52 protein-coding genes and 2 pseudogenes (2 of these 54 only partly in view) are annotated in these 57,671 nt (G+C 52.5%); 21 read left to right on the forward strand and 33 right to left on the reverse strand.

Features of this window, described 5'->3' with window-relative positions:
• Window positions 1-33, reverse strand: partial view of a co-chaperone DjlA gene (gene djlA, locus HV037_RS19995; RefSeq protein ID WP_005124510.1) — the 5' portion only. It extends 783 nt beyond the left edge of the window; 33 of the gene's 816 nt are visible here — the first part of the coding sequence; the start codon lies at window positions 31-33; its stop codon lies off the left edge, out of view.
• A 343-nt stretch (window positions 34-376) separates the two neighbouring features.
• On the opposite strand from djlA, the gene lptD reads away from it, so the two are divergent.
• From lptD to apaH, 6 genes are read left to right on the forward strand one after another with little or no spacing between them, the layout of a single operon-like run.
• A complete protein-coding gene (lptD, locus tag HV037_RS20000) occupies window positions 377-2,737 on the forward strand; it encodes an LPS assembly protein LptD (protein WP_016155673.1) in 2,361 nt (786 codons plus the stop codon).
• 53 nt (window positions 2,738-2,790) lie between these two features.
• On the forward strand, window positions 2,791-4,077 hold the full coding sequence (gene surA / locus HV037_RS20005) for a peptidylprolyl isomerase SurA (RefSeq protein ID WP_016155672.1): 1,287 nt from the start codon (window positions 2,791-2,793) through the stop codon (window positions 4,075-4,077).
• The gene (gene pdxA / locus HV037_RS20010; protein WP_047417234.1) at window positions 4,077-5,069 is read left to right on the forward strand and encodes a 4-hydroxythreonine-4-phosphate dehydrogenase PdxA; all 993 of its coding nucleotides are present in this window, start codon (window positions 4,077-4,079) and stop codon (window positions 5,067-5,069) included. Before surA ends, pdxA begins: the two co-directional genes overlap by 1 nt.
• Window positions 5,062-5,883 (forward strand): 16S rRNA (adenine(1518)-N(6)/adenine(1519)-N(6))-dimethyltransferase RsmA, encoded by an 822-nt coding sequence (gene rsmA, locus HV037_RS20015; protein ID WP_003018865.1) that lies wholly within the window; start codon window positions 5,062-5,064, stop codon window positions 5,881-5,883. Before pdxA ends, rsmA begins: the two co-directional genes overlap by 8 nt.
• Before the next feature lie 2 nt (window positions 5,884-5,885).
• Window positions 5,886-6,263 (forward strand): Co2+/Mg2+ efflux protein ApaG, encoded by a 378-nt coding sequence (gene apaG / locus HV037_RS20020; RefSeq protein WP_003018867.1) that lies wholly within the window; start codon window positions 5,886-5,888, stop codon window positions 6,261-6,263.
• A gap of 10 nt (window positions 6,264-6,273) precedes the next feature.
• On the forward strand, window positions 6,274-7,122 hold the full coding sequence (gene apaH, locus HV037_RS20025; RefSeq protein WP_103283470.1) for a bis(5'-nucleosyl)-tetraphosphatase (symmetrical) ApaH: 849 nt from the start codon (window positions 6,274-6,276) through the stop codon (window positions 7,120-7,122).
• Window positions 7,123-7,216: 94 nt separating this feature from the next.
• On the opposite strand, the gene folA is transcribed toward apaH, so the two are convergent.
• The 9 genes from folA to HV037_RS20070 form a co-directional block, all read right to left on the reverse strand.
• Complete coding sequence (folA, locus tag HV037_RS20030) at window positions 7,217-7,696, reverse strand: type 3 dihydrofolate reductase (protein WP_016151662.1); 480 nt, start codon at window positions 7,694-7,696, stop codon at window positions 7,217-7,219.
• A gap of 198 nt (window positions 7,697-7,894) precedes the next feature.
• Window positions 7,895-9,757: a glutathione-regulated potassium-efflux system protein KefC gene (gene kefC, locus HV037_RS20035; RefSeq protein WP_181500137.1), complete on the reverse strand. Its 1,863-nt coding sequence runs from the start codon at window positions 9,755-9,757 to the stop codon at window positions 7,895-7,897.
• Window positions 9,750-10,280 carry a glutathione-regulated potassium-efflux system oxidoreductase KefF gene (gene kefF, locus HV037_RS20040; RefSeq protein ID WP_016151660.1) on the reverse strand — a complete coding sequence of 177 codons (531 nt, stop codon included), beginning with the start codon at window positions 10,278-10,280 and terminating at the stop codon, window positions 9,750-9,752. Before kefF ends, kefC begins: the two co-directional genes overlap by 8 nt.
• Before the next feature lie 103 nt (window positions 10,281-10,383).
• Complete coding sequence (locus HV037_RS20045) at window positions 10,384-10,617, reverse strand: YgdI/YgdR family lipoprotein (RefSeq protein ID WP_103283468.1); 234 nt, start codon at window positions 10,615-10,617, stop codon at window positions 10,384-10,386.
• Window positions 10,618-10,707: 90 nt separating this feature from the next.
• A complete protein-coding gene (locus HV037_RS20050; protein ID WP_016151659.1) occupies window positions 10,708-12,051 on the reverse strand; it encodes an MFS transporter in 1,344 nt (447 codons plus the stop codon).
• 109 nt (window positions 12,052-12,160) lie between these two features.
• Window positions 12,161-12,448: a ferredoxin-like protein FixX gene (fixX, locus tag HV037_RS20055; protein ID WP_000203736.1), complete on the reverse strand. Its 288-nt coding sequence runs from the start codon at window positions 12,446-12,448 to the stop codon at window positions 12,161-12,163.
• Entirely contained in the window at window positions 12,445-13,731 is a 1,287-nt protein-coding gene (locus HV037_RS20060) for an FAD-dependent oxidoreductase (protein WP_016151658.1), read from the reverse strand. Before HV037_RS20060 ends, fixX begins: the two co-directional genes overlap by 4 nt.
• 49 nt (window positions 13,732-13,780) lie before the next feature.
• Entirely contained in the window at window positions 13,781-14,722 is a 942-nt protein-coding gene (locus HV037_RS20065; protein ID WP_101700368.1) for an electron transfer flavoprotein subunit alpha/FixB family protein, read from the reverse strand.
• Between the two features lie 15 nt (window positions 14,723-14,737).
• Window positions 14,738-15,508, reverse strand: coding sequence for an electron transfer flavoprotein FixA (locus HV037_RS20070; RefSeq protein WP_101700367.1), 771 nt, complete (start codon window positions 15,506-15,508; stop codon window positions 14,738-14,740).
• Window positions 15,509-15,989: 481 nt separating this feature from the next.
• On the opposite strand from HV037_RS20070, the gene caiT reads away from it, so the two are divergent.
• The 6 genes from caiT to caiE all read left to right on the forward strand — a co-directional run bounded on the left by caiT (window position 15,990) and on the right by caiE (window position 23,120).
• Entirely contained in the window at window positions 15,990-17,507 is a 1,518-nt protein-coding gene (gene caiT, locus HV037_RS20075; RefSeq protein ID WP_019078351.1) for an L-carnitine/gamma-butyrobetaine antiporter, read from the forward strand.
• A gap of 34 nt (window positions 17,508-17,541) precedes the next feature.
• Window positions 17,542-18,684, forward strand: coding sequence for a crotonobetainyl-CoA dehydrogenase (caiA, locus tag HV037_RS20080; protein ID WP_003018898.1), 1,143 nt, complete (start codon window positions 17,542-17,544; stop codon window positions 18,682-18,684).
• 105 nt (window positions 18,685-18,789) lie between these two features.
• Window positions 18,790-20,007 (forward strand): L-carnitine CoA-transferase, encoded by a 1,218-nt coding sequence (caiB, locus tag HV037_RS20085; protein WP_019078349.1) that lies wholly within the window; start codon window positions 18,790-18,792, stop codon window positions 20,005-20,007.
• A gap of 62 nt (window positions 20,008-20,069) precedes the next feature.
• The gene (gene caiC, locus HV037_RS20090) at window positions 20,070-21,623 is read left to right on the forward strand and encodes a crotonobetaine/carnitine-CoA ligase (protein ID WP_103283467.1); all 1,554 of its coding nucleotides are present in this window, start codon (window positions 20,070-20,072) and stop codon (window positions 21,621-21,623) included.
• Window positions 21,624-21,677: 54 nt separating this feature from the next.
• Entirely contained in the window at window positions 21,678-22,463 is a 786-nt protein-coding gene (caiD, locus tag HV037_RS20095) for a crotonobetainyl-CoA hydratase (RefSeq protein WP_019078347.1), read from the forward strand.
• Between the two features lie 60 nt (window positions 22,464-22,523).
• The gene (caiE, locus tag HV037_RS20100; RefSeq protein WP_049042508.1) at window positions 22,524-23,120 is read left to right on the forward strand and encodes a carnitine operon protein CaiE; all 597 of its coding nucleotides are present in this window, start codon (window positions 22,524-22,526) and stop codon (window positions 23,118-23,120) included.
• Window positions 23,121-23,162: 42 nt separating this feature from the next.
• Here the strand turns inward: caiE and caiF are convergent, their stop codons facing one another.
• The 5 genes from caiF to HV037_RS20125 all read right to left on the reverse strand — a co-directional run bounded on the left by caiF (window position 23,163) and on the right by HV037_RS20125 (window position 30,642).
• Window positions 23,163-23,558: a carnitine metabolism transcriptional regulator CaiF gene (caiF, locus tag HV037_RS20105; RefSeq protein WP_016151651.1), complete on the reverse strand. Its 396-nt coding sequence runs from the start codon at window positions 23,556-23,558 to the stop codon at window positions 23,163-23,165.
• 272 nt (window positions 23,559-23,830) lie between these two features.
• The gene (carB, locus tag HV037_RS20110) at window positions 23,831-27,058 is read right to left on the reverse strand and encodes a carbamoyl-phosphate synthase large subunit (RefSeq protein ID WP_016151650.1); all 3,228 of its coding nucleotides are present in this window, start codon (window positions 27,056-27,058) and stop codon (window positions 23,831-23,833) included.
• Between the two features lie 17 nt (window positions 27,059-27,075).
• The gene (gene carA / locus HV037_RS20115) at window positions 27,076-28,224 is read right to left on the reverse strand and encodes a glutamine-hydrolyzing carbamoyl-phosphate synthase small subunit (RefSeq protein WP_103283466.1); all 1,149 of its coding nucleotides are present in this window, start codon (window positions 28,222-28,224) and stop codon (window positions 27,076-27,078) included.
• Between the two features lie 455 nt (window positions 28,225-28,679).
• Window positions 28,680-29,501 carry a 4-hydroxy-tetrahydrodipicolinate reductase gene (gene dapB / locus HV037_RS20120; protein ID WP_016151648.1) on the reverse strand — a complete coding sequence of 274 codons (822 nt, stop codon included), beginning with the start codon at window positions 29,499-29,501 and terminating at the stop codon, window positions 28,680-28,682.
• Window positions 29,502-29,634: 133 nt separating this feature from the next.
• Window positions 29,635-30,642, reverse strand: a complete 1,008-nt coding sequence (locus HV037_RS20125; protein WP_016151647.1) for a LacI family DNA-binding transcriptional regulator — start codon at window positions 30,640-30,642, stop codon at window positions 29,635-29,637.
• Between the two features lie 187 nt (window positions 30,643-30,829).
• On the opposite strand from HV037_RS20125, the gene HV037_RS20130 reads away from it, so the two are divergent.
• Genes HV037_RS20130 through HV037_RS20150 form a run of 5 tightly spaced genes read left to right on the forward strand, consistent with a single transcriptional unit; the run spans window position 30,830 to window position 35,143 of the window.
• Window positions 30,830-32,575, forward strand: a complete 1,746-nt coding sequence (locus HV037_RS20130) for a class I mannose-6-phosphate isomerase (protein WP_103283465.1) — start codon at window positions 30,830-30,832, stop codon at window positions 32,573-32,575.
• A gap of 4 nt (window positions 32,576-32,579) precedes the next feature.
• Window positions 32,580-33,008: a hypothetical protein gene (locus HV037_RS20135; protein WP_016151645.1), complete on the forward strand. Its 429-nt coding sequence runs from the start codon at window positions 32,580-32,582 to the stop codon at window positions 33,006-33,008.
• An 11-nt stretch (window positions 33,009-33,019) separates the two neighbouring features.
• Window positions 33,020-33,514 carry a PTS sugar transporter subunit IIB gene (locus HV037_RS20140; RefSeq protein ID WP_103283464.1) on the forward strand — a complete coding sequence of 165 codons (495 nt, stop codon included), beginning with the start codon at window positions 33,020-33,022 and terminating at the stop codon, window positions 33,512-33,514.
• A 10-nt stretch (window positions 33,515-33,524) separates the two neighbouring features.
• The gene (locus HV037_RS20145) at window positions 33,525-34,325 is read left to right on the forward strand and encodes a PTS sugar transporter subunit IIC (protein ID WP_016151644.1); all 801 of its coding nucleotides are present in this window, start codon (window positions 33,525-33,527) and stop codon (window positions 34,323-34,325) included.
• Window positions 34,325-35,143 carry a PTS system mannose/fructose/sorbose family transporter subunit IID gene (locus HV037_RS20150; protein ID WP_016151643.1) on the forward strand — a complete coding sequence of 273 codons (819 nt, stop codon included), beginning with the start codon at window positions 34,325-34,327 and terminating at the stop codon, window positions 35,141-35,143. The genes HV037_RS20145 and HV037_RS20150 overlap by 1 nt, the downstream gene beginning before the upstream one ends.
• Window positions 35,144-35,184: 41 nt before the next feature.
• Here the strand turns inward: HV037_RS20150 and HV037_RS20155 are convergent, their stop codons facing one another.
• From HV037_RS20155 to HV037_RS24695, 9 genes and pseudogenes are all read right to left on the reverse strand, one after another.
• The gene (locus tag HV037_RS20155) at window positions 35,185-35,967 is read right to left on the reverse strand and encodes a glucose-6-phosphate isomerase family protein (RefSeq protein WP_047414458.1); all 783 of its coding nucleotides are present in this window, start codon (window positions 35,965-35,967) and stop codon (window positions 35,185-35,187) included.
• Window positions 35,960-36,523, reverse strand: a complete 564-nt coding sequence (locus HV037_RS20160) for a glucose-6-phosphate isomerase family protein (RefSeq protein ID WP_016151641.1) — start codon at window positions 36,521-36,523, stop codon at window positions 35,960-35,962. Before HV037_RS20160 ends, HV037_RS20155 begins: the two co-directional genes overlap by 8 nt.
• A gap of 97 nt (window positions 36,524-36,620) precedes the next feature.
• Window positions 36,621-37,535: a ribonucleoside hydrolase RihC gene (gene rihC / locus HV037_RS20165; protein ID WP_103283463.1), complete on the reverse strand. Its 915-nt coding sequence runs from the start codon at window positions 37,533-37,535 to the stop codon at window positions 36,621-36,623.
• A 66-nt stretch (window positions 37,536-37,601) separates the two neighbouring features.
• The gene (gene ispH, locus HV037_RS20170; protein WP_016155658.1) at window positions 37,602-38,552 is read right to left on the reverse strand and encodes a 4-hydroxy-3-methylbut-2-enyl diphosphate reductase; all 951 of its coding nucleotides are present in this window, start codon (window positions 38,550-38,552) and stop codon (window positions 37,602-37,604) included.
• Window position 38,553: 1 nt separating this feature from the next.
• The gene (gene fkpB / locus HV037_RS20175; protein WP_003018929.1) at window positions 38,554-39,003 is read right to left on the reverse strand and encodes an FKBP-type peptidyl-prolyl cis-trans isomerase; all 450 of its coding nucleotides are present in this window, start codon (window positions 39,001-39,003) and stop codon (window positions 38,554-38,556) included.
• A 117-nt stretch (window positions 39,004-39,120) separates the two neighbouring features.
• Window positions 39,121-39,618 (reverse strand): signal peptidase II, encoded by a 498-nt coding sequence (lspA, locus tag HV037_RS20180; RefSeq protein WP_003018932.1) that lies wholly within the window; start codon window positions 39,616-39,618, stop codon window positions 39,121-39,123.
• Window positions 39,618-42,434: an isoleucine--tRNA ligase gene (gene ileS, locus HV037_RS20185; RefSeq protein WP_029139759.1), complete on the reverse strand. Its 2,817-nt coding sequence runs from the start codon at window positions 42,432-42,434 to the stop codon at window positions 39,618-39,620. Before ileS ends, lspA begins: the two co-directional genes overlap by 1 nt.
• Window positions 42,435-42,471: 37 nt before the next feature.
• Window positions 42,472-43,410, reverse strand: coding sequence for a bifunctional riboflavin kinase/FAD synthetase (gene ribF / locus HV037_RS20190; RefSeq protein ID WP_016155656.1), 939 nt, complete (start codon window positions 43,408-43,410; stop codon window positions 42,472-42,474).
• A 7-nt stretch (window positions 43,411-43,417) separates the two neighbouring features.
• A pseudogene (locus HV037_RS24695) lies at window positions 43,418-43,633 on the reverse strand (DUF2575 domain-containing protein).
• A 105-nt stretch (window positions 43,634-43,738) separates the two neighbouring features.
• Between HV037_RS24695 and rpsT the strand changes: the two are divergent.
• Complete coding sequence (gene rpsT, locus HV037_RS20195) at window positions 43,739-44,002, forward strand: 30S ribosomal protein S20 (RefSeq protein ID WP_003018940.1); 264 nt, start codon at window positions 43,739-43,741, stop codon at window positions 44,000-44,002.
• Window positions 44,003-44,070: 68 nt separating this feature from the next.
• Window positions 44,071-44,348 (forward strand): annotated as a pseudogene (locus HV037_RS24700) (transposase domain-containing protein); the annotation flags it as partial.
• 183 nt (window positions 44,349-44,531) lie between these two features.
• Here the strand turns inward: HV037_RS24700 and HV037_RS20200 are convergent.
• The 6 genes from HV037_RS20200 to dnaK all read right to left on the reverse strand — a co-directional run bounded on the left by HV037_RS20200 (window position 44,532) and on the right by dnaK (window position 52,809).
• Window positions 44,532-45,257 carry a winged helix-turn-helix domain-containing protein gene (locus tag HV037_RS20200; protein ID WP_016155655.1) on the reverse strand — a complete coding sequence of 242 codons (726 nt, stop codon included), beginning with the start codon at window positions 45,255-45,257 and terminating at the stop codon, window positions 44,532-44,534.
• A gap of 258 nt (window positions 45,258-45,515) precedes the next feature.
• A complete protein-coding gene (locus tag HV037_RS20205; protein WP_019078334.1) occupies window positions 45,516-46,997 on the reverse strand; it encodes a glycosyl hydrolase family 18 protein in 1,482 nt (493 codons plus the stop codon).
• A 356-nt stretch (window positions 46,998-47,353) separates the two neighbouring features.
• Window positions 47,354-48,253, reverse strand: coding sequence for a transcriptional activator NhaR (nhaR, locus tag HV037_RS20210; RefSeq protein WP_016155652.1), 900 nt, complete (start codon window positions 48,251-48,253; stop codon window positions 47,354-47,356).
• Window positions 48,254-48,291: 38 nt separating this feature from the next.
• Window positions 48,292-49,458 carry a Na+/H+ antiporter NhaA gene (nhaA, locus tag HV037_RS20215; protein ID WP_019078332.1) on the reverse strand — a complete coding sequence of 389 codons (1,167 nt, stop codon included), beginning with the start codon at window positions 49,456-49,458 and terminating at the stop codon, window positions 48,292-48,294.
• Between the two features lie 209 nt (window positions 49,459-49,667).
• Window positions 49,668-50,801 carry a molecular chaperone DnaJ gene (gene dnaJ, locus HV037_RS20220; RefSeq protein WP_008786151.1) on the reverse strand — a complete coding sequence of 378 codons (1,134 nt, stop codon included), beginning with the start codon at window positions 50,799-50,801 and terminating at the stop codon, window positions 49,668-49,670.
• 85 nt (window positions 50,802-50,886) lie between these two features.
• Window positions 50,887-52,809 carry a molecular chaperone DnaK gene (dnaK, locus tag HV037_RS20225; RefSeq protein WP_016151634.1) on the reverse strand — a complete coding sequence of 641 codons (1,923 nt, stop codon included), beginning with the start codon at window positions 52,807-52,809 and terminating at the stop codon, window positions 50,887-50,889.
• 611 nt (window positions 52,810-53,420) lie between these two features.
• Between dnaK and satP the strand changes: the two genes are divergently transcribed.
• Window positions 53,421-53,987 (forward strand): acetate uptake transporter, encoded by a 567-nt coding sequence (satP, locus tag HV037_RS20230; RefSeq protein ID WP_003018969.1) that lies wholly within the window; start codon window positions 53,421-53,423, stop codon window positions 53,985-53,987.
• 34 nt (window positions 53,988-54,021) lie between these two features.
• Here satP and HV037_RS20235 read toward each other — a convergent pair whose 3' ends face one another.
• The 3 genes from HV037_RS20235 to tal all read right to left on the reverse strand — a co-directional run bounded on the left by HV037_RS20235 (window position 54,022) and on the right by tal (window position 57,105).
• Window positions 54,022-55,329 (reverse strand): MFS transporter, encoded by a 1,308-nt coding sequence (locus tag HV037_RS20235; RefSeq protein WP_016151633.1) that lies wholly within the window; start codon window positions 55,327-55,329, stop codon window positions 54,022-54,024.
• Window positions 55,330-55,453: 124 nt separating this feature from the next.
• The gene (gene mog, locus HV037_RS20240) at window positions 55,454-56,041 is read right to left on the reverse strand and encodes a molybdopterin adenylyltransferase (protein WP_047414486.1); all 588 of its coding nucleotides are present in this window, start codon (window positions 56,039-56,041) and stop codon (window positions 55,454-55,456) included.
• A 110-nt stretch (window positions 56,042-56,151) separates the two neighbouring features.
• A complete protein-coding gene (tal, locus tag HV037_RS20245; protein WP_016151631.1) occupies window positions 56,152-57,105 on the reverse strand; it encodes a transaldolase in 954 nt (317 codons plus the stop codon).
• Between the two features lie 274 nt (window positions 57,106-57,379).
• Here tal and HV037_RS20250 point away from each other — a divergent pair, with 274 nt between their 5' ends.
• On the forward strand, window positions 57,380-57,671 hold the start of the coding sequence (locus HV037_RS20250; RefSeq protein WP_103283461.1) for a sodium:alanine symporter family protein. It continues 1,139 nt past the right edge of the window; 292 of the gene's 1,431 nt are visible here — the first part of the coding sequence; it begins with the start codon at window positions 57,380-57,382; its stop codon lies off the right edge, out of view.

Raw genomic sequence — 57,671 nt, forward strand, 5'->3', positions numbered from 1 at the left:
GGCGACACCAATTATCTTTCCCCAATACTGCATAGACTCCCCAAATCTTTCTGCTCTCAGCCAGGATATGTCCCACAATATAAGGTGCTTTTACCGATTTACGGCTGCGGTCAATTGTGGGACATCGCCTATAATTTGCATTATCATACCTGTCATTCTATGCCGTGCCTAACACCACAAACGCTATACCCGTTGGATTTCGAGTTGCAACAAGGCGGCAACGCAGTGACCAATTCGTCTGGAACGAAGATGCAGCTTGAAAGGTGGCGGGATAAAATGGGCAGGATTAATACTAGCGAAGTGAAGATGAGATAAGTTAGGCTGTGACCGTTTGTCACGCGCGACGCTACTGATGATGGAACAATAAATACAACGTATGAAAAAACGTATTCCCACTCTTCTGGCCACCATGATTGCCAGCGCCCTCTATAGCCATCAGGGTCTGGCAGCCGATCTCGCCTCACAGTGTATGCTGGGCGTGCCAAGCTATGACCGTCCTCTGGTACAGGGCGAGACTAATGAATTACCCGTCACCATCACTGCTGACAACGCGAAAGGGAATTACCCGGATGACGCGGTGTTTACCGGCAATGTGGACATTGCACAGGGTAACAGCCGCCTGCAGGCCGACGAAGTGCAGCTTCATCAGAAGCAGGCAGAAGGCCAGCCGGAGCCAGTTCGTACCGTCGATGCGCTGGGCAATGTCCATTATGATGACAATCAGGTTATTCTGAAGGGGCCGAAGGGCTGGTCTAATCTGAATACCAAAGATACCAACATCTGGGAAGGTGATTATCAGATGGTAGGTCGTCAGGGGCGCGGAAAAGCCGATCTGATGAAGCAGCGTGGGGAAAACCGCTATACCATTCTGGAAAACGGTAGCTTCACCTCCTGTCTGCCAGGTTCCAATACCTGGAGCGTCGTCGGTAGCGAAGTCATTCACGACCGTGAAGAACAGGTCGCAGAGATCTGGAACGCCCGTTTTAAACTGGGTCCGGTTCCGGTCTTTTACAGTCCTTATTTACAGTTACCCGTCGGCGATAAGCGTCGCTCTGGTTTCCTGATCCCGAACGCAAAATACTCTACCAATAACTATTTTGAGTTCTATCTCCCGTATTATTGGAACATTGCGCCCAATATGGACGCCACCATCACGCCGCATTATATACATCGTCGTGGCGGTATCATGTGGGAGAACGAATTCCGCTACCTCACCCAGGCGGGCGCAGGTCTGATGGAGTTCGACTATCTGAATTCCGATAAAGTGTACGAGGATGAACACCCGAAGGATGACAATTCCCGCCGCTGGCTGTTCTACTGGCAGCACGCCGGTGTAATGGATCAGGTGTGGCGTTTTAACGTCGACTACACCAAGGTCAGCGATTCCAGCTACTTTAACGATTTTGATAATAAATACGGTTCCAGTACTGACGGCTACGCCACGCAAAAATTCAGCGTCGGCTATGCGGTACAAAACTTTGATGCGACAGTTTCGACCAAGCAGTTCCAGGTCTTTGACGATCAGAACAACAGTAGCTATTCCGCTCAGCCGCAGTTAGACGTCAACTACTACCAGAATGACGTGGGCCCGTTTGACACCCGGATTTATGGGCAGGCGGTCCATTTCGTTAATTCCAACGACAACATGCCAGAAGCGACGCGTGTTCACCTCGAACCGACCATCAACCTGCCATTGTCGAATAACTGGGGAAGTATCAATACCGAAGCGAAACTGCTGGCAACGCACTATCAGCAAACTAACCTGGATTGGTACAACAACAACCCGAGTAACGTTAACAAGCTCGATGATTCCGCCAACCGCGTCATGCCGCAGTTTAAAGTTGACGGCAAGATGATCTTCGAGCGCGACATGAACATGTTAGCGCCGGGCTATACCCAAACGCTGGAGCCCCGTGCTCAGTACCTGTATGTACCGTATCGCGACCAAAGTCATATCTATAACTATGACTCGTCCCTGCTGCAATCTGACTACAGCGGCCTGTTCCGCGATCGTACCTATGGCGGTCTGGACCGCATCGCATCTGCCAACCAGGTAACGACCGGGGTCACATCTCGCGTTTATGATGACGCGGCCGTTGAACGTTTTAATATTTCTGTGGGTCAAATCTACTATTTCACCGAGTCTCGCACTGGCGATGACAACATTAAATGGGAGAATGACGACAAAACGGGCTCACTGGTATGGGCTGGCGACACCTACTGGCGCATCTCCGATCGCTGGGGCTTACGCAGTGGGATCCAGTACGACACGCGTCTGGACAGCGTTGCAACCAGCAGCAGCAGTATCGAATACCGCCGCGACGAAAACCGTATGCTGCAGCTGAACTACCGTTATGCCAGCTCTGAATATATCCAGGCAACCCTGCCGTCTTACTACTCTACAGCAGAGCAGTATAAAAACGGGATTTCACAGGTGGGCGCGGTAGCAAGCTTCCCGATCGCCGACCGCTGGTCGATTGTCGGGGCTTACTACTTTGATACCAACGTGAACAAAGAAGCGGATTCCATGCTGGGTCTGCAGTACAACTCCTGCTGTTACGCCATTCGCTTCGGCTACGAACGTAAGCTGAACGGCTGGGATGACACTCAGAAACATGCAGTTTATGACAACACGATCGGCTTTAATATCGAACTACGCGGCCTGAGTTCCAACTACGGTCTCGGCACCAACCAAATGTTACGTTCTAACATTTTGCCGTATCAAAGCTCTTTATGATCTGATTGATTTACAACGTAATCCGCTTTGCGGTTAATTGAAATGGAAAAAGTATGAAGAACTGGAAAACGCTGCTTCTCGGTATCGCCATGATCGCGAATACCAGTTTCGCTGCCCCGCAGGTAGTCGATAAAGTCGCAGCCGTCGTCAATAACGGCGTCGTTCTGGAAAGCGACGTCGATGGCTTAATGCAGTCAGTAAAACTTAATGCGGGTCAGGCTGGTCAACAATTACCGGACGACGCCACGCTGCGTCATCAGATCCTGGAACGTTTGATCATGGATCAAATCCTCCTGCAGATGGGTCAGAAGATGGGTGTTAAAATCTCTGACGAGCAACTGGATCAGGCAATTGCCAACATCGCCAAGCAAAACAACATGACGCTGGATCAGATGCGCAGCCGTCTGGCACAGGATGGCTTAAGCTATTCGACCTATCGTAGCCAGATCCGCAAAGAGATGACCATCTCTGAAGTGCGGAACAACGAAGTTCGCCGTCGCGTTACTATCCTGCCTCAGGAAGTGGATGCCCTGGCGCAGCAGGTCGGCAACCAAAACGATGCCAGCACCGAGCTGAACCTGAGCCACATTCTGATCCCATTACCGGAAAACCCAACTTCTGACCAGGTTAACGCGGCTGAAAGTCAGGCGCGCTCTGTTGTTGATGAAGCGCGTAACGGTAGCGATTTCGGCAAACTGGCTATCACCTATTCCGCTGACCAGCAGGCGCTGAAAGGCGGCCAGATGGGTTGGGGACGTATTCAGGAGCTGCCGGGCATCTTTGCCCAGGCGCTAAGCACCGCGAAAAAAGGCGATATCATCGGCCCAATTCGTTCTGGTGTCGGCTTCCACATCCTGAAAGTTAACGATATGCGTGGTCAAAGCCAGAGCATCTCCGTGACTGAAGTTCATGCCCGCCATATTCTGCTCAAGCCATCGCCGATCATGACCGATCAACAGGCGCGTCTGAAGCTGGAACAAATCGCAGCTGATATTAAGAGCGGTAAAACAACCTTCGCGGCAGCGGCTAAAGAATTTTCTCAGGATCCGGGTTCTGCCAACCAGGGCGGCGATCTGGGCTGGGCTGCAGCGGATATTTTCGATCCCGCTTTCCGCGATGCGCTGACCAAACTTCACAAAGGCCAGATGAGTACCCCGGTGCACTCCTCTTTCGGGTGGCATCTGATCGAGCTGCTGGACACGCGTAACGTTGATAAAACTGACGCGGCGCAGAAAGACAGAGCTTATCGTATGCTGATGAACCGTAAATTCTCGGAAGAAGCGGCAACCTGGATGCAGGAACAGCGCGCCAGCGCCTACGTTAAAGTTCTGAGCAACTAATGACTCGTATTCAACGCGTTGTGATCACTCCCGGCGAACCCGCCGGGATTGGCCCGGACCTGGTGGTTCAGCTCGCCCAACGTGAGTGGCCTGTAGAACTCGTTGTCTGTGCGGATGCCGCACTCCTCAGTGACCGGGCAGCAATGCTCGGTTTACCGCTTTCACTCCTCCCATACTCTCCAGATACCCCAGCCAGACCGCAATCAGCAGGTACGTTGACGCTGTTGCCGATTGCGCTGCGGGCGCCTGTTATCGCGGGTCAGTTGGCGGTAGAGAACGGACAATATGTGGTGGATACGCTGGCTCGCGCCTGCGATGGTTGTCTGCAAGGTGAGTTTGCGGCGCTGATTACCGGTCCGGTGCACAAAGGCGTAATCAATGACGCAGGCGTCCCGTTTACCGGACATACCGAGTTTTTTGAAGAGCGCTCACATGCGAAGAAAGTCGTCATGATGCTGGCGACTGAAGCGCTGCGCGTTGCCCTGGCAACCACTCATTTGCCGCTCAGAGCCGTTGCCGACGCCATTACGCCTGCTCTGCTTAAAGAAGTGATCGGTATTTTGCATCATGATTTGCGCACCAAGTTTGGCATTACCGATCCGCATATTCTGGTGTGCGGTCTTAACCCGCATGCCGGTGAAGGTGGTCATATGGGAACGGAAGAGATAGACACCCTCATTCCGGTCCTTGATGAACTGCGTGCGCAGGGGATGAAATTAAACGGCCCGCTGCCCGCAGATACGCTGTTTCAGCCCAAATATCTCGACCACGCGGATGCCGTGCTGGCAATGTACCACGATCAGGGTCTCCCCGTGCTAAAATACCAGGGATTTGGTCGCGGTGTGAATATCACGCTGGGCCTGCCCTTTATTCGCACATCCGTCGATCACGGCACCGCGCTTGAACTTGCGGGTCGTGGGCAAGCAGATGTCGGCAGTTTTATTACGGCGCTTAATCTCGCCATCAAAATGATTGTTAATACCAATGAATAATCGAGTCCATCAGGGCCACTTAGCCCGTAAACGTTTCGGGCAAAACTTCCTCAACGATCAGTTTGTGATCGAAAGTATTGTCTCTGCTATCAACCCGCAGAAAGGTCAGGCTATGGTCGAAATCGGCCCGGGCCTGGCAGCGTTGACCGAACCTGTAGGCGAACGCCTGGACAAGCTCACGGTCATTGAGCTGGACCGCGATCTCGCCGCCCGCCTGCAAACACACCCGTTTTTAGGGCCGAAGCTGACGATTTATCAGCAAGATGCCATGACCATGAACTTCGGCGAACTCGCACAAACGATGGGTCAGCCGCTGCGCGTATTCGGCAACCTGCCGTATAACATCTCCACGCCGCTCATGTTCCATCTTTTTTCCTATACTGATGCCATCGCCGACATGCATTTCATGTTGCAAAAAGAGGTGGTCAACCGTCTGGTTGCAGGGCCAAACAGTAAAGCGTATGGTCGATTAAGCGTCATGGCGCAGTATTACTGCAATGTGATCCCGGTACTTGAAGTGCCGCCATCCGCATTTACGCCTGCGCCTAAAGTCGATTCCGCCGTGGTGCGTCTGGTCCCTCACGCGACAATGCCGTACCCCGTTAAAGATGTTCGTGTGCTGAGCCGTATTACCACTGAAGCGTTTAATCAGCGTCGCAAAACGGTACGTAATAGTCTCGGCAACCTGTTTAGCGTTGAAGTACTGACAGAGCTGGGCGTTGATCCGGCGATGCGAGCGGAAAATATCTCTGTCGCGCAATACTGCCGGATGGCTAACTATCTGTCAGAAAACGCGCCATCGAAGGAGAGTTAAACATGATCAATTCGCCCCGAGTGTGCATTCAGGTACAAAGCGTCTACATTGAGGCGCAATCCTCACCTGATGATGAACGTTACGTTTTTGCTTATACCGTGACTATCCGCAATTTGGGGCGAGCGCCTGTGCAGCTGTTGGGGCGTTATTGGTTGATCACCAATGGTCATGGCCGTGAAACCGAAGTTCAGGGCGAAGGCGTGGTTGGCGTTCAGCCCCACATCGAACCTGGCGAAGAGTACCAGTACACCAGCGGTGCGGTGATTGAAACACCGCTGGGCACCATGCAGGGTCATTACGAAATGATCGATGAGCAAGGGATCGCCTTTACCATCGACATTCCCGTGTTCCGACTCGCCGTTCCTACACTTATTCATTAAAACAATAGCTATGGCAACATACCTCATTGGCGACGTTCACGGTTGTTACGATGAACTGGTAGCCTTGCTGCACCAGGTTGACTTTAATCCAGAACAAGACACCTTATGGCTCACCGGCGATCTGGTCGCGCGTGGGCCAGGGTCGTTAGACGTTTTGCGCTACGTTAAATCGCTGGGCGACAGCGTGCGGTTAGTCCTCGGTAATCACGATTTACACCTGCTGGCCGTGTTTGCTGGCATCAGCCGTAATAAACCGAAAGACCGGCTCACGCCGCTGCTTGAAGCACCGGATGCTGACACGCTGCTTAACTGGCTACGTCGCCAGCCGCTGTTGCAGGTTGATGAAGAGAAGAAACTGGTCATGGCGCATGCAGGGATTACCCCACAGTGGGATCTGCAGACGGCGAAGGACTGTGCTCGCGATGTTGAAGCCGTGCTGTCGAGCGACTCTTATCCATTCTTTCTTGACGCCATGTACGGCGACATGCCAAATAACTGGACCCCGGAACTGACGGGGCTGGCGCGCCTGCGTTTTATTACCAACGCGTTTACCCGCATGCGTTACTGCTTCCCCAATGGTCAGTTGGACATGTACAGCAAAGAGTCGCCAGAAGATGCGCCTGCCCCGCTGAAGCCGTGGTTTGCCATTCCTGGACCGGTCAGTGAAGCCTATAGCATTGCATTCGGGCACTGGGCATCGCTGGAGGGCAAAGGCACGCCAGAAGGTATTTACGCGTTAGATACGGGGTGTTGCTGGGGCGGGAATCTCACCTGTCTGCGCTGGGAAGACAAACAGTACTTTGTACAGCCATCAAATCGCCATCTGAATCTGGATCCCGGCGAGGCCGTCAACGCCTGATAGCCGTCTGCCGGAGGGCGGTGCTTACACCTAATCCGGCAGACGAATGTACAATCTGTAGGCCTGATTAGCGCAACGCCATCAGGCATCCACATTAACGACGTTCCAAAATCTCGAAGCAGTAGCTGTGGGAGTTTTGCGCGTCAGCATCGTGGAATTCACTGAACACTGATTCCCAGTCATCCGGTTCGTAGTCCGGGAAATGCGTATCCCCTTCAACTTCCGCATCAATGTGTGTCAGATACAGTTTCTGCGCTTTCGGCAGGAACTGCTCATACACACGTCCACCGCCAATAACCATAATTTCAGGTTCATCGCCACAGGCCGCGATCGCTTCCTCAACAGACTTCACCCACTGCACGCGATCGTCGGTGCCAGGCTTGCTGCTGATGACGATATTTTTACGCCCTGGCAACGGTCGCCCGATGGATTCCCACGTGTGGCGTCCCATGACAACCGGCTTGTTTAAGGTATTACGTTTAAACCAGGCGAGATCGGCAGGTAGGTTCCATGGCATGGCATTTTCCATACCGATGACGCGATCTACCGCTAACGCCGCAATCAGACTGATCATTGAATGTTTCCCGGATACAAAAAAATTGTCGCCACTATACGGAAAGCGCAATCTTTCGTCGACTGGCGGAAAGAGGATGAGCATGAAAATTTTCCGTTCTGCTGGCGAACCGACCTATTTAAGGTGGTACGCCAGCATTACAGTAGTTCAAAAACAGCCAATTAGCAGTAAAGTTTGCAGAACATCACATTTTTTACCCTATGCTGACGGTTTCACTTCCGGCTCATCGGCGACGTCGCCCGTATGCTTACCTTCATCCGTGCCTTGCCAGCCATGGCGTTGAATTAATGATAAGTGCTGACGATCTTCCGAAATAATTTCACTCAGCATTTCGCTGGTGCGTTTATATACCGCCGCGCGGGACGTTGCGTCATTTTCCCCTTTCACCATCTCCTCAACCATCAGCGTGTTGAAGCGGCGGAATACATCGGCCCGCTCACGCGCTTCATAGCGTCCAAGCCCAAGACCTTCCAGTGCCAGACGTCCGGTCTTCAGCGCGCCCTCAAAGGTTTCACGTTCCGGCATCTCCACGCCAGCCTGGCGCAGGCGGATGTAATGATCCACGTCGCGCGCACGGGCAATAATTTGCAGATGCGGGAAATACTGTTTCACCATTTCGGTCAGTTGCAGGCTGGTTTGCGGATCGTCAATGGCGTTAATAATAACTTCAGCTTTAGCCGCCCCGGCAGACTCCAGCAGATCCATCCGCGTCGCATCGCCATAGAAAACCTTCATGCCGAATTTACGCAGCGTTTCGATATGGTCCGGGTCATGATCAAGAACCACCATTTTGACCCCGCTCGACAACAACAGACGACCGGTTATCTGACCAAATCGCCCAAACCCGGCGATGATCACCCGAGGTTGTTCCTCGTCGATTTCATCTGCTTCCCGCTCTTCACCGGTCGCCGATTTTTCCAGACGCGTCAGAATTACCAGTAAAATCGGCGTCGCCGCCATCGACAGCGCCACCGCCAGCGTCAGAGATTTCGCCCAATCAGGATCAAGCACGTTTGCCATTTGCGCCGCGCCAAACACCACGAAGGCAAACTCACTGCCCTGCCCTAATAACACGGCAAACCATCTGCGCTGCTTGTTCGGCACCTGTAAGGGTTTCGCTATCAGCCACAGCATGACGGTTTTGATAACCAGGAAACCGACCAACAGAATGATAATGCGCAAGGGATTATCAATCAGCGTACCAAAGTCGATAGACATCCCGACGCCGATGAAAAACAGTCCCAGCAGCAGCCCTTTAAATGGCTCGATATCGCTTTCCTGCGCGTGACGATACTCAGAGCTTGCCAGCAGCACGCCAGCCAGGAACGCCCCCATCGCCATCGACAGTCCAACCTCTTCCAACAGCAGACCGAAGCCAAAAACGAGGAACAGCGCAACGGCACTGAATACTTCCCGCAGGCCAGAACGAGCGACAAAACGCAAGGCCGGACGCGTCACATAACGCCCCAGCAACACCACCAGCACCAGGGCGCTCGCCACCTTAAGGGCGGAGAGCGCAAACGCTCCAAGCGTTGTCGATGCTCCGCTCGCCGCAAGTAATGGGATCATCGCCACCAGAGGAATAGCGGCGATATCCTGGAACAGCAGCACGGCAAACGCGCTGCGTCCCATTTGCGAAACCATCAGGTTCCGCTCATTCATTGCCTGCATAGCAATAGCCGTGGAGGAAAGCGCCAGCGTCATGCCGATCAGTTCCGCGACCTGCCAGCGCAGGCCGAGGAACATACAGAACAAACCAATCAGACCGCCGCAAACCACCATCTGCAGCGCACCACCACCGAACACCGAGGCCCGCAGTTTCCACAAACGTTGCGGATCCAGCTCCAGACCGATGACAAACAGCATCAGCACCACGCCGTTCTCCGCAAAATGCAGGATTGATTCAGCGTCAGTCACCATCCTCAGACCCCATGGTCCAATAATGCACCCTGCGATGAGATACCCCAGCACTGATCCTAGCCCCAGTCGCACGGCAATGGGGACAATCAGCGCCGCCGATCCGAGATAAATCAGCGCCTGTATTAGCGTATGGTTATCCATGATGAACCTCCTGCCACTCCAACAGACGCTGTTTGTAATGACGCGCCTGCGCCTGCAGAGTTTCATCATCACAGATAAACGTACAGTGCATCGCAAACGGCGGCAGCCATTTGAGACCACAGTAGAGCGCTGTTGCCTGTAAGGGCTGGGAAAGCACATCAAATCCGGGATGGGAGCCAATATCAAAGTGGTTTTCGCCGCCGCCGGTCGTCACTGCCCACAGCAGATGTTTACCGTGGAGCGCAGTCCCGCCGTGGCCATATGCCCAACCGTGCGAAAGGACCTTATCCATCCACAGCTTGAGTAAGGGAGGTGTGCTATACCATTGCATAGGATGCTGCCAGATAATCAAATCAGCGCGCGCCAGCGCATCCTGTTCAGCGGCAATATCGATATTGAAGTCGGGGTAGAGCTGGTAGAGCGAGCGGATCTCCACGCCCTCCAGCATCCTTGCCTGTTCAAGCATCCGCTTATTCGCATGCGAGTGCTGCGGATAGGGATGCGCATAAATGATGAGGATCATGATTAGCCTGTTTCACTGCATTATTGTAATAACAGTGAGTTTAGTCAGTTAATCCGCAGGCTAACAGTCAATATTATTGAGTGGTTGAATGGAGAAAACTGAACTAGTTATCCAGTTCGCTCATATCTTTAACCTGATCGCGGTTAATTTGTTCCGTCTTACCCGTTTGCGCATTTTTGTACGACACCAGGCCTGTATCATCATCGATTTGCGGTTTGCCGTCGGTCACGATTGTTTTGCCATCGGTAGTTTTAACCGCCTGGTTCGAGGAGCAACCGGCTACGGTGAACAGTGCTGCTGCGGTAAAAATAGAGGTGATCAGAATATGTTTTTGCATGGTGTTCTCCCTGCTTTTCAGTCGTTTTCAGTGATATACCCGTTAACTGTAGGCTAACTGACTGAGTTGCAGGGAAAATACAGAACACTCCTAATAACCCGTCCTGGTCACGGGTTTACTGCGGATCGTCATTTGGCTGGTTTGCGCCAGCGTCAGGCCTCGCGTTTCCGGGGCGAAAGCGATGGACACGAGCAGGCCGATCAGCGAAATTCCCGCCCCCATCAACATGACATTACTGATCCCGTATTTGGTGATGAACACTGGTAGCGCCCAGGTTGAAACAATGGTGCCGATACGGCTTAAGGACATAATCACCCCGACGGCAGACGCACGAATATCGGTGGGAAACAGTTCGTTAGGGTATAGCCATTGCAGGTTTCCTGGTCCCCCAGAGAAAAATGCGTATACGGCAAACGCCAGCACCACCAGCCACGCGCCCATATCAGGGATTAACCCCAGCACGGCCAGCGCCAGCGTCATCATAATGAAGCTGCCAATTAACAGCGGTCGTCGGCCCGCGCTATTAAGCCAGAACATGGGAGGAATGCATCCCAACATAAAGCACAAGCTGATTACCACATTTCCCAACGCGGCGCTTTTCCCGGCACCAAGCCCCAGCAGCCCCACAATCTGCGGACCAAAAGTATAAATGGCAAACATCGGGATCACCTGACAAGTCCAGATAGCGGCGACAAACAGCACAAACGGGAAATGACGGCGATTAAATAGCTGAAGAAAGCGCGTCTCCTGCGGCGCTTCTTCGTCGAACACCACCGGTTCACCGAACAGTTTGATCATCATCTCCTCACACTCTTTCACCCGACCTTTACGCAGCAGCCAGCGCGGCGATTCAGGAAGATCGAAACGCCCAATCAGGATCAAAATGCAGGGGATCACCGCGCTGCCCAACATCCAGCGCCATCCGCCCTCAACATCATACAACCAGTAGCCGACCAGATCGGCACAGGTGGCGCCGACATACCACATAGCGGCGATAAAACCGATGGAGAAAGCGCGCTGGCGGGTATTGGAAAACTCGGTGATCATCGAGGTGGCGATTGGGTAGTCGGCACCAATTACAATGCCGATCAGCACGCGCATTACCAACAACTCAACGGGCGAGGAGACAAACATGGTTGCCGCCGATATCACGCCAATGGCGATAATATCGATAATGAACATTTTGCGCCGCCCGACCTTGTCGGAGATGTAGCCAAACAGCGACGTCCCCACAAACAGCCCCGCGAGCGTACCGGCGCCCAGCAGACCAATCCACTGCGCATCCAGTTTCAATGCTGGCGTGAGCTGTTCCAGTGCCACGCCAATCATCACCAGCACATAACCATCCAGAAACGGCCCACCGCTTCCCCACAGCATTATCCGGCGGTGAATAGAGGTGAATTTGATGTCATCAAAGTTCCTGGGCTGCTGCATGGTTATGTCCTGTTTTATTTTAACTTAATGCCTGATGACGTTACGCTTATCAGGCCTACGCATTGTTCCTGTAGGCCGGATAAGGCGAAGCCGCCATCCGGCACCAGGTTTAGCCGTAGCGGAACTCCACGCCAAACGTCCCACGCGGGTATTCCCATTTTTCCAGCGCTGTATCCAGTCCGAGAATGCGGCACGTTCCGCATTCCAGGCATCCGGCATAATCAAAACGTACGCTACCGTCATCCTGCTTTTTATACAGGCCAGCCGGACAGGCCTTAATCAGCACCTCCAGCGCCTGTTTATCAGGATCGGTTTTGAGAATGATATGCGGACTATCTTCATCCACATTGAACTTATTGACGCCCAGTTTGACGTCCACGTTGACGGGAGATGTCATAATACGGTCACTCCTTTCAGGCCATCTTTCATCAGGTTGATGAAGCCCACTTTCTTCGCATGGCGTAGGATTTTTTTACGCATTGGCACCGGTGCCGAACCATCCACGGTGAACAGGTCGCGCGCAATACTGACCGCCATTTCCGGATAAGCGGTAAACATGCGTGGGTTATCAAGAAAAGCGGGTAGCTTTTGATACATGCGCATATCGCGCATCGGGCCTTCGTCCAGATGCTGGCGGTATTCCTCCAGCGACTGCTTGCTAAAATCGTCGCGCTTCATTGCGGAAAGTACCGTTTTCGCCGCCGCTTCACCTGCGGATATGGCGAGATCCATACCGCGAATGGTAAAGCCTAGGTTCATACACATTCCGGCAGCGTCACCAGCAATCAATACGCCGTCCCCCACCAGTTCTGGCTGCATGTTGATACCGGCTTCCGGTACGACGTGCGCGGCATATTCCACCAGCTTGCCACCGGCGATCAGCGGGGCAACCGCCGGATGCTGTTTGAAATCTTCCAGCATTTGCGGAACCGATTTTTTCGCATCTTTCAGATGATGAAGGCCGCAGACCAGCCCCAGAGAAAGGGTCGTTTCATTCGTATAGAGAAAGCCACCACCCATCAACCCATCGGTGGGCGATCCGGCAAACAGACAGGCAGCCCCTTCGTTCCCTTGTAACTGGAAACGATCTTCAATTACCGATTTCGGCAACTCGATCAGCTCTTTTACGCCGACGGCAACATGCGATGCCTCGACGCGCTTTGCCATACCCAACTTTTCAGCCAACAGAGAATTCACTCCGTCGGCAAGGATCACTACTTTGGCTTCCAGAATATCGCCATCGGCTTCCACGCCCACGACTTTGCCCTCGCGCTGCACAACGTTATCCACGCGGATACCGGTGATGAGCTGAGCGCCCGCCTCTTCGGCCTGTTCCATCAGCCAGGCGTCAAATTTACTGCGTAAGACAGAGTAAGAAACCTGCGACGATTTGGCGTCTTCGCCGTTGCAATAGTCGATGGTCATCGCCCCTTTGTCGGTCATAAAGGCGAGTTTTTCGTGGGTGATGATGCGTTCAATGGGGGCCTGCTCAGCAAAGCCGGGAATGATGTTCTCCAGGCTATGCGCATACATGCGCCCACCGGTGACATTCTTCGCGCCAGCAGAATTGCCGCGCTCGATAACCAGCACCTGTGCGCCCTCCCGAGCCAGCACCAGCGCCGCAACCGAACCCGCCAGACCTGCACCCACGATGATGGCATCAAAGATATCTTCGGACATACGTACTCCTGTCAGCGGCAGGACACCTTCGCATCCTGCCCGAAATGGTTTAACGCGCTAAAGCAGCCGTCAGCGCAGGCAGGATCTTCAGCGCATCGCCAACGATGCCAAAATCCGCATACTGGAAGATCGGCGCATTTTTATCTTTGTTGATGGCGAAAATCGTCTGCGCGCCGTTGGCGCCGACCATATGTTGGATCTGCCCGGAGATCCCCACGGCCAGATACAGTTCCGGCTTGAGCATCAGGTTGGAGATGCCGACGTAGCGTTCATGTTCCATCCACTTCTCGTTTTCCGCCACCGGACGGGAGCACGCCAGCTCGGCACCAATCGTCTGGCACAGCGCCTCCGCCAGCGAGATATTTTCTTTGCTGCCGATCCCGCGTCCCACGCTGACCACCAGACGGGCTTTGTCGAGATCGACGCTGTTGCTCTGACGTGCCTGAGTTGCCGTACGAGTAACGGCTACAGCCGGAGCCTGCCATGACACACTGTGCACCTCGCCGCTGCGGGCGGTATCCGGTTGCTGCGCGTCAAACGTTCCACTGCTGAGCGTTATCACGGCGAACGGTGAAGCGATTGTTTCTGCCCCCATCGCCAGGCCGCCGTAGACCATATGTTTTACCGCCGCTTTTCCGTCCTGCACGGCGACTGCACTGGCGTCGTTGGAGACCGCTGCCGACAAGCGAAAACCCAGTTTTGCCGCTAACAGCTTGCCGCGACGCGTATTTGGCAGCAGCACCGCCCCGCCCTCGCTGTGCTGACGAATAGTTTCGGCCATCACATCAGCGTAGTCTTCGACCATACGCTCTTCTGGTTTGCCGCTGAGTAACCAGACATCATCTGCGCCTAAATGGCATGCCGTCGCGCAGTCCGCTTCACTCAGCACAAACGTGTTAACTTTTTCACCTAAAGCCTGCGCACCATTCATCAGTTCCGGCAGACGAGAAGGGGTATCGCTGAATACCCAGATACTGGAAAATTTGTTCATAACATCCCCTGATAATTAAATGATTTTGCGAAGATTCTCGACAAATGCGGCAATCTGTTCTTCACCGTCACCTTCAATTACAACGCGCTGACGCTCGCGCTGCTTCGGTGCAGCAACGTGTTGTTCGGAATATGCCTGCGCGCTGTTCAGGCCAATGTCTGCCGGCGACCAGACCTGAACCGGTTTTTTCGCCGCGCCAAGAATGGCTTTCATCGAAGGGATTTGTGGGGTATTGATGTCCGTTGAGACCGCGATCACCGCCGGAAGCGGAATGCTCAGAGTTTCGACTTCATCTTCCAGTTCACGCTCTACCGTCAAAGTGCTGTCAGTAAGAGAGAGGATTTTACTCACGCCGTTAATCGCCGGAATGTTCAGCGCTTCGCCCACCAGCAGACCAACCTGCTGAGCATAAAGATCGGAAGAACCGTCACCGCAAATAAGCAGATCGAAACCTGCTTTTTGCGCGGCGGCAGCCAGCGCGCTGGCAGTTTGTTGTGGCAGCGCCTGCTCAAATTGCTCGTCAATAACAACAATCAGTTCATCTGGGCCACGGGAAAGCACATCTTTTCGCCCTTTTGCATTGGTCAGCGCTTTGCCGCCGACGCTCATGGCCACAACCAGGGCCTCTCCTGACTGTTGTTTCAACTGACAAGCCGCTTCGATCGCATTCAGATCATACTGGCTTATTTTGCCATCCGCTTTGCTGAAATCGAGTGAACCATCAGCATTATTAATCGCAATATCCTGTTCATCAGGTACGCATTTGTAGCAAGTAATTATCTTCATTGCATCTCCAGAAATCATGAAGGAAACGTATTTATATCGGCAGTGTTAAATACAGATATCACGCTCTTTAATTCGGAAATAAAACCTTAATCACCAATATTGAAAATGTCACACATTGAAATTCGTAACTTTCAATAGTGTTATGCACCTCACCAATATTGAAAGAATCACGTCAAATATGAAAATTTTCAATATTGTCTGCGGGTTCAACAATATTGAACGCCAGTCACTTAAAAAAGTTAAAAAACCACATCCAACCAATTGATTATAAACAAAAAATATCAAATTTTTGAGCGAATTACTCAGCATAAAAAAGTGTGACGAAGATAACAGAACCACCCGATATGAATACTCATTATGGGTTACTCACTGAGGCGCTCCCAGAGGTTAAAAAGTTATCAACAAATCATTAATAATAAATAAACAAACGATCATGCACGGGCACGCTAAATAAGTTTCGTTTTCACACTGGAATTCACTTATGAAAAATGAAAAGAGAAAATCGGGAATTGAACCGAAGGTTTTTTTTCCGCCATTAATAATAGTTGGGATACTTTGTTGGCTAACTGTAAGAGATCTCGATGCCGCTAACGTCGTTATTAATGCGGTATTCAGTTATGTCACCAATGTCTGGGGCTGGGCATTTGAATGGTATATGGTCGTCATGCTCTTCGGCTGGTTCTGGTTGGTCTTTGGCCCGTATGCCAAAAAGAAATTAGGCGACGAAAAACCAGAGTTTAGTACCGCCAGCTGGATTTTTATGATGTTCGCTTCCTGTACATCCGCCGCGGTGCTGTTCTGGGGTTCCATCGAGATCTACTACTACATCTCCACCCCGCCGTTTGCTCTCGCGCCTAACTCCACGGGCGCGAAAGAGCTGGGCCTGGCGTACAGCCTGTTCCACTGGGGACCATTGCCGTGGGCAACCTACAGTTTCCTTTCTGTGGCTTTCGCCTACTTCTTCTTTGTGCGCAAGATGGACGTCATCCGTCCCAGCTCCACGCTGGTACCGTTAGTGGGCGAGAAGCATGCGAAAGGGCTGTTCGGCACCATCGTCGATAACTTCTATCTGGTGGCGCTGATCTTCGCGATGGGTACCAGCCTCGGTCTGGCCACTCCGCTGGTAACCGAGTGCATGCAGTATCTGTTCGGTATTCCGCATACGCTGCAACTCGACGCAATCATCATTACCTGCTGGATCATATTGAACGCCATTTGCGTGGCCTGCGGCCTGCAAAAAGGGGTCAAGATCGCCAGCGACGTGCGTAGCTATCTGAGCTTCCTGATGCTGGGCTGGGTGTTTATCGTCAGCGGCGCCAGCTTCATCATGAACTACTTCACCGACTCCGTCGGCATGCTGTTGATGTATCTGCCGCGCATGCTGTTCTATACCGATGCCATCGGTAAAGGCGGCTTCCCACAGGGCTGGACCGTCTTCTACTGGGCGTGGTGGGTCATTTACGCCATCCAGATGAGTATCTTCCTGGCCCGTATTTCTCGTGGTCGTACCGTCCGTGAACTGTGCTTCGGGATGGTGCTGGGCCTGACTGCGTCGACCTGGATCCTGTGGACAGTCCTTGGCAGTAACACGCTACTGCTGATGGATAAAAACATTCTCAACATCCCGCAGCTGATTGAACAACACGGCGTGGCGCGCGCCATTATCGAAACCTGGGCTGCTTTACCGCTCAGCACTGCCACCATGTGGGGCTTCTTCATCCTCTGCTTTATTGCCACCGTGACGCTGATTAACGCCTGCTCTTACACCCTGGCGATGTCCACCTGTCGTGAAGTCCGCGATGGTGAAGAACCGCCGCTGTTAGTGCGTATCGGCTGGTCCGTTCTGGTCGGCATCATCGGTATCGTTCTGCTGGCGCTGGGTGGTCTGAAGCCGATTCAGACCGCGATTATCGCCGGAGGATGTCCGCTGTTCTTCGTCAACATCATGGTGACGCTGTCCTTTATTAAAGACGCCAAAGTGCACTGGAAAGACAAGTAATTCTAATTAACCCAATTGATCAAGAGGCTGAAAGATGGATTTCAACTTAAATGACGAGCAGGAGCTGTTTGTCGCCGGTATTCGTGAACTGATGGCCAGTGAGAACTGGGAAGCTTATTTTGCCGAGTGCGATCGCGACAGCGTCTACCCTGAGCGTTTTGTTAAAGCACTGGCGGATATGGGCATTGATAGTCTGTTGATCCCGGAAGAACACGGTGGTCTGGAAGCGGGTTTTGTTACCGTCGCTGCAGTCTGGATGGAACTCGGACGCCTGGGCGCACCAACCTATGTGCTGTACCAGTTACCGGGCGGTTTTAACACGTTCCTGCGTGAAGGGACTCAGGAACAAATCGATAAAATCATGGCGTTCCAGGGAACCGGTAAGCAGATGTGGAACTCTGCCATCACCGAACCGGGAGCGGGATCGGATGTTGGCAGCCTGAAAACCACTTATACACGTAAAAATGGTAAGGTTTATCTTAATGGCAGTAAGTGCTTTATCACCAGTAGCGCCTATACCCCGTACATCGTGGTTATGGCGAGAGATGGTGCATCGCCGGATAAACCTGTTTACACCGAGTGGTTCGTTGACATGAGCAAAGCGGGTATCAAGGTCAACAAGCTGGAGAAACTCGGTCTGCGCATGGATAGCTGCTGTGAAATCACCTTTGACGACGTTGAACTGGACGAGAAAGACATGTTCGGTCGGGAAGGTAATGGTTTCAACCGCGTGAAAGAAGAGTTCGATCATGAACGTTTCCTCGTCGCGCTGACCAACTACGGTACGGCAATGTGCGCTTTTGAAGACGCCGCGCGCTACGCCAATCAGCGCGTGCAGTTTGGCGAAACGATCGGCCGCTTCCAGCTGATTCAGGAGAAGTTCGCGCATATGGCGATCAAATTGAATTCCATGAAAAACATGCTGCTTGAAGCGGCATGGAAAGCGGATAACGGCACCATCACTTCGGGCGATGCGGCAATGTGCAAATACTTCTGCGCCAACGCCGCGTTTGAAGTGGTCGATACCGCCATGCAGGTGCTGGGCGGTGTAGGTATCGCGGGTAACCATCGCATCACGCGTTTCTGGCGCGATCTGCGCGTTGACCGTGTTTCTGGTGGCTCTGATGAAATGCAGATCCTGACGTTGGGTCGTGCGGTACTCAAGCAATACCGCTAATTCAGCACGATTCGTAGGCCGGATAAGGCGTTTACGCCGCCATCCGGCAACATGCCCGGTGGCGCTGCGCCTACCGGGCCTACAAAAAATGCCAGGAGCAAAATTATGAATCATTTACCAATGCCAACCTTTGGCCCACTTGCCGGGGTACGCGTGGTTTTTTCAGGGATCGAAATTGCCGGCCCGTTCGCCGGACAAATGTTCGCCGAATGGGGTGCTGAGGTTATCTGGATTGAAAACGTCGCATGGGCCGATACCATCCGCGTGCAACCTAACTATCCACAGCTCTCACGCCGCAACCTGCACGCCCTGTCGCTGAATATTTTCAAAGATGAAGGCCGGGAAGCGTTTCTGAAGCTCATGGAAACCACCGATATTTTCATTGAAGCCAGTAAAGGCCCGGCCTTTGCTCGCCGCGGCATTACCGATGACGTGCTGTGGGAACATAACCCAAAACTGGTTATCGCCCACCTTTCCGGCTTCGGCCAGTTTGGTACCGAGGAGTACACCAATCTTCCGGCATATAACACCATCGCACAGGCGTTCAGCGGCTATCTGATCCAAAACGGTGATGTTGATCAGCCGATGCCGGCCTTCCCGTACACCGCCGATTATTTCTCCGGGATGACCGCGACGACAGCAGCGCTGGCAGCCCTGCACAAAGTACGCGAAACGGGTAAGGGTGAAAGCATTGATATCGCCATGTACGAAGTGATGCTGCGTATGGGTCAGTACTTCATGATGGACTACTTCAACGGTGGCGAAATTTGTCCACGTATGACCAAAGGCAAAGACCCGTATTACGCTGGCTGCGGTCTCTATAAATGCGCCGATGGCTATATCGTCATGGAGCTGGTCGGCATCACGCAAATCAACGAGTGCTTCAAGGATATTGGCCTCGCCCACATTCTTGGCACACCGGAAGTCCCGGAAGGCACCCAGCTTATCCATCGCGTGGAATGCCCTTACGGCCCGCTCGTGGAAGAGAAACTGGACGCCTGGCTGGCAACGCACACCATCGCCGAAGTCCAGGCGCGCTTTGCTGAGCTGAATATCGCCTGCGCGAAGGTACTGACCATTCCTGAACTGGAAGGCAACCCGCAGTACGTTGCCCGTGAATCCATTACTCAGTGGCAAACGATGGACGGCCGCACCTGCAAAGGGCCGAACATCATGCCGAAATTTAAAAACAACCCAGGGAAAATCTGGCGTGGCATGCCGTCACACGGCATGGATACCGCCGCCATTCTGAAAAACATTGGTTATAGCGAAGCAGACATAAATGAGCTGGTCGGCAAAGGCCTGGCCAGAGTTGAGGAATAAACGCGACGCGCTGACCCGCTGGTTGGTTAGCGCTCACGCCTGATTTCAGTGGATAAAGCATTATGGATATCGTTGGCGGACAAAACTTACGTCAGATGTGGGACGACCTGGCCGGGGTGTACGGAGATAAAACGGCGTTAATTTTCGAATCCTGCGAAGGAATCGTTCGGCAGTATAGCTATGCCTCGCTCAATGAAGAGATAAACCGCACGGCGAACCTTTTCCATTCCTTAGGGATCCGCAAGGGCGACAAGGTCGCACTGCATCTGGATAACTGTCCGGAATTTATCTTTTGCTGGTTTGGACTGGCAAAAATTGGCGCCATTATGGTGCCGATTAATGCCCGCTTGCTGGGCGAAGAGAGCGCCTGGATCCTGCAAAACAGCCAGGTGAGCCTGCTGGTCACCAGTGCCGATTTTTATCCTATGTACCGCCAGATACGGCTGGAAAATACCACTCCGCTAAATCATATCTGTCTGATTGGCGAGCAGCTTCCGGTTGACGACGGCGTGAGCCACTTTACCCAACTGCAAGCCCGCCAGTCGACTAATCTGTGCTATACGCCTGCGTTATCCACTGACGATACGGCGGAAATTCTGTTTACCTCAGGCACCACCTCGCGGCCTAAAGGGGTGGTGATTACCCACTACAACCTGCGCTTTGCGGGCTACTACACCTCCTGGCAAATCGCTCTGCGCGATGATGACGTCTATATGACGGTGATGCCCGCTTTTCATATTGACTGTCAGTGTACGGCTGCCATGGCCGCCTTCTCCGCTGGCAGCACCTTTGTGCTGGTGGAGAAGTACAGCGCCAGGGCGTTCTGGGATCAGGTGCGTAGATATCAGGCGACGGTCACCGAATGCATCCCGATGATGATCAGAACGCTGATGGTCCAACCCGCAGCCCCAACGGACAGACAGCATCACCTGCGCGAAGTGATGTTCTATCTCAATTTATCCGAACAGGAAAAAGATGCCTTTATCGACCGCTTTGGCGTCAGACTACTGACCTCCTACGGTATGACCGAAACCATCGTAGGCATTATTGGCGATCGCCCCGGAGACAAACGGCGCTGGCCCTCTATTGGTCGCGTGGGTTTTAGCTATGAAGCCGAAATCCGTGACGATCACAACCGTCCCCTGCCCGCCGGAGAAATTGGCGAAATTTGCATTAAAGGCGTGCCGGGAAAAACAATCTTCAAAGAGTACTACGCGCAACCCGACGCTACTGCCAAAGCGCTGGAACCTGAAGGGTGGTTACATACCGGTGATTCGGGTTACCAGGATGCGGACGGTTTTTTTTATTTCGTCGACAGACGCTGCAACATGATTAAACGCGGTGGGGAAAATGTCTCCTGCGTCGAGCTGGAAAATATTATTTCTGCGCATCCGAAAATTCAGGACATTGTGGTTGTCGGTATTAAAGACTCGATCCGTGATGAAGCCATTAAAGCTTTTGTCGTCCTTAATGAGGGTGAAACATTAAGCGAAGCTGAGTTCTTCAGCTTCTGCGAAAACAATATGGCGAAATTCAAGGTTCCTTCTTTTATGGAGATAAGAACCGACCTGCCGCGCAATTGTTCAGGAAAAATAATCAAAAAAAATCTGAAATAACCCCTCCGGTCGGAATTCCTCCGGCCGGGAAACCTAATTATCTGGAGATGAACTATGAGTGAATCATTACATCTGACCCGTAACGGCCCGATCCTGGAAATTACCCTTGACCGGCCTAAAGCCAATGCCATTGACGCTAAAACCAGCTTTGCAATGGGGGAAGCTTTTCTTAATTTTCGTGATGACCCGGAATTACGCGTAGCAATTATCACCGGCGGCGGAGAGAAATTCTTTTCTGCGGGCTGGGACTTAAAAGCGGCGGCCGACGGTGAAGCGCCAGATGCCGATTTTGGCCCAGGCGGCTTCGCTGGTTTAACCGAAATTTTCGACCTCGATAAGCCGGTCATCGCCGCGGTAAACGGCTACGCGTTTGGCGGCGGTTTTGAGCTGGCGCTGGCGGCGGATTTTATCGTCTGTGCGGAAAATGCCAGCTTCGCGCTGCCGGAAGCAAAACTCGGGATCGTGCCTGACAGCGGCGGCGTACTGCGTCTACCTAAACTGCTGCCACCAGCTATCGTCAACGAAATGGTGATGACCGGCAGACGAATGAGCGCCGAAGAAGCACTGCGCTGGGGTATCGTCAACCGCGTTGTCAGCCAGAGTGAACTGATGGATAGCGCGCGCGAACTGGCACAGCAGCTGGTAAATAGCGCCCCGCTGGCTATCGCCGCGCTGAAAGAGATTTACCGTGCGACCAGCGAAATGCCGGTGGAAGAAGGCTACCGGTACATCCGCAGCGGTGTGCTGAAGCACTATCCATCAGTGCTGCACTCGGAAGATGCGCTCGAAGGACCACAGGCATTTGCAGAAAAACGCGATCCGGTATGGAAAGGTCGTTAATGTGCCTATGCCGGATAAGGTATTTACGCCGCAATCCGGCAATAAAACCGAGATAAGACAATGAGCTATTACGCCTTTGAGGGCCTGATTCCGGTGGTTCATCCGGATGCCTATGTCCATCCCAGCGCTGTGCTGATTGGCGATGTCATTGTGGGGGCCGGGGTTTATATTGGTCCACACGCCTCATTGCGCGGTGACTATGGTCGCCTGATTCTGGAAGCCGGTTCTAACCTGCAGGATGGCTGCATCATGCACGGCTATTGCGACACCGACACTATCGTGCATGAGAATGGACACATCGGCCATGGCGCAATCCTGCACGGCTGCGTGGTGGGCAGAGATGCGCTGATTGGCATGAACAGCGTGATTATGGACGGTGCGGTGATTGGCGAAGAGAGCATTGTCGCCGCCATGAGCTTTGTCAAAGCCGGATTTCAGGGTGAGGCAAGGCAGATGCTGGTTGGTTCACCGGTTCGCGTACTGCGTGAAGTCACGGACCAGGAGCTGGACTGGAAACGGCTGAACACCAAAGAATATCAGGACCTTGTAATCCGCTGCCAAACAGGACTACACGAAACCTTGCCATTAACGCAGGTCGAAAAAAACCGGCCGCGCCTGAAAGGCACGACGGACGTAAAGCCAAAATCAGCACGGTAACTTATGCCGGAGAAGCGCTCACGCCGATCCGGCAAATCACCATTATCGACGCATGCTCTTGGAGAGCATCATCTGCCATTTCTGCTCACGGTTAAGCTCTGTTGGGGGAACCGCTGGCAGTCGCGGCGTTTTCGCCACACTCACCTTTTTTTCCTGCAAATTGTGATTCAATCGTCTGTAGAGATGAGAATCAATACTGATGACTTTCACCAAACGCTGGCACTGGCAGCCGCGGCCTGCAATTTGATTAGGGATCATCTTAACTTCACAAACAATTTCTCCCACTTCCGACAGAATATAAGAGAGCGTATTAATTGCTTTGCAGTGTTCAATATCAAAATGGCGGGAAATTTCCTTTGCTGTGATCCAACGATCTTCAGCCATCATCCAGTCAGCAATTAACAAATAAAGCGGTCTTTCAACATATTTTTCACACATAAGCACACCATTTCACAAATTAAAAATCTGGCTACGGCCTGTCCAAATAAATAAAAACTAAGCCATATTAAAATTGTGGATATAATGGATAGTATGCGACTTGAATGTTGATTAGTGTGAGCAATATCGTGCTTATTACATTGAAAATGTGGTTATGAAAGCACGGTTGGCCAGGAATGACCTTATGAGAGATAAAAAAGGGTTTCTTTACAGAAACCCTTTCCCAATTATATTGCAGGCCCGGTTAGCGCAATTATCACCGGGCCTTTTTTTTATGACTTTTTGATCTGCGCGTGCATTTCCTGAACCGAGGTCACCTTCTCGGTAGCATCGGCATTCAGCGCCATCGCCGTTGCGAAACCGCCGTTCAGGGTGGTGTCATAATGCACTTTGTACTGCAGTGCGCTGCGGCGAATCAGCTTGGAGTCTTCAATCGCCTGACGGCCTTCGGTAGTGTTGATGATGTAAGTGTACTCGCCATTCTTGATACGGTCCTGAATGTGCGGACGGCCTTCATGCACCTTGTTCACCAGACGTGGATTGATACCGGCTTCGCCCAGCACAATCGCGGTGCCGTGCGTCGCATCCAACTCGAAACCAAACTTCAGCAGCTTCGCCGCCAGGTCAACCACGCGCTCTTTATCGCCTTCGCGAACGGAGAGCAGCGCACGACCCTGTTTTTTCATGGTGGAGCTGCTGCCGAGCTGTGCCTTGGCGAACGCTTCCGCGAAGGTACGGCCCACGCCCATCACCTCACCAGTAGAGCGCATTTCTGGCCCTAACAGCGGATCAACGCCCGGGAACTTGTTGAACGGCAGCACCACTTCTTTTACCGAGTAGTACGGCGGGATAACTTCTTTGGTGACGCCCTGCTGTGCCAGCGTTTTCCCGACCATCACGCGCGCTGCAACTTTCGCCAACGGTACGCCCGTTGCCTTGGAGACGAACGGAACGGTACGCGCCGCACGCGGGTTCACTTCAATCAGGTAAACTTCGTTATTCTTCACCGCAAACTGGACGTTCATCAGACCGCGAACCTGCAGTTCGAAGGCCAGTTTCTGCACCTGCTGGCGCATCACATCCTGAATTTCCTGGCTCAGGGTATACGCAGGCAGAGAACATGCGGAGTCACCGGAGTGCACGCCCGCCTGTTCGATGTGCTCCATGATACCGCCAATCAGCACCATTTCGCCGTCGCAGATGGCGTCCACGTCCACTTCAACCGCGTCATCAAGGAAACGGTCCAGCAGTACCGGCGCATCGTTAGAAACGCTGACCGCGGTCTGGAAGTAGCGACGCAGGTCGGCTTCGTCGTAGACGATTTCCATCGCGCGGCCGCCGAGAACGTAGGACGGACGCACCACCAGCGGGTAACCAATCTCTTTCGCCTTCTCAACCGCCATTTCAATGGCGGTCACGGTGGCGTTCGCCGGTTGTTTCAGCTTCAGACGGTCAACCGCCTGCTGGAAGCGTTCACGGTCTTCCGCACGGTCGATAGCATCCGGGCTGGTGCCGATAACCGGCACGCCTGCCGCTTCCAGCGCGCGCGCCAGCTTCAGCGGAGTCTGGCCGCCGTACTGCACGATAACGCCTTTCGGCTTCTCGATGCGCACGATTTCCAGCACGTCTTCCAGCGTTACCGGCTCGAAGTACAGACGGTCGGAGGTATCGTAGTCGGTAGAAACGGTTTCTGGGTTACAGTTGACCATGATGGTCTCGTAACCGTCTTCGCGCAGCGCCAGCGAGGCGTGTACGCAGCAGTAGTCGAATTCAATGCCCTGACCGATACGGTTTGGACCCCCGCCCAGCACCATAATCTTGTCACGATCCTGAGTTGGATTCGCTTCGCACTCGTCTTCATAAGTGGAGTACATGTAAGCGGTGTCGGTGGCAAATTCTGCCGCGCAGGTATCCACGCGCTTGTAGACCGGGTGCAGGTTATATTGGTCACGCAGCTTGCGGATTTCCGCTTCGCGTACGCCGGCCAGTTTCGCCAGACGCGCATCGGCGAAACCTTTGCGCTTCAGTACGCGCAAGAAGTCAGCGTCGAGGCCGTTGATGCCAAGGTCTGTGACTTTTTCTTCCAGGCGCACCAGTTCTTCAATCTGCACCAGGAACCAGCGGTCGATGTTGGTCAGGTTGAACACGCCATCGACGGACAGGCCAGCACGGAAAGCATCGGCGATGTACCAGATACGCTCGGCACCCGCGTCTTTCAGCTCGCGGCGGATTTTGGTCAGCGCTTCCGGGTCATCCAGACTTACTTTCGGGTCGAAGCCGGTCGCGCCCACTTCCAGACCGCGCAGCGCTTTTTGCAGAGACTCCTGCTGGGTGCGGCCAATCGCCATCACTTCACCGACAGATTTCATCTGGGTGGTCAGACGGTCGTTAGCGCCAACAAATTTCTCGAAGTTGAAGCGTGGAATTTTCGTCACAACGTAGTCGATGGACGGCTCAAACGAAGCCGGAGTCCGCCCGCCGGTGATGTCGTTCATCAGTTCGTCGAGGGTGTAACCTACCGCCAGCTTGGCTGCGACTTTAGCAATCGGGAAGCCGGTTGCTTTGGACGCCAGCGCCGAGGAGCGGGAGACGCGCGGGTTCATCTCGATAACAATCAGACGGCCGTTTTTCGGGTTTACCGCAAACTGGACGTTAGAACCACCGGTTTCAACGCCGATTTCACGCAGTACCGCCATCGAGGCGTTACGCATGATTTGATATTCTTTGTCGGTCAGCGTCTGGGCTGGCGCAACGGTGATGGAGTCACCGGTATGGATGCCCATCGCGTCGAAGTTTTCGATGGAGCAGACGATGATGCAGTTGTCGTTTTTATCACGCACCACTTCCATCTCGTACTCTTTCCAGCCAATCAGCGATTCATCAATCAGCAGTTCGTTGGTTGGGGAAAGATCCAGACCGCGTTCGCAAATTTCTTCAAACTCTTCGCGGTTGTAGGCGATACCGCCGCCGGTGCCACCCATGGTGAAGGACGGACGGATAATGCACGGGAAGCCGACGTCAGCGGCAACCGCCAGCGCTTCTTCCATGGTGTGAGCGATGCCTGAACGTGCGGTATCGAGACCGATTTTTTTCATCGCGATGTCGAAGCGACGACGGTCTTCCGCTTTATCAATGGCATCCGCCGTCGCGCCAATCATGGTCACGCCGAACTCAGCCAGTACGCCCTGGCGTTCCAGCTCCAGCGCACAGTTCAGCGCCGTCTGACCGCCCATGGTTGGCAGCACCGCATCCGGGCGCTCTTTCTCAATGATTTTGCGTACCACTTCCCAGTGAATCGGCTCGATGTAGGTGGCATCGGCCATTTCCGGGTCGGTCATGATGGTCGCCGGGTTAGAGTTCACCAGAATAACGCGGTAACCCTCTTCACGCAGGGCTTTACAAGCCTGCGCGCCGGAATAGTCAAACTCACACGCCTGACCGATAACGATCGGACCCGCGCCCAGAATCAGGATACTTTTTATGTCTGTACGTTTTGGCATGGCTCTTTTACTCCTGATTATTTCGCGGACTGACGGTATTGCTCAATTAACTCGATAAAGTGGTCGAACAGCGGCGCAGCGTCGTGTGGACCCGGGCTTGCTTCAGGGTGCCCCTGGAAGCTGAACGCCGGTTTGTCGGTACGATGAATCCCCTGCAGGGTGCCGTCGAACAGCGACTTGTGGGTCACGCGCAGGTTGGCAGGCATGGAGGCCTCCTCGACCGCAAAACCGTGGTTCTGAGCGGTGATCATCACGGTGTTGTTATCAATATCTTTTACCGGATGGTTGCCGCCGTGGTGGCCGAACTTCATCTTAATGGTCTTCGCACCGCTTGCCAGCGCCAGCAGTTGATGGCCGAGGCAGATGCCAAATACCGGAATATCGGTTTCGAGGAATTTCTGAATCGCGGTAATCGCGTAGTCGCACGGCGCCGGATCGCCAGGACCGTTGGACAGGAAGATACCGTCCGGATTCATCTTCAGAACATCTTCAGCAGAGGTTTTCGCCGGCACAACCGTCAGGCGGCAGCCGCGATCCGCTAACATACGCAGAATGTTACGTTTAGCGCCGAAATCGTAGGCCACTACGTGGAACGGCAGTTCATCGGCGGATTTAGCTTCCGGCAGGTCACCGGCCAGCGTCCAGCTACCTTGCGTCCAGCTATAAGGCTCCGCGGTGGTCACTTCTTTCGCCAGATCCATGCCGTTCAGACCCGGGAAGGCTTTGGCTTTTTCCAGCGCCAGCGCCGCATCCGGGTTATCACCCGCGATAATGCAGCCGTTCTGTGCGCCCTTTTCACGCAGCAAACGCGTCAGCTTACGGGTATCGATATCGGCAATTGCCACAATATTATGGCGTTTGAGGTAAGAAGAGAGGTCTTCGGTATCGCGGAAGTTGCTGGCAATCAGCGGCAGGTCGCGGATGACCAGGCCTTGCGCATGTACTTGAGAAGATTCTGCATCGGCTTCATTGGTGCCGACATTACCGATATGAGGATAAGTAAGAGTGACGATTTGGCGGGAATAGGAAGGATCAGTGAGGATTTCTTGATAACCGGTCATTGAAGTATTGAAAACGACTTCCCCAACCGCCGAACCTGTTGCCCCTATGGCCCGACCGTGAAACTGGGTTCCGTCTTCCAGAACCAATAGCGCTGACTTAATCAAAACACCCTCCAGAGAATATTCACTCACTTTATTTGCATATTAATTCATTAACACCTCATGAATCAATGCAAATTTGCTTACCTATGGATTTCTGGCAAACGGCGGCATTCTAGAGATAGCCCACGTAAAAGTCTACCCAAAAGGGCATTTTTTATTATTATTTTACGCCACTGAGATAAAACACACGATTTAACAGGCAAAAAGATCAGCTAACTTGGGGTGGAAAACGCTTGCGGAAGATAAAGAGTGTAAAAACAGGAAGCGCGATAGATAAAAGTGGACCATTTGGTCAAAATTTACATTGAAATAACAAAATAACCCTGCAAAACATAAACAAATAGGTCATTAAATAAAAAATCAAATTAAAAAGCGAAAAATAAAAGGGCAATAAAATATTGCCCTATGTAATCAAATAGTTATGATTACAATAACCACATCACGAAGGGTAATAAAAGTTATAAACTGCGTAAATCAAGCACATCTTTCATATCAAAAAGACCGTTTGACTTTGATTTCAGCCAAATTGCCGATCGTACTGCGCCATTGGCAAAGGTCATGCGGCTGGAGGCTTTATGCGTGATCTCAATGCGCTCGCCAATATCGGCAAACATCGCGGTATGCTCACCAACGATATCTCCCGCCCGCACCGTGGCAAAACCGATCGTACCGGGTACGCGCTCACCGGTGTAACCTTCACGCGAATAGACGGCACACTCTTTTAAATCTTTATCCAGCGCCCCGGCAATCGCCTCCCCCATCGCCAGCGCAGTGCCTGACGGCGCATCCACTTTATGACGGTGATGGGCTTCAATAATCTCAATATCGGTGTAATCACCCATCACTTTCGCCGCCTTCTCCAGCAGCTTAAGCATGACGTTAACGCCAACGCTAAAGTTCGCGGCGAAAACGATAGCAATGTCCTGCGCAGCATCACGAATAGCCTGTTTGCCCGCGTCATCAAAGCCAGTGGTGCCAATCACCATCCCTTTACCGTGCTGGCGGCAAAACGCCAGATGCGCCAGCGTGCCTTCCGGGCGAGTAAAATCGATGAAAACATCAAAATCATCTTTCACCGCCTCAAGACTACTTTGCACGGTAACACCCGTTTTACCGGCTCCCGCTAACTCTCCGGCATCGCTTCCCAGCAAAGAAGAACCTTCGCGCTCCAGCGCCGCGCCGAGCTGTACGCCATCCATGCCAAGAGTGGCCTGAATCAACTGACGCCCCATGCGCCCTCCGGCTCCCGCGATGGCAACGCGGATTTGTGCATCATGCATAGCTATTCTCTTTTGTTAATTTTACGTAAATCGTTTTCAGATTAACCAGCACATCGCTGCGCCGCCAGCCGAAAACGTCGATAATTAGAATTTAATGATAAACAGGGAGAGATATCAGTAAAAGGCATGACGATCAGCGAAAACCACATGATTCTCTGACCACCAGCGCAGGTGGCAGAATAATGCGTTTCGGAGGTTCGTCATTTCCCTGAATGCGACTATAAAGTAGCTCCCCAGCCTTGCGACCTATCTCTTTTGCGGCCACCGACACGGTGGTGAGCGCAGGTTGTACCAGCGCCGCTTCGGTGATGTCATCGAACCCCACCAGCGCAAAATCGCGCCCTGGTTCACGCCCCATTTTACGTAATGCCTGCATAACCCCAAGCGCCACAATATCCTGATAACAAACGGCGGCGGTAATTTCCGGGAACCGCATAAGAAGCGACTCTGCCACTTTTGCGCCGTCAATCTGGCTGGCCTGCGTCGCCACTATCCATTGCGGATTCGGCGATATTCCCTGCTCCAGCAACGTGCTGGTGAATCCACCGATACGCTGTGCCCGGCTCCCGGAACTTGGGCTACCACCGATAAACGCAATATTCTTATGCCCCATTTTGACTAAATGGGTGGTGGCCATTTGCGTACCGAGAAAGTTATCGGTTCCCACAAAATCAAAATCAGGATCGCTAAGAGGTCGAACCACCATGATGGCGGGAATATTGCGCCTTTTCAGCGCCTCGAAGAAGGAGGTCGGTGTTTCGCGCGCCGCGCAGAGCACCATGCCGCAGGCATTATTGCGCATCAACGAGTCGACAAATTTTTGCTGCCTTTCTCCTGACTCTTCACTGTTTGCCAGAAACAGAAGCAGGTCATGCCGCTCCATCTCATGGCTTAGCCCTGCAGTCATCTCACCGTAAAAAGGGTTAGTGATATCGTGTAACAACAATCCGACCTGATTACTGCTCCGGTTACGCAGGTTGGCGGCGGTTTGATTATAAACGTAGCCGGCATCGTCCAGCGCTTTGAGCACCCTGTCACGTGTGGCCTGAGAAATGCGCCCCCGGTTACGCAACACCATTGAAACGGTTGCCGTGGAGACTCCCGCGCGTTCAGCAACCTGCGCCAGCGTGACTGTAGTCATGACCTCTCCTGTTTATTTCGAAGGTTAATCGAATAACCGAAATATTGCCTTTTTACGTGTGATTCACATCACGCTAACGTGCATTTCACCGCACTGGATTCTGATTATGGCGGGTTAATCGCGTTAACCACACTATGAAAATAAGGTTAATCGATTAATCTTAAATAAGCCAACACGGAGACAGAATATGCGTACAACCTATAATAAATTCCCTGAGGTTAACGTTCAGGGCTATGACAACCACGCCTGGCAGGGTTGGTCGTCAATTCATTCAGTGCTTAACACCAGGGTTTCTACCGCCGCCAAAACCGTATTGATCGTGGATTGCTATCCGGGCGTGCGGCTTGACGAGCTGGAGCAACAGCTTGTTACGACATTAGATACCGCACTGGTGCTGAATATTGAATCCGCCCGCCGCGATGAGCAGGCCCTGCATGATTTACTGGCGCGTAACCTTACCGACGATCGCGTATTCGGCGTTCTCTCCTGTCATCACCTGGATGAATTTTTTGATAGCGACAAACTCAGCCAACTCCGCCAACAGATTGATGCCGTTACCTCAGGGCTGGTTGTCGTGTACGGCTCAGGCGCTGCGCTGGCACACCCTGGTGACGTACTGGTTTATGCCGATCTTCCGCGCTGGGAAATTCAACAGCGTATGCGTCATAACGGGCTGGGTAACTGGGGTGCAGAAAACCAGGATGAAGATATTCTTCGTCGTTACAAACGTGCTTTTTTCATTGAATGGCGGGTATTCGACAAACATAAAACGCCGTTACTCAAACGCGCCGATTATTTGCTCGATACCACGGTAGAAAATAGTCCCGCGATGGTCAGCGGCGACGCGTTACGCGCCGGTCTGCAACAAACCACCGAACAACCGTTTCGCGTTGCCCCTTTCTTTGACCCAGGCGTCTGGGGCGGGCAATGGATGAAACAACGCTTCGATCTCGATCCCTCAGCCCCCAATTACGCGTGGTGTTTTGATTGCGTGCCCGAGGAAAACAGCCTGTTACTGCGTTTTGGCAACGTGCGGATCGAGATCCCCTCTCAGGATCTGGTGCTGACCTGTCCCCGCCCCCTGCTGGGTGAAAAAGTTCACGCACGCTTTGGCGCGGAATTCCCGATCCGTTTTGACTTGCTCGACACTATTGGCGGCCAGAATTTGAGCTTTCAGGTTCATCCGCTCACTGAGTACATTCAACAGCAGTTTGGTATGCACTATACCCAGGATGAGAGCTATTACATTCTCGAAGCCGAGCCGGACGCCGTGGTGTATCTCGGGACCAAAACCGGGATCGCACCGCAGGATATGCTCGACGACCTCCGGGCCGCGGGTCGTGGCGAAAAAACCTTTGATGATGAACGATTCGTTAACCAGATCCCCGCACATAAACACGATCACTTCCTGATCCCCGCCGGAACCGTACACTGCTCGGGTGCAGGAACCATGGTGCTGGAGATCAGCGCAACGCCCTATATCTTCACCTTCAAGCTGTGGGATTGGGGCCGCTTAGGGTTAGACGGCTTACCGCGTCCGGTGCATCTGGATCACGGTCAGCAGGTTATTGACTGGCAGCGCGACACGCAATGGGTGCACGACAACCTCGTCAACCGTATTGAACCCCTGGCTGAAGGAGAGGGTTGGCGGGAAGAAAGAACCGGAATGCACGAACGCGAATTTATCGAAACGCGTCGCCATTGGTTTACGGCACCGGTCACTCACCATACCCATGGCGGCGTCAACGTCCTGAACCTGGTCGAAGGTGCGCAGGCCGTTGTTGAAAGCCCGAGCGGTGCGTTTCCCCCGTTTATCGTCAACTATGCAGAGACCTTTATCATCCCCGCCGCCGTCGGAGAATATCGTATTTCGCCGTTTGGCAAAGGCATCGGTCAACAGCTCGCCACGATTAAAGCCTGGGTTAGAGGATAAGCGCATGATTAACGTAATTGTTGCCACCCATGGTCCCCTGGCGGACGCGCTTCTCGCCAGCGGTCGTATGGTTTATGGAGAATTACCGCATGTTTACCCCGTCACGCTGAGTGAACAGGCAGGTATCGAAGGGTTTAAAGAGACGTTCTCTCAGGTTCTCACCAGTGCCGGAAAAGACGCTGACGGCGTACTGGTGCTGTGTGACATGCAAAGCGGTACGCCGTGGAATGTCGCCTGCCATCATGCTTTTTCTTCACAAACGGTTCCTCCCGTTGCCGTCGTAGCGGGGGTCAATTTCCCGATGCTGTTACAAAGCGAGGAGATTTGCCATTTAACGGATGTTCACGCCGCAGCCGTCGAGCTGTTGGCGCTGACGATACCCACGCTGATTAAAGCCGCCCCGGTTTTATCCGTTCAGTCCGACGATTTTTAAAGGAAAACACTATGAGTATTTCTTTTGTACGTATCGATGACCGCGTAATCCATGGGCAGCTCGTGACACGTTGGGCCAAAGAGCTGCCCTGTGATGGGATCGTCGCTATAGACGACGCCGTCGCGGCCGACCCTTTGCTCTCTTCGGTGATGAAAGGCGCCGTACAGGACACCAAAGTTTGGTTGTTTGATACGGCCACCGCGATTGAAAAATTGCCAAAAGTCATTGCCAGCGAGAAACGTTATTTCGTCATTGGCAAATCACCCGTCACGCTCAAACGCATTGAAGAAGCAGGTATCAGCCTGAAAAATTCCAACGGCAAGATTAATGTGGGTCCGATGAGCGCGCGTGCTGATACCACCACCATCGGCCCGAATCAGTCGGTCAACGGGGATGAAATTGCCGCCTTTGACTGGCTGACGCAACATGGGCACCTGGTTGAGTTTCGCCTGGTTCCTGATGCCAGTTGCTACAGCTGGCAGGACGCACGTCAGAAGCTGAAATAAGGAGCGCACGATGATTATCGAAGCTACGTTGATTGGCATACTTTGCTATCTCGGCGCCCTCAGCAGTCCCTGGCTTCTGGGGCTGACCGGCGGCTGGTATCTGATCACCCGCCCGCTGATTTCTGGAATGCTGGTCGGGATTATTCTCGGCGACATTAAAACCGGGATCATGATTGGCGTCGCGGTTCAGGCGGTATATATCGCGATGGTAACGCCTGGCGGTTCGATGCCGGCCGATCTCAACTTTGTCGCTTACCCCGCAATCGCTTTAGGGATCCTTTCAGGAAAAGGCCCCGAGGTCGCGGTCGCGCTAGCGGCGACCATCGGTATCGCCGGAACCATTTTGTTTAACGCGATGATGGTACTGAACTCTTTCTGGAATCACCGGGCAGATGTGGCGCTGGAACGGGGTGACGAACGCGGTATTTACCTGAACAGCGCCATCTGGCCACAGGTGACAAACTTTGTCCTGCGTTTTGTTCCAACTTTTATTGCGGTTTACTTCGGCGCGCAATATATCAGCGGTTTTATGGACAGCTTGCCGAAAATAGTTCTGTCAACGATGAACGTACTGGGCGGCATTTTACCCGCCGTCGGGATCGCGATTTTGCTGAAGCAGATCATCAAAAACTACACCATGCTGATCTACTTCCTCGTCGGTTTTGTCTGCATCGTATTTTTAAAACTCAACATGGTCGCGCTGGTGATCGTCGGTTCGCTGTTGGCGTTGATCCATTACAACTACAAACCGGAACCGCCGCAGGCCGCGAATGCAAAGTCGGTAGCCGATGATGATGAGGATGAATTCTGATGGAAGAACGTACACTTACGCGTAAAGATCTTCGCCGCTGCTGGCGCGCATGGATGATGCACAACTTATCATCGATGAGTTTTGAACGTCTGGAATCTTTTGGCTTTTGTCTGAGTATGCTTCCGGTGGCGAAAAAGCTCTATCCTGACGCAGCCCAACGTACTGAAATGCTGCGCCGTCATGCCTCATTCTATAATACGGAACCCCAGATAGGCGCGATCGTAAACGGTATGGTGCTGGGGCTGGAGGAGAAAAAAGCGAACGGTGAGCCGATCGATGGGGAGACCATCAATACCCTGAAGGTTGGCCTGATGGGCCCTATTGCCGGGATCGGCGATTCAATGATCCCTGGCATGCTGATCCCTATCCTGCTCAGCATCGGCATGGCCCTGGCGGCCGGCGGTAACATTCTGGGGCCGCTGTTTTATACCGTTGCCTGGCTGGCCATCATCATTCCCGGTTCGTGGTTCTTGTTCCTGAAAGGCTACAAAATGGGTTCTGGCTCGGTGGAAATGCTGGTGAGCAGCAAGTCTGCCCGTCTGCGTGAAGCGTTATCGCTGCTGGGTGTGTTTGTCATGGGGGGTGTAGCGGCCAGCTACGTTAAACTTGGCACCGGACTGGAGTTTATTACCAAAGATGGGGTGAATATCCATGTTCAACAGATGCTGGACGGTATCTTCCCGCAGTTACTGCCGCTGATTGTGGTGCTTGGTACCTGGTATCTGATGGCCAAGCGCGGTGTATCACCAGTGAAAGCGATGATTTTACTGTTGATACTGGCCGCCCTCGGCGTTGCCACGGGCCTGTTTGCGGGATAACACACAGAAAACGGTACAACCGGGGCTATTCCCCGGTTTTTTTATGGATGAAAGTTTTGCCATAGCTCGGGGTGCTTGTCCGGGCGTGAGATAAACTGGAAACGCGCCGGGTCCTCGATGAATTGTTGATAAACAGGTGCGGAGGTAATCGAGAATTCCGTATATTGTCTGGGCGTAACGGCCTGCAGTCGTCCAGGGATGTAACGCGGATTATGCTGCCAGATAACGTTGTTGCCCTGCAGCAGCGGATACCATGCCAGTCCTTTATGCGCACGCACGGCGTCGTACTCAAAACCATATTCACGATCGCACCACGCGCCAAAGGTTAACGGTACATCCGGGTCTGCGGATATAGTCGCATGCCCCCAACCGGGTGGTACCAACACTTTCTCACCGGGTCCGGCAATTACAGCAAAACAGCGGCCTGGGTCATCCTCAACATATTCCTGCATATAAATGATCGCTTTTCCCTGCCAGATTTCATAAAGCTCCGGCGGAGACCAGCCGCTGTGCTGACTAATACGATGAATATGTCCCTGACTACGCACCGGCTCTTCTCCCAACCGTCCCGCCGCATAGGTCACCACGCCAAACAACAGCATCCGCTTCTTCAACTCTTCGCGATCCTGCATTCGCGCCACATCCATCGCTATGGCATACACCTCTTGCGGCCCTTCACAGTGCGGATCGCGCAGCGAGGCGCGAATCTGGTCAAGTTGACGAATCTCCGGCATCGGCCCGGTAACCTCATCCCCATAGCTAAAACCAAGCGGATGATGATGGACCGTCATATCCAGGCCGTAAGAATGCGCTAAGTCACCCATTCTGTACCTCCTTCGCCTGAACCGTCTTATTTTCCTCAAAGACCCTTATTCTGAAGCCGCTGGCGAGCGCTGCATAATCATGACCCGCAATCCCTGGCCATACGGCGAGCGCCGACAGAACCTCTTCCCCGGTGTTGATTAACCGATGCGCGGTAAAGCCGGGGATAATGTGGACAGATCCCGCGAATACTTTTTCCAGCCTCGCGTCGCCCTGCTCAGTTTGCAACAGCAGCAAACCGGTGCCACGCAGACCAAAATAGACTTCCCCCTGTTCGCGGCGCGCATGGAAATGCCCGCGAGTCATAAAATACTCACAGCCGACCCGGCCAGGGTAAAGATGGGTAACACCGGTGTAGAGTTCACCTTCAGCGGGAGAGGTATCCAGCATCTCGACGTCATACACGACCTGCTCGCCAGCCAGCTGTTGACGGGCGTGTTCATCGGCAAAAACGTCTGGAAGATCCTCAATACGGGTGGATTTACGCAATAACAGGCCATCAGCTAAAGCGCCGCTTGCCCACGCCACCTGCGGTGGCTGGATAAAAGAAAGGTTCATATGTGTCTCCGGCCCGAGGAGAACAACAGGATCAGATTAGCAGATTAATCGATTAACCTGCTATCGCTATCTGCATATTGCGGGCCGGATCACAGCCTCAAGGTGCCAGCGTCAGTACCTCTGCCACCCACTGCTGGAACCCCTCAACGTCCAGCCCCAGCGCGACCAGGGCATTTGCCGGATGCCCTAGACGTCCTTCAATGTCCACCACCGTCGTACCCGAGGTATATTCACCCTGGGTTTCAACCGCCACGAAGCACGGCTGCAGGGTAAACAGTTCCGGGCGCACCAGCCAGGCAATAGCGCACAGGTCGTGCATTCGTAGCCCCGTATTCATACTGCCGCTACGGTAATGGCTAAACAGCGCGTGCAGCATTTTTCCCGTCTGGTTAAGCTGCGGCAACGTCGCCAGATAGTCAGGGGTGAGCATGGCCTGATTAGTGACATCCAGCCCGCACATCACAATCTCCAGCCCGCTCTGGAAGACTTTTGCGGCTGCCTCGGGATCAATAGCAATATTAAACTCGGCGTTTGGCGTGAAGTTCCCGCGCCCGGCAGAACCGCCCATAATCACCAGACGGTGAATGTTGAATATGCATTCAGGATAATGAGTCAGCAGCAGTGCAATGTTGGTCAGAGGGCCAATTGCCACCAGCGTCACAGGCTGCGGAGCATTCATCAACGCATCGCGAATAGCCTGGAAGGCGGGTTTTGCCATCACCTGGCGGTCGTGTTCGACAAATTCATACCCTTCCATACCTGATTCACCGTGTACGAAAGCGGCATCTCGTAGCGGTCTCACCAGCGGCATCGATGCCCCCTGCGCCAGTGGAATATCCGCATTCCAGAAGTGCAGCAGTTGCAATGCATTACGGGTGGTTTTTTCCACCGACACATTACCTGCTACCGTGGTCATCAGTTGCAGATCCAGCTCAGGGGCAAACAGCGCGGCGGCAATAGCGGCAGCATCATCAATGCCGGGATCGGTATCAAGAATGATCGGTAAGCGCATGGTTTCTCCATAAAAAAATGCCAGACGTTAAGTCTGGCATCTTCTCATAATCGTAACCGGAAAGACTTACTCTACTTCACGAACATCCACACGCAGCTCTTTCGGTACTTCGAAAACGATGTTTTCTTCACGCCCTGCCAGCGGAATAGCTTCCCCACCGCCAAGCTCCTGCAGGCGAGCAATCACGTTTTGCACCAGGATATCAGGCGCCGAGGCACCGGCCGTCACGCCCACGCACCTGGCTTCTTTCACCCACGCTTCCTGGATATCGGTCGCATCGTCAATCAGATACGCCGCTTTCCCCATTCGTTGGGCCAGTTCAGCCAGACGGTTGGAGTTAGAAGAGTTTTTCGAGCCGACCACCAGCACAACATCGGCCTGCTCCGCCAGCGCACGGACCGCTTCCTGACGGTTGGTCGTGGCATAACAGATATCGTCTTTGCGCGGCCCGACAATTTTCGGGAAACGGCTTCGCAACGCGTCAATGACGTCAGAGGTGTCATCAACGGAGAGAGTAGTCTGCGTCATGAAGGACAATTTGCCTTCATTTTTTACATTCAGTTTCAGCACATCTTCAGGTGATTCGACCAGATACATTCCCCCCTGCGGGTTACTGTACTGGCCCATCGTGCCTTCAACTTCCGGATGCCCGGCGTGACCAATTAAAATTGATTCTTCACCGCGACGGCTGGCGCGGGCAACTTCCATATGCACTTTCGTTACCAGCGGGCAGGTCGCATCAAAAACCGTGAGGTCGCGGCCTTTGGCTTCGTTACGCACCGCCTGAGACACGCCATGAGCGGAGAAAATCAGGATCGCGCCATCCGGTACTTCGCTGATTTGCTCAATAAAAATAGCGCCGCGCTCGCGCAGGCTATCCACCACATAGCGGTTATGCACCACTTCATGACGGACATAAATCGGTGCGCCGTAAATAGCCAGCGCGTTTTCCACAATGCTGATAGCGCGGTCTACGCCAGCGCAAAAACCGCGCGGGTTGGCCAACAGGATCTGCATTTTACGCCTCCAGTGCCGGTTCGACTTCCAGCACTTCAATATCAAAATGAACGGTATGCCCGGCCAGCGGATGGTTGAAATCAACCGTGATCGAGTCACCATTGATTTCGCGGATCACACCAGGCATCTCACTGCCGTCCATTGCGGTAAAGAGCATGATAGCGCCAATTTCTGGCTCGCCCGCGTCCATAAATTCCCGACGCGAGAAATACTGAATTAAGTCCGGGCTTGACACGCCGAAGGCGGCATCCGGCTCCAGAGCAAAAGTGGTTTTATCACCTTCTTTTAACCCCAGCAGGTGTTGTTCCAGTCCTTCAGACAGAGAACCGTCGCCCAGGCGAAACAGCGCAGGCTTGCCGTTATTGCGGGTTGACTCTGCGGTGGAGCCATCGTCGAGCTTAAGGGTGAAGTGCACCAGCACCGCACTGTTACTCTGTACTGATTTAGACATGCAGGTTGCTCTTTAAAATTGCTGCCGCCTGTTTGCCCGATAGCGCTACGCTTACCGGGCCTACAAGGATCGCAGTATATTGTAGGCCGGATTAGCATAGCGCCATCCGGCATTTTTTTATGCGGCTTTTTTCTCTTTCGACGGTAAGAAGCCTTCGAGGACAATCAATGCCGCACCGATACAGATCGCCGTATCAGCAAGGTTGAATGTCGCGAAATGCCAGTCACCGACGTAAAAGTCAATCATATCAACCACGAAGCCGTGCCACAGGCGGTCGAACAGGTTGCCCAGCGCACCGCCAATGATTAACGCATACGCGATGTTGTTCAGCTTCTGCGTCGCCTTCGAGCGATACATCATCACCATCAGGATAACGCAGATACCAATGGCGATACCGGCAAAGAACCAACGTTGCCAGCCACCGCTGTCGGCTAAGAAGCTAAACGCCGCACCATAGTTACGCGCATAGTGCAGATTAAGCGACGGGAACAGCGACACCGTATCCCCCAGAGCAAAGTTCTGGAGGATCAGGTATTTGCTGCCTAAATCGATAATCAGCACGACTACCACCAGCCACAGCCAGCGTAGTCCTGTTGAACATAGAGGCTTACTCATCAGGCAAACTTACGTTGTTCGCCATCACCGGCGATGTTGCTGACACAGCGTCCGCAGATATCTGCATGTTCCGCCACCTGGCCGACATCGGTAGTGTAATGCCAGCAGCGCGGACATTTCTCACCTTCGGCTTTGCTCAGTACGATTTTCAGACCTTTAAGCAGTTCGCTCTGCTGAGCGTCAGCAGGAGCCGCTGCATAATCCGCAACCGTCGCACCGGAGGTCAGCAAAACAAAGCGCAACTCTTCGCCCAGCGCGGTCAGTTTCGCCGCCAGCTCTGGTTCAGCGTACAGAGTAACCGCCGCTTCCAGCGAACCACCGACTTTCTTATCCGCACGCGCCTGCTCGATGACCTTGTTCACTTCGCCGCGCACTTTCAGCAACTCGTCCCAGTAGGCATCGTTCATCGCTTCGGTTTCGCCTAAGCCAAACAGACCTTCGTACCATTCGCCGGTAAAGACGTACTTCTCACGATCGCCCGGCAGGTAACCCCAGATTTCATCGGCGGTGAAGGACATGATCGGCGCCATCCAGCGTACCAGTGCTTCTGCAATATGGAACAGCGCAGTCTGGCAACTACGACGCGCCACACTGTCCGCTTTCGCGGTGTACTGACGGTCTTTGATGATGTCGAGGTAGAACGAACCCATTTCTACGGAGCAGAAGCGCATCAGGCGCTGTACTACTTCGTGGAAGTCATAGGCTTCATAAGCTTTCAGGATCTCTTCCTGCGCCGCTTGTGCACAACCTACCGCCCAGCGATCCAGCACCACCATCTCTTCCGGTTTCACCATATCTTTTACCGGATCGAACCCGTTCAGGTTCGCCAGCAGGAAGCGTGCGGTGTTACGGATACGACGATAGCTGTCGGCAGCACGTTTCAGGATTTCGTCAGAAACAGCCATTTCGCCGGTATAGTCGGTAGAAGCGACCCACAGACGCAGAATATCCGCGCCCAGTTTGTTCATTACGTCCTGCGGGCTTACGGTGTTACCGATAGACTTGGACATTTTACGACCCTGACCATCAACGGTGAAACCGTGGGTCAGTACCTGACGGTATGGCGCTTTGCCCTTCATTGCAGTGGAGATCATCAGAGAAGACATGAACCAGCCGCGGTGCTGGTCAGAACCTTCCAGATACATATCTGCCGCATGGCCTGCAAACTCAGGACGCACGTCCACAACGGATGAGTGGGTTGAACCGGAGTCGAACCACACGTCCAGCGTATCCGGGACTTTGACATACTGGTCAGCTTCATCGCCAAGGATATCTTTCGGGTCGAGATCCCACCACGCCTGGATGCCGTCAACTTCAACGCGTTTGGCCACTTCTTCCATCAGTTCGATAGCACGCGGATGCAGCTCTTCGGTGTCTTTGTGAACAAACAGAGACATCGGCACACCCCACGTACGCTGACGGGAGATACACCAGTCAGGACGGTTGGCAACCATCGATTCAATACGTGCCTGGCCCCAATCCGGGATCCATTGCACGCCTTTGATCTCTTTAAGCGACTGCGCGCGCAGACCTTTCTGATCCATGCTGACGAACCACTGCGGAGTCGCACGAAAGATGATCGGCGATTTGTGGCGCCAGCAGCACGGGTAGCTGTGCTGCATCTTCTCAACGTGCAGCAGAGCGCCTTTATCGCTCAGCAGCGCAACGATTTTGTCGTTGGCTTTAAAGACGTTCACACCGTCCAGATCCGGATAGGTACCCGCCAGATATGCGCCGTCCGGGCCAACCGGGTTAGCGATTTCCAGACCGTATTTCTGGCTAATGACGTAGTCATCCGGACCGTGGCCGCCGGCGGTATGGACCGCGCCGGTACCCGCATCCAGCGTAACGTGATCGCCAAGAATAGCCGGCACGTCAAAGCCCATAAACGGATGGGTAAAGCGCAGCAGTTCCAGCTCGGCGCCTTTTACGGTGCCCAGAATAGTGTATTCAGCCGCACCAATACGCTGCATGACGCTTTCAACCAGATCCTTCGCCAGAATCACAGCCTGCCCGTCAATCTGCACCAGCGCATAGTCAAAATCAGGCGCCAGAGAGATTGCGCGGTTCGCCGGTAACGTCCACGGGGTGGTAGTCCAGATAACCAGTGAGATCGGGCCATTGATGTCAGAAACGCCAAATTTCGCTTTTACCGCGTCCTGATCGGCGGCGTGGAACGCAACGTCGATGGACGGGGAGGTTTTGTCATAATACTCAACTTCCGCTTCCGCCAGCGCGGAACGGCAATCAACGCACCAGTGCACCGGCTTCGCACCTTTGTGCAGGTGACCGTTGCCGATGATTTTACCCAGCGCACGAATGATGTTGGCTTCAGTTTTGAAGTCCATGGTCAGGTACGGATGCGACCAGTCGCCCAGCACGCCAAGACGGATAAAGTCTTTACGCTGACCGTCAACCTGCGTCGCTGCGTATTCACGGCATTTGGCGCGGAACTCAGCGGCGGTGAACTTCTCGCCCGGCTTGCCGTATTCCTGCTCTACTTTCAGCTCGATAGGCAGACCGTGGCAGTCCCAGCCCGGAACGTAAGGCGAGTCGAATCCCGTGAGTCCTTTGGACTTCACGATAATGTCTTTCAGAATCTTGTTAACCGAGTGACCAATATGAATGCTGCCATTCGCATAAGGAGGGCCATCATGCAGAATGAAGGTTTTTTTGCCTTTTTTGGCCGCACGAATGATGCCGTACAGGTCATCATCAGTCCAACGCGCCAGCATTCCCGGTTCACGCTTGGCGAGATCGCCGCGCATTGGGAACCCTGTTTCCGGCAAATTCAGGGTTGATTTATAGTCACTCATCAGATTCTCGGTTCCGTATTTAAAACTCGTATAGGCATTAAGCCGGTTTTGTTAGCCCAAAAAATTCACGGGCAGTCAACTCATCACGCGCAATCTGCGCTTTTAGTTCATCCAGCGAGGCAAATCGCTGTTCGCTGCGTATTTTTTTACGCAGTACTACATCTATATGGCGACCATACAGGTCCATTACAACGTCCAATAGATGCACTTCCAACTGTTGGCGTACGCCTGCTACCGTCGGGCGTGTGCCGATGTTGGCGACGCCGGGGAAAGGTTTGTCACCCAGCCCCATTACTTCAACCGCATAAACCCCTTTCACCGGAGAAACCTGGCGACGAAGCGGTAAGTTTGCCGTCGGAAAACCGATAGTGCGCCCTAACTCGTCACCGTGAACTACGCGTCCTGAGATAGTAAAAGGATGCCCAAGCAGGCTTTCAGCCAGTTGCAGGTTATCTTCCGCCAGCGCCTGACGTACCGCGGTGCTGCTGATGCGCACACCGCCTTCACAGAAGGTTTGGGTGCTGGTGATATCAAAACCATACTCAGCGCCCGCTTCCTGTAATAACAAGAAATCGCCCGCACGGCTAGCGCCAAAGCGGAAATCATCACCAACGGCAAGAAATTGTACACCAAGGCGCTTCACCAGCAGATCGCTGATAAAGGTCTGCGCCGTTAATGCCGCGAAGCGCCTGTCAAAACGCACGCACAGCACGTAATCAACGCCGCACTCCGCCAGATAACGCAGTTTTTCCCGCAGGCGGGTGAGGCGCGCAGGTGACTTGTCCGTCGCAAACAGCTCCAACGGCTGCGGCTCGAAAATCATCACCATCACCGGTAAATTGCGTTTGCGCCCTTCTTCCCGTAAGCCCTGCAGCAACGCACGATGGCCACGGTGCACGCCGTCGAAATTACCAATAGTCAGCACACACCCATGCGGGGCCTGACTGAGATTATGTATGCCTCGTATCAGCTTCATGTCTGGCTCAAAACAGTGAAAATCGTGAAAGTATACCCTGTACCGCGTTCAACGTTAACCGGCGATTGTTTCTACGAAACAGAAAGAGGATGGTTTTCATCGTTATGAAACAAATTGACGCCCTTCACGGGCACACCAATGCAATTTTTCTCGTGGAAAGGCTGTATTCACGCCCCGCAAGCTGGTAGAATCCTGCGCCATCACTACGCAACGAGTGCTGCAATTTAAACGGCGCTTATTTGCACAAATCCATTGACAAAAGAAGGCTAAAAGGGCATATTCCTCGGCCTTTGAATTGTCCATATAGAACACATTTGGGAGTTGGACCTTGGCTAATATCAAATCAGCTAAGAAGCGCGCCGTTCAGTCTGAAAAGGCCCGCAAGCACAACGCTAGCCGTCGCTCTATGATGCGTACTTTCATCAAGAAAGTATACGCAGCTATCGAAGCTGGCGACAAAGCTACTGCACTGAAAGCATTTAACGAAATGCAACCGATCGTGGACCGTCAGGCTGCTAAAGGTCTGATCCACAAAAACAAAGCTGCACGTCATAAAGCAAACCTGACTGCACAGATCAACAAACTGGCTTAATCGCCTGCTTGTTGTTGCTTTGTGAAAAAACCCGCGTAAGCGTAGCATAATAAGCCCCATCATTTTTGATGGGGCTTTTTCATACTTTCAACCTGTCGCTATGCGATACAACCTGGGCTGAACCCGAATCTCTTTCCTCTTTTCGGCACTCAATACCTCCTGAATGTCTCTCAGGTCCTTCGCTCCACAGATAAAGCCAGTATCAGAAAGCATAAACTCTCCGCGGAACTCGTTATCTGGTTATCTGGTTAATTATCGGAATGGGCTTCATTATGATCTCTACATCACCGATGCGGTGACAAAACTCGAGCTTGTTCTGGATGGCTCTCTGGCTGCCAGCTCTATTAATCAGACCTGCTGGAAATTCCGTGATGAACCACCTGAGGCATTATTTCATCTAACCGGCTCATCACTGGACGCATCATCTTGCCGAACGACGGTTAACCGAGCTTTTCGGTGGCAAGATGACGCTCTCGCCTTATCCACCAAACGCATAATAAACTTAAGTTGCATTACGTAACGAAAAATATCATGAAGTCACTTTTTTACATATATATTCATGATTTTTGCAATTTTCGCTTGTATCGTACTTATTGCACTGGCACAGGATAAACCCTTTTTGTCCATGACTATCTTTTCCCGTTTCAGGATTTAAATACAAGTTTTTTCCGCCATTATGAAGACGTAACTCTTCCCTGTAGAAAAACACTGTCAGGAGTACTAATACTGTAGTCAATACAAATGTCAGGAACGCTAAAATAACCCTCGCCTTATGCAGGGAGAGATTAACGGCAACGTCTGTTTTTTTGCCTTCGGTTTTTTTCTGAATTTCATAATGGGCACTGAGAATATCAGTGTCAGAAGGACAGGAAAATACCTCAGTGGCAGCAGGTTCATTTTTTTCAGCGCCTAATTCAGCAACCGGTGTAACGCTATAGGCCGGATTGATCTGGTAGCCCAGTCGGGGATGGGTAACGATTAAATCCGTCATCTCTATATCCCGCAAATCCCGCCGCAAGGCATAAATCGTCTGCAATAACGTACTATCGCTGGCGAATAAACCAAATTGTCCCCATACCTCATCGCAAATTTGCTTTTTTGTCGTTATATCTTGTTGGGTATGTGAGATGAGACATTTCAAACAGCGACCTTTCACGCCGGATAAATGAATACTTTCCCCATCCTTAAGATGATGAAGAACCATTTCACTTGTATCAAACAATAAATCATTTCCAATCATGAATGATGTAACCATTTGAAAATCCATTAACTATTGAGATGCGTTATTTTAGTACCAAAAATAATCATCTAACTGAGAGAATTGTCAAACCTGATGTAAAAAACCATAAAAAAATCTAAAAATAAGAAGGCAATGTCATAAAATGTAATATAAATTTACTTATTCAATCCAAAATAATAATTCACCTGATACACAATATTTATTTACTTATCTATGTTTTTTACACGATTGAGACAGCCGAAAATGTCCCCCTTTACAGGGGGACATGAGCGCTTACTTCGTAATACCTTTAAAATAGAACGGTCTCATATCAACAGTTTGCCGCGTCATTTCGCAGCCCAGCCCTTCGCGAGCCGCATTCACCAGCGGACCGCGATCCAAATCCGCCGTCCAGGTAAACAGGCCACCCAGGCCGCGGGATTTTACGTACTCGGCTTTGGCCTTCACGGTGCGCGGGGTATCCAGCGACATAAAGACTTTAGACTGTGGGTTATACAGGAAATCCGCATCCGCCACTTCATCGGTGTAAACAATAAAATTATTGCGACCGGTCTGGTTTTCCAGATCAAGATAATTTGCGATATGGTCGTACCATTCCGTTGAGCCGGATTCAAATGTTCCGACCGTCGTGCCGTATCCTGGCGTGTAAGTTCCTTTCAGCGGAGATACGCTCTGGATCGTCGCATCATGAGCATTACGGCTATAACCGGCATAACCGATAAAGACCTGTTTAAGCGGCACCCCAATCGACTCCAGATAATTAACGGCGGTCTCTACGCTCCAGTTATTCGCGCTGCCATTCGGGTAGAGATTGGTATGATGCGCCAGCTCGGTAGCCCACGGCGTACCAAAGAAGTCGTAGGTCATTAAATTAATGCCCCAGACCCCCGCATCAATGAGCGCTGGAATATTGGCTTTTTTCAGTTTCTCGATGTCACCAGCCGCGGCAACGCTAATTTTCACATCACTGCGATTGATTTTATTCAGCGCGGCTTTCACATCCTTAATCAAGGCAGCAAAATTTGGTGCGTCAGTATCATCGTAGGTATTACCGGTATTTCCCGGTGCCCCCGGATATTCCCAATCCAGATCGATTTCGCTAAACATCGGGAATCGGGTGAACAGATCGGTCAGGCCGTCGCAGAATAGCGCGCGTTTATGTGGATCTTTAGCCATAAAGTGGAACGCTTGGCTCATGGTCCAGCCGCCGATACTCATTGAAAGATGGAGATTCGGGTTCTTTTTCTGTACATCGCGTAACCCCCCCAGAACGCCCTGTGCATCGTACTGATGGAAAAGCGCCATGTAATCATTGCTTACCCAGCCCGCAAAGCCGCAGTTGCGATAGGAGGCAACATCTCCCCAAGCATCGACAAAAGTGGGTTGCCATTGCGTACGCTGGAAGTCGACTGCGGCATTGTTGATGGTCGTCGCTTTCTCGCCGGTATCGCCGACAATCCCGCAGAAACCCAGCGTAATTTTATCGTAAGCAAAGGGGTCTAATAACGCCAGGTCAACGCCGCGCCCACAGCTGGAAGGCGCGAAATCACCATCGAGACGGCCGTCATATTGCGACCAGTCAGTCCAGTAACCGGACACTTTAAACTCGTTGGGCTTGTACTCGTTATAGGCTACCTTCGCAACACGCGCCGATGTATAGCTAAACTCATTGGTTTCCGTGGCCGCCACAAATCCGTTCTGCTCGTACTCTTTTGTACTGAGCGAATCATTTTGTACCAGTTTGCTGTTAGTCATAATGCTTACCTCGTTAATGAGTCATAGAAGAAATAGTTTGTCCCATCCGTCCGGTGGGACACCTATGTAATGCTCCCATTATGCGAGGGGTGCTAATCACAAACGCTTTGAAACCATGAGATATCGATTTGATGAGATCTCATTTTCTGTATAAAACAGGTTATGAGATAGGGTAAGAAGCGAGCTGGAGGGTCTCAGAAAATCTCTTTCTGTTTGATTTGCTACATCTTTTGCGTCGGTGCATCCACTTTGCTCAGCACTCACCAGTGACCCTGCCACAAGGTGGCAGGGTGCAGTGTACCGACTGGCCGAGTAACCCCCCCCCCACAATATGAAGTATGACGAGTGCGCCTTGATTATTTACCCGCAGAAATAAATAGTGCCGAGTAATCAGTATTGCAAATACGCTGCACCGCTGGATGCTGGATCATTCTTTCCGCAAATATGGCGTGATACTCCTCCATCACATTCTCTACGCGTCCAATTTCAACAATTGAATCATCGGCATAGAAATTGTGGGAATAAAGCGTAGGCGCAACAAAAATAGCATTATGCGTTGCGCCGAACGCTTTCATCAGCGCGGCGTCATCAAACTCACCAAGGATTTCAACGTTCAGCCCTTGGGAGTTAATCCAGTTCAGCAGCTTACGCCCGAGCATCGAACGGCGCCCAGGGATCAGCAATCGACGCTCTTCGAGGCAGGCCGGAAATGGTTTCTCAGGCAATGGCTGGGTGCACCAAAAGCTCACGCTGCATTCGCCAATCCGCACTGAGAACAACCCTTCCTGCTGCGTAGAATCGATCGGGCAGTCGGAGATAATCATATCCAGTTTATGCTGGCTGAGCTGATCAAGCAGCATCTCGTGCGTTGATTCAAAACAACGCAGATGGATTTGTTCATCTTCAACGACTGCGGCATTCAGCACGCTGCTGACCAGCTGTTTGGACAACGCATCCGCCACGCCGACATCGAACAGTAAATTCGACTCTTTGCGGTAGTTCACGATATCCAGCATTTCCTGGCTTAGCGTGAACATCTTATCCGCATAACGAAAAACCAATTCGCCTAATTCGCTGGGCTCCAGTCCACGCCCCTTCCGCTTGAACAACTTTCCCTGTAAGCGTTCCTCAAGCGCTTTAATCTGCCCGGTAATGGTCTGCGGTGTCAGATAAAGCGCCTCTGCTGCACCAACCACCGATCCTTCTTTATAGACATGCCAAAAGTAGTACAGGTGGTTGTAGTTTATATGAGACATACTCTCTCCCTGAAAATTGTCACGAAAGGGTTATCCCGTCAGGCTGCTGCGTTCAACCGGGTACGTAACCAGCAGTAACCTATTACCGCCGACAGCAAAGAACCGATCAGGATCCCCAGTTTCGCCCAGTTAATCAGCTCAGGATCGACGGTCCCAAACGCCAGGCTGGCGATGAAAATCGACATCGTAAAGCCAATGCCGCACAGAATGCCGACCGCCATAATTTGCTGGAAATTCGTTCCCTCCGGCAATTGCGCCACCCTGAAGCGTAACGCCAGCCAGCAAAAGAGGCTTATACCCAGTGGTTTCCCGATTAACAGGCCAGCAATGATCCCCAGCGGTAACACCGAGGTCAGTCCATCAATGGTGACGCCCTGCAGTGAGACACCCGCGTTAGCGAAGGCAAACAACGGTAGGATCAGATATGCCACCCACGGGTGCAGAACATGCTCCAGACGCTTCGCCGGTGAACGCCCGTGTTTTTCCTTCAACGGAATGAAGAAACCGACGATCACACCCGCCAGAGTTGCATGCACGCCAGACTTCAGTACGGCCGTCCACAGCACTACACCAACCAGAATATAAATACCGGTACGTCTTACACCGCACAGATTCAATGCTGCCAGGACAAGGATCGCGCACGCGGCAACGCCCAGCGACAGCAGCGAGAGATCGCTGGTGTAGAACAACGCGATGATCACAATAGCGCCGAGGTCATCGATTATCGCCAGCGCCATCAGGAAGATTTTCAACGCCAGCGGGACACGGCTGCCCAACAGCGCCAGCACGCCTAATGCAAAAGCGATATCCGTTGCCGCCGGGATCGCCCAACCCTCACGGGTGATAGGGTCAGCATAGTTGAATGCCAGATACAGCAGCGCCGGGACAATCATGCCCCCGATAGCGGCAATGATCGGAAACGCCGCCTGGCGCAGACTGGCCAGCGAACCTTGCATTAACTCACGCTTCACTTCCAAACCGATCAACAGGAAGAACACCGCCATCAACGCGTCATTGATCCACAGCAGCATATTTTTGTTGATCTCAAGCGCGCCAACCCGCAGTTGAACGGGCGTTTCCAGAAAGGCGTGGTACCATCCACTGGTAACCCCGATATTTGCCATCAGCATAGCAACCACGGCAGCGATGATCAGAATGATGCCCCCCGAGGCGTCACTACTAAAAAAACGATGCAGATGTTTCACTTTTATTCTCTCTATTGGGTGAATACTTCGTAAATACTATCTTACACCTTCAGAAAGCTCGTTAAAATTAGATTATTCATGATGAATGGTTCGGTTTTAACGAACCATTAAAATAAAGTCGTTCAGGATTTTCCGAACGGAAAACAGAAATAAAAAAGCCTGAAACTTTTCAGTCCCAGGCTTTTTATCAAAGATTATTGAGTCGAGAATTAGCGCGTCAAATCGTCAAAAAATTTCTTCACACCGTCGAAGAAGCTTTTAGAGCGCGGACTGTTTTGCTCGCCGGTCGGGCCGCCAAAGCTGTCCTGCAGATCTTTCAGCAACTGCTTCTGCTTGTCGTTGAGGCCTACCGGGGTTTCAACCACTACACGGCACAGCAGATCGCCCTGTGCGCCGCCGCGTACTGACTTAACGCCTTTACCACGCATGCGGAACAGTTTGCCGGTCTGCGTTTCGCCCGGGATTTTTAACTTCACGCGACCATCCAGCGTCGGCACTTCAATCTCGCCGCCCAGCGCTGCCATCGCAAAGTTAATCGGCACTTCGCAGTACAGGTTATTGCCTTCACGTTCGAAAATTGGGTGCTGTTTTACCTGCACCTGAACGTACAAATCGCCTGCTGGCGCGCCATGTTCACCGGCTTCACCTTCACCCGCTAAACGAATACGGTCGCCAGTATCAACCCCAGCCGGGATCTTAACGGACAGCGTTTTGCTCTTCTCAACACGACCATGACCATGGCATTTGTTGCACGGGTCTTTAATCAACGTACCGCGGCCCTGACAGTGTGGACAGGTCTGCTGTACGGCAAAAAAGCCCTGACGCATCTGCACCTGACCAGAACCGTGACAGGTTGGACAGGTCTGGGGTTGCGTGCCCGCCTTCGCACCGCTGCCGTGGCAAACATCACACTCTTCCAGCGTCGGAATACGGATCTCTTTGGTGACGCCACGCACGGCTTCTTCCAGAGTGAGATCCATGTTGTAACGTAAATCAGCACCACGTGAGGCGCGCTGACGACCGCGACCGCCGCCAAAGATATCGCCAAACACGTCACCAAAGATATCGCTGAAGTCGGCCCCGCCGCCAAAACCGCCGCCGCCGCCCATACCGCCTTGCTCAAACGCTGCATGGCCGTACTGATCATAAGCCGCACGTTTTTGCGCATCGGTGAGGATCTCGTACGCTTCTTTGATCTCTTTAAACTTGGCTTCGGCCTCTTTATCACCCTGGTTGCGGTCCGGGTGATATTTCATGGCCAGGCGCTTGTAGGCCTTTTTGATTTCACGCTCTTCCGCTGATTTGGAAACGCCTAAAATCTCGTAATAGTCTTGCTTAGCCATCTCTTTTTATCTGCCCCTAACATGCGTGCACGGGCGGAGAGGAAACCTCTTCGCCCGTGCCAGTAATTACCCGTTCAAAGGGCGATTATTTTTTGTCTTTCACTTCTTCAAACTCAGCGTCGACAACGTCGTCATCTTTCGCGTTGTTTGCAGAAGCATCAGCACCTGCTGCGCCAGCCTGCTGCTGTGCGTGCTGCTGCTGAGCGATTTCCATCAGTTTCTGGGAAACCTGTGCCAGCGCCTGCATTTTCGCTTCGATATCCGCTTTGTCTTCGCCTTTCAGAGAAGTTTCCAGCGCGGTCAGTGCAGACTCGATGGCAGTTTTGTCATCAGCCGGCAGTTTGTCGCCTGCTTCTTCAACCTGCTTGCGAGTGCTGTGCAGCAGATGGTCACCCTGGTTACGGGTCTGAACCAGCTCTTCAAACTTACGGTCAGATTCTGCGTTCGCTTCTGCTTCACGAACCATTTTCTGAATTTCTTCTTCGTTCAGACCAGAAGAAGCCTTGATGGTGATCTTCTGCTCTTTACCGCTATTTTTGTCTTTCGCGGAAACGTGCAGGATACCGTCGGCATCGATGTCAAAAGTAACTTCGATCTGCGGCATACCGCGCGGAGCCGGGCTGATGCCATCCAGGTTAAATTGACCCAGATCTTTGTTATCAGCGGCACGTTTACGTTCACCCTGCAGCACGTGGATGGTTACCGCAGACTGGTTGTCTTCAGCGGTAGAGAACACCTGGCTGTGCTTGGTCGGGATAGTGGTGTTTTTCGCGATCAGTGCAGTCATCACGCCACCCATGGTTTCGATACCCAGAGACAGCGGGGTAACGTCCAGCAGCAGCACGTCTTTCACATCACCGGTCAATACACCACCCTGAACGGCAGCACCGATTGCCACAGCTTCGTCCGGGTTAACGTCTTTACGCGGCTCTTTACCGAAGAACTCAGCAACTTTCTTCTGTACCATCGGCATACGAGTCTGACCACCGACCAGGATAACGTCCTGAACGTCGGAAACAGACAGACCAGCATCCTGCAGAGCAACTTTCAGCGGCTCGATAGAACGGTTAACCAGGTCTTCAACCAGGCTTTCCAGTTTCGCACGGGTCACCTTGATGTTCATGTGTTTCGGACCAGTCGCGTCTGCAGTGATGTACGGCAGGTTCACGTCGGTCTGCTGAGCGGAAGACAGTTCGATCTTCGCTTTCTCAGCGGCTTCTTTCAGACGCTGCATCGCCAGCGGGTCGTTACGCAGGTCGATACCCTGATCTTTCTTAAATTCGTCAACCAGGTAGTTGATCATACGGCTATCGAAGTCTTCACCACCCAGATGGGTATCACCGTTGGTTGCCAGAACTTCGAAGGTTTTTTCACCGTCAACTTCGTCGATTTCGATAATAGAGATATCGAAAGTACCACCACCCAGGTCATAAACCGCGATAGTACGGTTGCCGACTTCTTTATCCAGACCGTAAGCCAGTGCAGCTGCGGTTGGTTCGTTGATGATACGTTTTACTTCCAGACCTGCGATACGGCCGGCGTCTTTGGTTGCCTGACGCTGAGCATCGTTAAAATATGCAGGTACGGTGATAACTGCTTCAGTTACCGGTTCACCCAAGTAATCTTCAGCCGTTTTCTTCATTTTTTTCAGCACTTCAGCAGAAATCTGCGGCGGTGCCATTTTCTGACCTTTTACGTCAATCCATGCATCACCGTTGTCAGCACCGATGATTTTGTACGGCATGATGGCTTCATCACGCTGCACTTCTTCGTCCTGGAAGCGGCGGCCAATCAGGCGTTTAATCGCAAACAGGGTGTTTTGCGGGTTTGTCACTGCCTGACGTTTAGCCGGCTGACCAACCAGAGTTTCACCATCCTGGGTATAAGCAATGATAGAAGGCGTGGTGCGATCGCCCTCGGCGTTCTCCAGCACACGTGCAGTAGTGCCATCCATAATCGCTACACAAGAGTTGGTAGTACCCAGGTCGATACCAATAATTTTACCCATCTAAACGTCTCCACTAAAAATTCGGTCATCATGTGGTTGTGAATCTGTAATAAGGGCGAAACGTGCGGTTTCAACTACCCTGAATCGTTTTTTTTCAGACTCACCACTGCGGTTGTCTACAAGATGGGGTCGTAACCCACGTCATCAAGGGGGGCATGAAAAATTTTTTTAGCCTTGTGGCAATAAATTCGCAGAAAAAAGGCAAAAAGAGATAAAAATGAATAGTCGCCAACCAGAATTAATTCATACAACCAATTAAATCAGGAAAGCCATTCACATGAAAATAGCAATAAAAAGAAAAGATTACGAGCATGAATCGTTTTTATGACGACGGTAATATGGTCTGAAGTCACACACTTTTGCAGCCGTCAAAGAGAAACTCCATGAAATCTGTGTTAACCCTTCCCGCCAGCCTGCTTATGGGCCTTCTGCTGAGCAGCACCGCCGTAACTGGCAAGCGTGATGCCCATCACAGGGAAAATAATTCATTTTCCCTTCGTTAGATCATAGACAGTGCCCTCTCCCCTGATTATCATGCCGCGCCCCGAAGACAGCGATCGTTATTCGGGGAAACTATTTCACCATTCAATCAATGATGATTTTGAGGAATTATGGGCAACACTAAGTTGGCTAATCCGGCACCGCTGGGCCTGATGGGCTTTGGCATGACCACCATTCTGCTTAACCTGCACAACGCGGGTTTCTTCGCTCTGGACGTTATTATTCTGGCGATGGGCATTTTCTACGGCGGTATCGCGCAAATTTTTGCCGGACTGCTGGAATATAAAAAAGGCAACACCTTCGGTTTAACCGCCTTTACCTCCTACGGTTCGTTCTGGCTGACGCTGGTTGCGATCCTGCTGATGCCGAAAATGGGCCTGGCGGATGCAACCAATGGTCAGTTCCTGGGCGCTTACCTCGGTCTGTGGGGTGTGTTCACTCTGTTCATGTTCTTCGGTACGCTGAAAGCCGCGCGCATGCTGCAGTTCGTGTTCCTGAGCCTGACAGTGCTGTTCGCCCTGCTGGCCGTTGGCAACATTGCGGGTAACGAAGCGATCATTCACGTTGCTGGCTGGGTAGGCTTAGTGTGTGGCGCAAGCGCCATTTACCTGGCGATGGGTGAAGTGCTGAACGAACAGTTTGGCCGTACCATCCTGCCGATTGGTGAAGCGCACTAATCTGATGCAATCCCCCCTGACGGGGGGATATTCCTTACAAGCGCTGTAACTCTGCCTGTACGCTCGAATCGCGATGATAAAGATCCTGTCGCAGCCAAATCCCCAAACCTAGCCCTACCAGCGATAACGCCAGCACATACCAGGCCGGAGCCATCGGCGACACGCTCATCAACATCGTGACGGCGATTGGCGTCAGACCACCAAAAATGGCGTACGACACGTTGTAAGAAAAGGATATTCCGGTAAAGCGGACTTCCGCCGGAAACGCGCGCACCATCACATAAGGCACAGCCCCCACCACGCCAACGCATAACCCCACCAGCCCGTATAACAGGAACAAATGCTGGGGATGGCTGCCGGTCAGGTGATAGAAAAACCAGCTTGAACAGGCCAGCAGCAGGCTGCCGACAATAAAGGTTTTGCTGGCGCCGACCCGATCGACAATAAACCCGGCCAGCAGACAACCGACGCACAGCATAATGGTAGCGACACTGTTGGCTTGCAACGTTAGCGCCGGCGCAAAGCCATACTGCTTCTGCAACCAGACTGGTGACATCAGGATCACCACCACAATCCCAGCCGATAGCAGCCAGGTCAGCAGCATTGAAATAACCACCGCTTTTTTATGTTTGCTCACCACTGACTTCACCGGTAGCTCTTGCGCCAACGCTTTACGTTGCTGCATTTCGAGAAATATGGGCGTCTCCTGCAGCCAGCGACGCAGGTACATCGCCACCAGCCCAAACACGCCCCCCAGCAGGAAAGGAATACGCCAGCCGTAATCATGCACCGCCTGCTGCGTCAGGCTGGTGTTCACCAGCGTCGCAACCACCGACCCCAGCAGAATTCCCACCGTCAGGCCGGCAGTCAGCGTTCCGCAGGCAATGCCGATGCGACGCTCCGGTACATGCTCCGCCACAAACACCCACGCGCCCGGAACTTCTCCGCCGATGGCAGCGCCTTGCAAAATACGCATCAGCAGTAACAGTAGCGGCGCGAGGATCCCCATTGAGGCGTAGGTAGGCAACAGACCAATCGCCAGCGTCGGTATCGCCATCAGCAAAATGCTCAGGGTGAACATTTTCTTGCGCCCGACCAGATCGCCAAAGTGCGCCATGATGATGCCCCCCAGCGGACGCGCCAGATATCCGGCGGCAAAAATGCCGAAGGTTTGCACCTGACGTAGCCATTCAGGGATGTCTGCGGGGAAGAAGAGCTCGCCAACAACAGCGGCAAAGAAGACAAAGATAATGAAATCATAAAACTCAAGCGCACCACCAAGGGCAGCAAGCGTAAGGGTTTTATAATCCTGGCGATTCAGCGGTCGAGTGTGTTGTGACATAGCAAACCATGAGTCAGTGAAGTAATTGAATCTGTTCGTTGATATATGTAAAGCAAAAATTACTATATCGTAAACAATTCAATACTCCACTGTCATTGGTACTTATGCCACGATCGGGCTACTTTCAGGTATTTGTTTCGCGTATTGCGCTTTTAGGACGAAAAGATGCTACAACAGTCGGTGCGGTTTCCACATAAGGCCCATCTAATAGCTGTATACAATACGGTACACTTGCAAAAATACCCGGCACGATAACCTTACCGTCGGCATCTTTCACACCTTCCAGCGTCTCTTTGATCGATTTTGGCTGCCCAGGCAGATTCAGGATCAACGCCTGCTTGCGAATCACGCCAACCTGACGGGAAAGAATCGCCGTTGGCACAAAGTGCAGGCTTATCTGGCGCATCTGTTCACCAAAGCCCGGCATCTGACGGTCGGCTACGGCAAGCGTCGCATCAGGCGTTACGTCACGACGGGCCGGACCCGTTCCGCCGGTAGTCAGCACCAGATGACAACTCATTTCGTCTACCAGCTCGCATAAGGTCTGTTCGATGATCGCCTGTTCATCCGGGATCAACCGCGTTTGCAGCTCAAAAGGGGTGGTAAGGGCAGACGCCAGCCACTCTTCAAGGGCCGGGATACCTTTATCCTGGTAAACGCCGCTGGAAGCACGGTCAGAAATGGAAACCAGGCCAATGCGTAAAGTATTCATGATTATTCCGTTTAAACAGTCTCGTTAAACAGAATGATACACTGCGAAGGGAAGGACAGACAGGTTTCAGAAGAGGTAGCGTGACCCATATCAGGGCCACGCACTAATGATTACAGCAGATCGCCGATCATTTTTTCCAGTTTACCCTGGTCTACAGCAAACTTACGGATACCGTCCGCCAGTTTGTCTACAGCCATCGGATCCTGGTTATGCTGCCACAGGAACTCAGCTTCGGTGATACGTGCAGGGCGCGCTTTCACTTCGCCGGAGAAAGACAGTTTACGTTCGATAGCACCTTCGCTTTCCGCCAGTTCTTTCAGCAGTGCCGGAGCAATCGTCAGACGATCGCAGCCTGCCAGCTCAATGATTTCGCCGATGTTACGGAAGCTCGCACCCATAACTACGGTTTCGTAACCGTGCTGTTTGTAGTACTCGTAGATTTCCGTTACGGAAACCACACCCGGATCTTCTGCCGGTGCATACTCTTTCTTGTCGGTATTGGCTTTGTACCAGTCAAGAATACGGCCAACGAACGGAGAAATCAGATATACGCCAGCTTCTGCACATGCACGTGCCTGCGCGAAGGAGAACAGCAGAGTCAGGTTACAGTTGATGCCTTCTTTTTCCAGCTGCTCAGCGGCACGGATGCCCTGCCAGGTTGAAGCCAGTTTAATCAGGATGCGATCGTTGCTGATGCCAGCATCGTTGTACATTTTGATCAGGCGTTTTGCTTTAGCGATGGACGCGTCGGTGTCGTAGGACAGACGAGCGTCAACTTCAGTGGAGATACGGCCTGGGACCAGTTTCAGGATCTCCAGACCGATATTTACTGCCAGCTTGTCGGTCGCGTCGACGACCTGCTGCGCACGGTCGTTGCTCTGCTGCTTAGCCCAGGCTACAGCGTCATCAATCAGCTTGCGGTATTCCGGGATCTGCGCTGCGTTAAGAATGAGAGAAGGGTTAGTTGTGGCATCCTGAGGCTGATACAGCTTCATTGCCGCGATGTCTCCGGTGTCGGCCACTACTGTGGTGAACTGACGAAGGGAGGTCAATTTGTCCGTCATGATAGCGATTCTCTTTAAACAGCTTGTTAGGGGGATGTAACCGATCTTCCCTGATGATAGCACGACGCACTCTCAGCGCAACCGCCTGGATTGTCCGACCAGCCGCTCAGCCCTGATTACGCATCGCCAAGCCTGTGATGCGCAATTAAGGGATATAACGATTGTTATGATAAACTCCCGCAATCAATCACCCTATAAGGTATATACTGGTCGATTATTGGTAGCGCTTACATGGGAATATTCGCGCTTACCGGCATCAACAAGAGGGATGTTAATGCCTGATTTTTTCTCATTTATTAATGAAATACTCTGGGGATCGGTGATGATCTACCTCCTGCTTGGCGCAGGATGTTGGTTCACCTGGCGTACAGGGTTTATTCAGTTTCGCTATATTCGCCAGTTTGGCAAAAGTCTTAAAAACAGCATCAGCCCGCAGCCGGGCGGTTTAACTTCCTTTCAGGCTTTATGCACCAGTCTTGCCGCACGTATCGGTAGCGGAAATCTGGCGGGCGTGGCGTTGGCGATTGCCGCTGGCGGCGCGGGAGCCGTGTTCTGGATGTGGGTCT

Origin of the sequence: Citrobacter sp. RHBSTW-00017 (assembly GCF_013797615.1) — a bacterium.
GTDB lineage: Bacteria > Pseudomonadota > Gammaproteobacteria > Enterobacterales > Enterobacteriaceae > Citrobacter > Citrobacter braakii.

What these genes read in the sequence shown, in the direction of transcription:
- lptD (WP_016155673.1), top strand. Translation starts at nt 377, where the DNA reads ATGAAAAAACGTATTCCCACTCTTCTGGCCACCATGATTGCCAGCGCC.
- surA (WP_016155672.1), top strand. Translation starts at nt 2,791, where the DNA reads ATGAAGAACTGGAAAACGCTGCTTCTCGGTATCGCCATGATCGCGAAT.
- pdxA (WP_047417234.1), top strand. Translation starts at nt 4,077, where the DNA reads ATGACTCGTATTCAACGCGTTGTGATCACTCCCGGCGAACCCGCCGGG.
- rsmA (WP_003018865.1), top strand. Translation starts at nt 5,062, where the DNA reads ATGAATAATCGAGTCCATCAGGGCCACTTAGCCCGTAAACGTTTCGGG.
- apaG (WP_003018867.1), top strand. Translation starts at nt 5,886, where the DNA reads ATGATCAATTCGCCCCGAGTGTGCATTCAGGTACAAAGCGTCTACATT.
- apaH (WP_103283470.1), top strand. Translation starts at nt 6,274, where the DNA reads ATGGCAACATACCTCATTGGCGACGTTCACGGTTGTTACGATGAACTG.
- folA (WP_016151662.1), bottom strand. Translation starts at nt 7,696, where the DNA reads ATGATCAGTCTGATTGCGGCGTTAGCGGTAGATCGCGTCATCGGTATG.
- kefC (WP_181500137.1), bottom strand. Translation starts at nt 9,757, where the DNA reads ATGGATAACCATACGCTAATACAGGCGCTGATTTATCTCGGATCGGCG.
- kefF (WP_016151660.1), bottom strand. Translation starts at nt 10,280, where the DNA reads ATGATCCTCATCATTTATGCGCATCCCTATCCGCAGCACTCGCATGCG.
- HV037_RS20045 (WP_103283468.1), bottom strand. Translation starts at nt 10,617, where the DNA reads ATGCAAAAACATATTCTGATCACCTCTATTTTTACCGCAGCAGCACTG.
- HV037_RS20050 (WP_016151659.1), bottom strand. Translation starts at nt 12,051, where the DNA reads ATGCAGCAGCCCAGGAACTTTGATGACATCAAATTCACCTCTATTCAC.
- fixX (WP_000203736.1), bottom strand. Translation starts at nt 12,448, where the DNA reads ATGACATCTCCCGTCAACGTGGACGTCAAACTGGGCGTCAATAAGTTC.
- HV037_RS20060 (WP_016151658.1), bottom strand. Translation starts at nt 13,731, where the DNA reads ATGTCCGAAGATATCTTTGATGCCATCATCGTGGGTGCAGGTCTGGCG.
- HV037_RS20065 (WP_101700368.1), bottom strand. Translation starts at nt 14,722, where the DNA reads ATGAACAAATTTTCCAGTATCTGGGTATTCAGCGATACCCCTTCTCGT.
- HV037_RS20070 (WP_101700367.1), bottom strand. Translation starts at nt 15,508, where the DNA reads ATGAAGATAATTACTTGCTACAAATGCGTACCTGATGAACAGGATATT.
- caiT (WP_019078351.1), top strand. Translation starts at nt 15,990, where the DNA reads ATGAAAAATGAAAAGAGAAAATCGGGAATTGAACCGAAGGTTTTTTTT.
- caiA (WP_003018898.1), top strand. Translation starts at nt 17,542, where the DNA reads ATGGATTTCAACTTAAATGACGAGCAGGAGCTGTTTGTCGCCGGTATT.
- caiB (WP_019078349.1), top strand. Translation starts at nt 18,790, where the DNA reads ATGAATCATTTACCAATGCCAACCTTTGGCCCACTTGCCGGGGTACGC.
- caiC (WP_103283467.1), top strand. Translation starts at nt 20,070, where the DNA reads ATGGATATCGTTGGCGGACAAAACTTACGTCAGATGTGGGACGACCTG.
- caiD (WP_019078347.1), top strand. Translation starts at nt 21,678, where the DNA reads ATGAGTGAATCATTACATCTGACCCGTAACGGCCCGATCCTGGAAATT.
- caiE (WP_049042508.1), top strand. Translation starts at nt 22,524, where the DNA reads ATGAGCTATTACGCCTTTGAGGGCCTGATTCCGGTGGTTCATCCGGAT.
- caiF (WP_016151651.1), bottom strand. Translation starts at nt 23,558, where the DNA reads ATGTGTGAAAAATATGTTGAAAGACCGCTTTATTTGTTAATTGCTGAC.
- carB (WP_016151650.1), bottom strand. Translation starts at nt 27,058, where the DNA reads ATGCCAAAACGTACAGACATAAAAAGTATCCTGATTCTGGGCGCGGGT.
- dapB (WP_016151648.1), bottom strand. Translation starts at nt 29,501, where the DNA reads ATGCATGATGCACAAATCCGCGTTGCCATCGCGGGAGCCGGAGGGCGC.
- HV037_RS20125 (WP_016151647.1), bottom strand. Translation starts at nt 30,642, where the DNA reads ATGACTACAGTCACGCTGGCGCAGGTTGCTGAACGCGCGGGAGTCTCC.
- HV037_RS20130 (WP_103283465.1), top strand. Translation starts at nt 30,830, where the DNA reads ATGCGTACAACCTATAATAAATTCCCTGAGGTTAACGTTCAGGGCTAT.
- HV037_RS20135 (WP_016151645.1), top strand. Translation starts at nt 32,580, where the DNA reads ATGATTAACGTAATTGTTGCCACCCATGGTCCCCTGGCGGACGCGCTT.
- HV037_RS20140 (WP_103283464.1), top strand. Translation starts at nt 33,020, where the DNA reads ATGAGTATTTCTTTTGTACGTATCGATGACCGCGTAATCCATGGGCAG.
- HV037_RS20145 (WP_016151644.1), top strand. Translation starts at nt 33,525, where the DNA reads ATGATTATCGAAGCTACGTTGATTGGCATACTTTGCTATCTCGGCGCC.
- HV037_RS20150 (WP_016151643.1), top strand. Translation starts at nt 34,325, where the DNA reads ATGGAAGAACGTACACTTACGCGTAAAGATCTTCGCCGCTGCTGGCGC.
- HV037_RS20155 (WP_047414458.1), bottom strand. Translation starts at nt 35,967, where the DNA reads ATGGGTGACTTAGCGCATTCTTACGGCCTGGATATGACGGTCCATCAT.
- HV037_RS20160 (WP_016151641.1), bottom strand. Translation starts at nt 36,523, where the DNA reads ATGAACCTTTCTTTTATCCAGCCACCGCAGGTGGCGTGGGCAAGCGGC.
- rihC (WP_103283463.1), bottom strand. Translation starts at nt 37,535, where the DNA reads ATGCGCTTACCGATCATTCTTGATACCGATCCCGGCATTGATGATGCT.
- ispH (WP_016155658.1), bottom strand. Translation starts at nt 38,552, where the DNA reads ATGCAGATCCTGTTGGCCAACCCGCGCGGTTTTTGCGCTGGCGTAGAC.
- fkpB (WP_003018929.1), bottom strand. Translation starts at nt 39,003, where the DNA reads ATGTCTAAATCAGTACAGAGTAACAGTGCGGTGCTGGTGCACTTCACC.
- lspA (WP_003018932.1), bottom strand. Translation starts at nt 39,618, where the DNA reads ATGAGTAAGCCTCTATGTTCAACAGGACTACGCTGGCTGTGGCTGGTG.
- ileS (WP_029139759.1), bottom strand. Translation starts at nt 42,434, where the DNA reads ATGAGTGACTATAAATCAACCCTGAATTTGCCGGAAACAGGGTTCCCA.
- ribF (WP_016155656.1), bottom strand. Translation starts at nt 43,410, where the DNA reads ATGAAGCTGATACGAGGCATACATAATCTCAGTCAGGCCCCGCATGGG.
- HV037_RS20200 (WP_016155655.1), bottom strand. Translation starts at nt 45,257, where the DNA reads ATGGTTACATCATTCATGATTGGAAATGATTTATTGTTTGATACAAGT.
- HV037_RS20205 (WP_019078334.1), bottom strand. Translation starts at nt 46,997, where the DNA reads ATGACTAACAGCAAACTGGTACAAAATGATTCGCTCAGTACAAAAGAG.
- nhaR (WP_016155652.1), bottom strand. Translation starts at nt 48,253, where the DNA reads ATGTCTCATATAAACTACAACCACCTGTACTACTTTTGGCATGTCTAT.
- dnaJ (WP_008786151.1), bottom strand. Translation starts at nt 50,801, where the DNA reads ATGGCTAAGCAAGACTATTACGAGATTTTAGGCGTTTCCAAATCAGCG.
- dnaK (WP_016151634.1), bottom strand. Translation starts at nt 52,809, where the DNA reads ATGGGTAAAATTATTGGTATCGACCTGGGTACTACCAACTCTTGTGTA.
- satP (WP_003018969.1), top strand. Translation starts at nt 53,421, where the DNA reads ATGGGCAACACTAAGTTGGCTAATCCGGCACCGCTGGGCCTGATGGGC.
- HV037_RS20235 (WP_016151633.1), bottom strand. Translation starts at nt 55,329, where the DNA reads ATGTCACAACACACTCGACCGCTGAATCGCCAGGATTATAAAACCCTT.
- mog (WP_047414486.1), bottom strand. Translation starts at nt 56,041, where the DNA reads ATGAATACTTTACGCATTGGCCTGGTTTCCATTTCTGACCGTGCTTCC.
- tal (WP_016151631.1), bottom strand. Translation starts at nt 57,105, where the DNA reads ATGACGGACAAATTGACCTCCCTTCGTCAGTTCACCACAGTAGTGGCC.